Consider the following 57671-nt stretch of genomic DNA (forward strand, 5'->3'; position numbering starts at 1 on the left):
CAACTTTTTAAAGAGCGTTTGAGCTGCTGCTCAATCAAGGCCGCGAATTATACATCGTCTCGCCACCTTGTCAACCGTTAATTTTAACCGCTGTTTTCGTCTTCGAAAACGGCCGAAAAACTCACCGGCGTTACTGCTAAATCGTGGGGCGCATTCTACACTGAACCGCCACCCTGTCAACTGCTTTTTGAAGAATCTTTAAAACGTTTTCTTCAGAACTTTCAAGCAGTTACCGCTTCGGTACTGGCCGTGTTTAGTGGCTAGCCCCTCAAGCGAGATGCGCATTCTACAGACATCCCTGAGGGTGTCAACGGGCGATCTGAAATTTTCTCAAACTTTTCCAAATCGCCCACTTTCGGCCCTCAATAACGTGCTCTAGAGCTCCACCTTAACTTTACTCACGATGGCGACTGCACGCGCCCTGGCATCTTCAATTGTGGAGCCATGCGCAAGAGCCACCCCCATACGCCTTCTTCCTTTAAGCTCTGGCTTACCAAACAGCCGAATCTGGGTATCCGGCTCAGAAAGCGCCTCAGCCAACCCACTATAAGAGACGGACGTTGAATCACCTTCCGGAAGGATCACAGCGGATGCAGTCGCCCCTTTTTGTCGGATCGCCGGAACAGGCATACCCAATATTGCCCTAGCATGCAGGGCAAACTCTGACAGGTCCTGCGACATCAGCGTGACCAAACCGGTGTCGTGGGGGCGTGGCGATACTTCCGAAAACCAAACATCATCGCCTTTTACAAAGAGCTCAACACCATAGATGCCGTACCCACCGAGATCATTCACAACCGATCGTGCAATTTCGGTGGCACGTTCGAACGCTTTAACGGACATCGGATGGGGCTGCCAGGACTCCCGGTAGTCACCATCTTCCTGCAAATGACCTATAGGATCGCAGAACGAAATTCCATCGCGGTGCTTCACGGTCAACAGGGTAATTTCGTAATCGAAATCAACAAAACCCTCTACAATCACCCGACCACGGCCTGCCCTGCCGCCGCTTTGAGCGTATTCCCACGCGGACTCGATATCACTTTCGGTTTTTACGGTACTTTGCCCTTTGCCGGACGAGCTCATTACGGGCTTAACCACCAAGGGCATGCCAACTTCTTTTACCGCTGCCAAATATTCCTCGCGAGTACCTGCAAAGCGGTATGGCGATGTCGGCACTTTTAACTCTTCAGCGGCCAAACGGCGAATACCTTCCCTATTCATCGTTAGGTGCACAGCTCGAGCCGTGGGCACCACTCGATAGCCCTCTTCCTCCAGCTTCACCAACTCTGCGGTAGCAATCGCTTCAATTTCGGGCACGATCAGGTCAGGCTTCTCCAGCTCAACAATTTGCCTTAGCGCTGCGCCATCCAACATATCCACAACATGGCTGCGGTGCGCAACCTGCATGGCCGGCGCGTTCGCATACCGATCGATGGCAATTACTTCCACGCCAAACCGCTGGAGCTCAATAACAACCTCTTTACCCAACTCTCCTGAGCCACAAAACAAAACGCGCGTAGCGTTTGGAGTTAATGGGGTGCCGATACGCACGACATCGCCGGTTTCAGTCATTCCCGTTTACTTCCCGTTATTTAGATTTGAAATTTCTCTTCACGCTCGGCAACGCTTTTAAGCACTTCCCGCCGTTCGTCATCGGTCATGGAACTCCAGCGCAGGATCTCGTCGCCGGTTCGCTGACAGCCAATACAGATGTCATCGTCATTCAGTGCGCACACAGACACGCAGGGTGACCGCACTTTATCGCCAACTTTCATCGCTGTAGATCAACCTCTTTCAGCTTCGCTTGATAGCGCTGTGCGTTGTGCACGTAATGAAGCGCACCGATCTCCAACATCTTTTTCTGGTTGTCGGTCAGCTCCCGGCGAATCTTACCGGGCGAGCCTACCACCATCGAACCATCAGGAATCTCCATCCCTTCCGGTATCAGGGTGTTCGCGCCGATCAGGCAATGCTTGCCAATTTTGGCCCCATTCAAAACGACGGCATTAATGCCGATAAGCGAGTAATCCCCTACTTCGCAACCGTGCAGCATTGCCTTATGACCCACCGTCACCCCACGGCCAAGCGTGAGAGGAATACCCGGATCAGTATGCAGAACGGATCCATCTTGTACATTGGTCTCGGGGCCAATGGTGATCAATTCATTGTCACCCCGTATCACCACATTGAACCAAACACTGGACTTTTCCATCAGTTTAACGCTGCCGATAACGGTCGCGTTGTCGGCGACAAACTGTTCGCCCCCGCAGTACTCTGGCGTACGCTCATCAAGACTGTAAAACATCTCTCACTCCATTTGATTCAACGTGGTGGCTCAAGAATATCGATTTCAGCATCGTAAACCGTATTCAAAAAATCGACTAACACAATTGCGGACAGCCCCCAAATCTGGAAACGGTCCCACTTATAACAGGGCACATACAACGTGCTGTTCTGAAAACCGAGCGCATCAGTACGCTCCCGCTTGTCTTCCAGAAAAAAATCAATGGGTACCCGAAAGACACTCTCAATTTCATCGGGGTTGGGCTCGTAAGCGTGCTTTTCCGGGACGACACCCACATAGGGCGTGACAAGAATCCGATGAAGGGAAACCACCTGGCTCAACGGTGCAATCACGTTTACCTGATCCGGTGGCAGACCAATTTCCTCGTGAGTTTCCCGCAAGGCGGTCGCAGCGAGTGACGAATCTTCCGGATCACGCTTGCCGCCCGGATAGGCCACTTGGCCTCGATGAGTTTTCAGGTTTGCAGAACGCAGGGTAAAAATCATTTCGGGATTGCGAGCATTGTCAGTAATCGGCACCAGTATTCCCGCCTCGGGATAATCCAGAGCCAATTGCCTAGGCGCATAATTTAACAGCTTTTCCTGCAACAGATCCTGCACTCTGCTCTCCAATCAGATAGCAACATTGAATGAGACACAAGCAGCCGCGATCGTTAAACTGGCTACTATTGAACTCTCAGTATACGGGGAAAACGATGAAGTATTGCAGCACATGCGGCCAACAGGTTGAACAAAAGATTCCAGCGGGCGACAACCGATACCGCTATGTGTGCGTTAGCTGCGAAACCATTCATTACCAGAACCCCAGAATTATCGCGGGTACCGTTCCTGTATGGGATGGGAAGATTTTACTGTGTCGGCGAGCGATCGAACCCCGCTACGGTTACTGGACGCTACCTGCCGGGTTTATGGAAAATGCAGAAACAACCATCGAAGCGGCAGCAAGGGAAACGTTGGAAGAGGCTCTGGCCGAAGTAACCATCGACGGCTTGTACTCCATTATAGATGTCCCCCACATCAACCAGGTGCACATGTTTTACCGCGCAACACTGGTCAATGGAAGTTTTGGTGCTGGCGAAGAATCCCTGGAGTCGCGACTCTTCGCTGCAGACGAAATCCCGTGGGACGAAATTTCGTTCCCGACCGTTAAACGGACACTGGAATTTTTCCTGTCAGAGATGCCTTCAGGCAACTACGACCTGCACGTTACCGACATCCGCCCACCCAGCACCAAGCGAATCGATCAAAACACTTCCAGCCGAAACACTTCATAAGCCGGCTCTTCATACGGGTGGGCCTGCTTCAATGCTGCGATGGCCCCCTGTATCCGGTCTTCAACACAAACCAGCTCTACCTTAAACTCCGTAACCACTTCCAACTCCCCCTGCTCCCCCAAAAAAGGATCACTTCCTGCCAAGGGCCGAAACTGTCCCTTCCCCTGACACTGCCACGCACAACTATCGTAATCACCGATTTTCCCCGCACCGGCTTCAAAGAGCGCCCGCTTGGTAATCTCCAAATGACTCTCGGGAACAAAGTAACAAACCTTAAACATTGGCCACCTCAAATCGTACAAGTTTTGCTCAAATCGAGACTTTTCGAACTTACCCACAATTTCTGTGGATAACTCTGTGCAAAGTATTAGGGAATCTACTCTAAACCCTTATGAATACTGGCCTCACCTCAAATTGACGAGAAATTCGCCCATCAAATAAACTCCTTTATATTCAATAGGTTAAATGAAAAGCTCAAAAAGTGAACGCATATCCCTTTGTTTGTTCATAGTTCCACCAATTGAACCCTGCAAATGTGCATAAAAAACTTGAGTCAAGCCCTTGACCACCAGTTTTAGCACAAATCCTTCCGACAAATCGTACATTTATTGAGCGGACAAATACTTACACCACAAAAAAAGCCGACCGGGCGTTACCTCCCAAAAGGGAAGGCAAAGCCCGGTCGGCTTTTGCGCGAACCGGAGCGGCTTACATCAACCCAGCCAGCGCCTCGCATTACGGAACATGCGAATCCACGGACCATCTTCCTGCCAGCCATCCGGCCGCCAAGAATGCTGCACCGCACGGAACACACGCTCAGGGTGAGGCATCATAATGGTGACGCGGCCATCACGATTTGTAACGCCGGTAATGCCACCTTCAGAGCCATTCGGGTTGTATGGATAACGGCTAGTTACTTCACCACGGTTGTCCACATAACGCAGTGCTGCCAGCTTATTCTCAACCAGAGAATCCGCCGTATTACCCGCGGCAAACTCAATACGGCCTTCACCATGAGCAACAGCAATCGGCATACGCGACCCCGCCATGCCGTCCAGGAAGGCTGATGGAGACTGCGCCACTTCTACCATCACCAGGCGCGCTTCAAACTGCTCCGACTGGTTTCGTACGAAACGAGGCCAGCCTTCGCTACCGGGAATAAGTTCGTGCAGGTTGGACAGCATCTGACAACCATTACATACACCCAGCGCCAGAGTATCCTCACGGGTGAAGAAGCTGGCAAACTGGTCACGAACACGGTCGTTAAACAGAATGGACTTAGCCCAACCTTCACCCGCACCCAATACGTCGCCGTAGGAGAACCCACCACACGCTACCAAACTCTGGAAGCTCTCTAGTGAGATTCGGCCAGACAACAGGTCACTCATGTGGACATCAACCGCTTCAAAGCCAGCACGATCAAAGGCCGCTGCCATCTCAATCTGGCCATTAACGCCCTGCTCGCGCAGAACGGCCACTTTCGGGCGAGCGCCCGAATTGATAAATGGCGCTGCAACGTCCTCGTTAATATCAAACGTCAGATCAACGCTCAGACCGGGATCTTCAGCGTCGAGCAGGTTATCAAATTCTTCTTTGGCGCAATCCGCGTTGTCACGCAACGATTGAATCTGGAAACTGGTTTCCGCCCACAAACGCTGAAGATCAGCACGCGCCTCGTCAACAACGCTCTCACCGGCGAAGGTCAGCTCAATTCGATCAGACTCGTTCAACGTACCGATAACACCGGTATGATCACCAAGGCCGGCAGCGGAGAACTGCTGAAGTACGAATTCTGTATCTTCTCGGCGAACCTGCACCACAGCACCCAGCTCTTCGTTAAACAGCTCGCGAGCGAATTGAGAGCTGTCTTCTGCCAAACCGTCCAGTTTAACGCTGACACCGGTGCGGCCCGCAAAGCTCATCTCTGCCAACGTCACGAACAAACCACCGTCAGAGCGGTCGTGGTAAGCCAACAGCTTGCCGTCAGAATTCAGCCCCTGAATCACCGCGAAGAAAGCTTTAACGTCTTCCGGATCATCCAAATCCGGTGCTACTGCACCGACCTGACTGTACACCTGAGCTAGCGCCGAGCCGCCCAAACGATTCTGGCCGGCGGCCAAATCAATCAGGATCAGATCTGTTTCACCTGCATCGGTGCGCAACTGCGGCGTCAGCGTGCGAGCCACGTCAGTTACCGGCGCAAAACCACTCACAATGAGTGACAGCGGCGACGTAACACTCTTCTGTTCGCCGTTTTCTTCTTCCCAAGTGGTCTTCATAGACATGGAGTCTTTGCCCACCGGGATAGTAATCCCCAGTGCGGGACACAACTCCATACCGACCGCTTTAACGGTTTCATAGAGATTTTCATCTTCACCGGGATGCCCGGCAGCAGCCATCCAGTTGGCGGAAAGCCGGATATTGGAAAGTTTTTCAATCGGCGCAGCAGCCAAATTCGTAATGGCTTCACCCACCGCCATACGGCCAGATGCGGGTGCATCGATTACCGCCAGCGGTGTGCGCTCGCCCATGGCCATGGCTTCACCGGCACGGACGTCGAAAGACGCGGCAGTTACGGCCACGTCAGCCACTGGCACCTGCCAAGGACCGACCATTTGATCGCGAGCGACCAAACCCGTGATCGTGCGGTCACCAATGGTAATCAGAAAGCTCTTGGAACCGACTGACGGCAACCGTAGTACACGGCGAATGGCGTCTTGCAGGTCGATTTTCGAAGAATCGAAGATCGGCTTGGTGAAAGACGCACGCGTGACACTCCGATGCATTCTCGGCGGCTTGCCGAACAACACATCCATCGGCAGATCAACCGGCTTGTCGTTGAAGTACGAATCCGCCAGTTCAAGATGGTGCTCTTCGGTCGCTTCGCCAATGACCGCGTACGGGCAACGCTCACGGCGACACAGAGCGTCAAAACGCTCAAGATCTTCCGGCGCTACGGCAAGAACGTAACGCTCCTGGGATTCGTTACTCCAGATTTCCAGAGGCGACATGCCCGGCTCGTCGCTGGGAATGTCCCGCAACTCGAACTTACCGCCACGGCCACCATCTTTGACCAGTTCCGGCATGGCGTTCGACAAACCGCCAGCACCCACGTCGTGGATAAAGCAGATAGGGTTCTGCTCACCCAACTGCCAGCAACGGTCAATCACTTCCTGACAACGGCGCTCCATTTCAGGGTTATCACGCTGAACAGAGGCGAAATCAAGGTTTTCGTTACTGGAACCAGAATCCATAGAAGAAGCTGCGCCGCCACCCAGACCGATCAGCATGGACGGGCCACCCAGAACAATCAGCTTAGCGCCAACAGGGATATTGCCCTTCTCCACATCCTCTTCACGGATGTTACCCATACCACCGGCGATCATGATCGGCTTGTGGTAGCCGCGCACCTCTTCGCCGGCTGCGCCCGCGACTTTTTCCTCAAAGGTACGGAAATACCCGGTCAGGTTCGGACGGCCGAATTCGTTGTTGAATGCCGCGCCACCAATTGGACCTTCAATCATGATGTCCAATGGCGAAGCAATACGGCTGGGCTTCCCATAACCAAGCTCCCACGGCTGCTCGTCGCCCGGGATGTTCAGGTTGGATACGGTAAAGCCAGAGAGACCTGCTTTTGGCTTAGAGCCTCGGCCTGTAGCGCCTTCGTCACGGATCTCACCACCGGAACCGGTCGCAGCACCGGCAAACGGAGCAATCGCCGTCGGGTGGTTATGCGTTTCAACCTTCATCAGGATGTGCACAGGCTCACGGTTATAACTGTACACACCGGTACCCGGAGCCGGGTAAAAACGACCTGCTTCGCTACCTACAATCACAGACGCGTTGTCTTTATAAGCAGACAAAACGCCTTCACTGTTCATCTCGTAGGTATTCTTAATCATCGCGAACAGGGATTTGTCCTGGGCTTCACCATCGATATCCCAAGAAGCATTAAAAATCTTGTGGCGGCAATGTTCGGAGTTCGCCTGAGCGAACATCATCAATTCAACGTCGGTCGGATCACGCTCGAGTCTGATGAAGGACTCGACCAGGTAATCGATTTCATCATCAGCCAGAGCCAGCCCCAAACGTGCATTGGCCTCAACCAACGCCGCGCGACCACCGGACACAATCGGAACACGGCCCAAGCGGCGTGGCTCTTCATTGCTGAACAGAAGCTCTGCCCCACCCATTTCGTGGAAGACCTTCTGCGTCATACGGTCGTGCAGAAGTGCCGCGATTTTCTCGCGCTGTTCCAACCCCAGTTTTTTACTGGAGCGAATATAGTAAGCAATACCACGTTCAATTCTACGGATCTGTCGCAGACCACAGTTACGGGCAATATCGGTCGCTTTACTGGACCAAGGAGACAGAGTGCCGGGGCGTGGAACCACGAGGAATAAAACTCCATCCTGCGCTTCTACTTCAACACTGGGCCCATAAGTAAGCAGCCGGTCCAGAATCGCCTGTTCGGTATCGGACAGGTCGTCATCTAGATCCACAAAGTGCATAAACTCAGCATAAACATGCTCTACATCCGGAACCATGTCCTGGATGCGGGAATGCAATTTGCGGGAACGAAAGGGCGAGAGCGCTGGCGCGCCGCGAAGTTCAAGCATGATATCAACCTGTATCGCGCGAAGAATCGGGGGACGTCTTTCTGAAAGGCGGCAATGATACTTGAAACTGGCGCAAGGATACAGGGTAAGCTGACGCCTTTCTCAGGTGTATAATGGAACCGGTTCTGGTGATTACGTATCCACGATAATTGACCACGGAGGCACAAGAAGAGATCATCACATGTATGCAAGGATTGCATGAGGCATCAAACAACAGGCAAGTGGCTTAAGTCACGCAGTTTCCTGAACATTGGGCTTTGCGGAGCGCATGGATTTGTCACAGATCATCAAAAAGTTCCAAGGTAATCGAGCTGTATTCACGTTGATTCTGGCCACTCTGGTAGCCACCGGCGGATGCACTCAACCCAGCACCTTGCAAGAAGTAAAGAACGAAGGGGTGTTGCACGTAATTACCCGTACTGCACCGTCTGTCTATTACGAAGACGAGGGTGGCGCTACCGGTTACGACTACGAACTTGCACACCGATTCGCCGATGAGCTGGGCGTTGAGCTGCGGGTTCGGGTAGCGAAAGACAACTCCGAAATTCTCTCCGTGCTGAAGCGCAACTACGCCCATATCGGTTTGGCTGGGTTGGTGAATCGCCCCGATTTCGCTGCCGAATTCCATCCGGTTCCAACGGGCATCAATGCACAGTCCATTGTGATCTATCACCGCGACCACCCGGCACCTGATTCAATGGCAGAGTTATCTGGCCAGACCTTACATTTGCTAGCCGACAGTAATCATGAGCATGTTATCGATGTCGCCGCCGGCGACCTGAAGCCGGAAATTCGCATACACCCCGGCCTGGATGCAGAAGGATTGCTGGAAAAGGTCAACGCTGGCGAGTTGCCATACGCCGTCATCGCCTCGAACGAGCTCGACCTGAATCACGTCTTTTTCCCGATGGTCAAGGAAGCGTTTGCACTGAACGAGCCACAAGAACTCGTTTGGCTTTTCCCGCCGCAACAGGATGAAACCCTAGCCAATGCCGCCCGGCTGTTTATGGAGCGGGCCAACGAGGACGGCTCGAAGGCTCAGCTGGCCGAACGGTTCTACGGGCACCTGGATCGGCTGAATTACGTGGGCGCTCGCACCTTCATGCATCACCTTGAAAATCGGCTGCCGCGGTATCAAGCCTTGTTTGAACGGCACGCCCGAAAAATTGGTATGGATTGGCGGCTTCTGGCTGCCATTGGCTACCAGGAATCCCACTGGCGCCCGAATGCGGTGTCTCCCACAGGGGTTCGCGGGCTGATGATGCTCACCAGAACGACAGCCAAATACATTGGCATCAACAACCGCCTTGATGCCGAAGAAAGCATCAAAGGGGGTGCCCGCTATTTCAGCATGGTGCATGAGCGAATTCCGGACCGAATTCCCGAACCTGATCGAACCTGGTTCGCCTTGGCCTCTTACAACGTAGGCTATGGTCACCTGGAGGATGCTCGCAGGCTAACCGAGTCAGCCGGGCGGAACCCGGACCGCTGGATGGACGTAAAAGAATTCCTGCCATTGCTGGCGAAGAAAGAATGGTATTCGAAGACCCGTTTTGGCTATGCCCGAGGGCACGAGCCCGTCACTTACGTTCAGAATATTCGACGCTACTACGACGTGCTGGCGAGAATACCGGCAATGGAGCCAAAGAAGCCGTCTCCGCCCGAACAGCCGCCAGCGCTGGACACTCCCAACAACCTCGCGGGCGCAGACGATTCTGAGCCAGCCTCCCCCAACGACCGGGCAGATCTGAGGGCCGCCCTGCCCCCTGAACTCAGCGTAATACCGCCCACGCTTTAAACTTCATCGCCACCCCAAAGCTGCTCGGCGTTATCAATTTTTAAGGCTCGTTCTACCTGAGCGGAGGAAAAACCGCGTCGAGCCAGAAATCTCGCCTGCCGGAGCTTCTCAGACAAGTCATCACTCAAGCGATTCAGCCCGAAACGTTTTTCGCGCAATTCGGCTGCCGCCCGAGCCCACTCGGCGTCGGTCTTTTCCGCCACGCAGTCCGGAAGAAAGTGCACACCCCGTTGTTGTAGCTCTGACATAATCCGTATCGGGCCATAGCCTGCATCTATCCGTTGGCGACTGTAGACCTCTGCGAACCGATGGTCGTCCAGCCAGCCCTCCTGTTCGTATTCATCAAGCACCAATTCAATGACAGGCTGTTCGAGCTTCCTTTGGCGTAATTTCAACGAAAGCTCCTGACGACTGTGCTCCCGGCGCGCTAACAAGCGTAACGCTACCGAGCGGGCGTTATACTCCGGATCATCGTGTTTTGAATCTTTTCCCATGTAGCCCCTTCCCGCATGCGCCAGCTAAACGCTAGACTAGCGCCCGATGTTACAACTATCCGGCATGCAACACATGCCGATGGCCGGTGCCGTGCTATCCGCCGCCACCGCTGACTGGTTTCAATCCCGAAGGATACCTTTTATGGCTGCATTTATTCAGAAACTGTTCAAGTCCCGCAAAACAAAAGCGACCTCCAGTTCCAACTCCCAGGCTAAGCCTGAAGCAAAACAGCCTGCCGAGGTAGATCAACGCAATGAACTTCGGGAAACTCAGCAACAACAGCTGACGAACACTCCAGAGCAGTCAGTTTTGGCAACGCTTGCAGTAGACGGTGTTACCGCTGCTATCAGGCTCGAAGCGGCAAAAGGACTGCACGACGAAGCGTTGCTTCAACACGTTCAAAAAAACTCGAAAGGTCGGGACAAAAGCGTTTACCAGACTGTCCGGCAATCACTTCAGCGCTTGCGTGAGCAGCAGGCCCGTGAAGCCGCAACCCGCCAGCGAGTCAGTGATCTGGTCGCACAAGCCAAAGACCAGGCCAGCAGCGAAAACACCAAACTGTTCAAAGCCCGTCTTGAGGCATTACAAGAGCAATGGCAAGCGGTAAAAGACGACGCCAGCTCAGAGCAATCGCAACACTTTCTGGAAGCGGTACATGCTTGCCAAAAGCGTTTGCAGCAGATTGAACATGCTCAACAGGAAGAAGCGCGCGAGCAAGAACAGGCACGCCAGCGTACCGAAACACTCGAACTGCTCAAAAACACGCTGACCGACCTCAAACAGCAAGACGCCAACGACCTGCCTTCTCCCTCGGCTCTCGACGCCCTCCAGAAAACACAAGAGAACCGCTGGCTGGAAGCGACCAGAGACACCCACGTTGAGAAAAGTGAACAAAAAACCTACGAACAGCAGATGCAGACACTCCGCAGCTGTTTGAACGCTGTTCGCTGGCTGGCGCAGGAAAAAGACACTTTGACCGCGCTGGCACAAGCGGCTGAATCAGGCGAAGCCACGGACGAGCACCGAACCAAAGCGACCGAACTGCTCCAGCAACTGGAATGGCCTGCCGAGCTATCTCAGCCCGCTGCCTTGGTTCAGGTTCGCAGGCTCACCGGCAAACGACAAGCACCGAAACAGAACGAAGGCCAGCGAGAAAAGCAGCAAGAGATTGCGAGCAAATTGAAAAGCGCTTTACCAGAATTGGAAGCCGCTCTCGAGGCTCGCCAATTCAAAGAGTCCAAGCAGCTGTTCAAAACCGCGCAGAACCTCTATCAGCAATTGGACCACGGTCACCGGAAAAACCTGCAAGCACGCATGCAGTTGCTTACAGGCCAGTTTCGCGAACTGAGCGATTGGCAAGGTTTTGCAACCGAGCCCAAACAAATCGCCCTGTGCGAGCAGATGGAATATCTGGCCGAGCAACCCATGGACCCGGAAGCCAAAGCGGAACGGATCAAAGAACTGCAAGGCGAATGGCGCAACTTGGGTGGATCGTCAGACCGAACCCTTTGGACCCGGTTCAAAGCCGCCTCAGATCTGGCTTACGAGCCCTGCAAAGCCTATTTTGAAGCCAAATCCGACCTGAAGCAGGCAAATCTGGATAAACGAAAAGCGATCTGCGATGAACTGTCCAATTTCCTCGACAACGCCGACTGGGCATCCATTGACTGGAAGGCCATTGAACGTATCTACCAGACCGCAAGGCAGGAATGGAAAGAAGCCTGGCCGGTTGATTTCCGAAACAACCGGTCGGTACAGAAACAGTTTGATGAACTGCTGAAACGATTGGAACAACCACTGGATGAAGAGCGCAAAAAGAACGAAGCCTTGAAGCAATCCATTGTGGAGAGAGCTCAGGGGCTGATTGATCATGAGCCGCTGCAGGAAGCCATGGATCAAGCCAAATCCTTGCAAGCTGAATGGACCAGCATTGGCATTACACGGCACCGCGAGGACCGCAAGATGTGGCAGGCATTCCGCAAAGCCTGCGATCAGATTTTTGCCCGTCGCGAGGCCCAGCGCACCGAGCAGCAACATGCCAGCCAATTGGCCGACCAGGCCGCTCAAGAAGTCTTGAGCCAATATCAGAGCATTGATGCCGATGCAGACGAGACGATTCTGAGCGAAGCCCGGCAAGCCATTCAACCGCTGTCCAACCAACCTTTATCGCCGGCGATCAAAGAACAGGTGCAGCAGCTTAAGCAGAAGCTCAACCGGGCCGCGGAGCTGAAAAAGTTTCAGCAAACGGTGTCCGACTGGCAAGCGTTCGTCAGCGACAAAGTTGAGCAAAAACTAGCAAGCGAAACTGCGCCCAAACACTGGTTTAATCTGGTCAACGCCGCTGGCCCGATCAACGGGCGAGATCTGGCCATCCGGGCAGAGATACTGACAGGAACACCCACACCGGAACAAGATCAGCCCCGCCGCATGGAGATTCAGGTGCAGCGGCTCAGCGATGGCATGGGAAGCACCGACAATGCCTCTCCCACCCAGGAACTCGAGAAGCTGGTTGCACTTTGGTGTTTGCATCCGGACGTTGAAGATACCTCAGCAGAAAATGCAGAACGGTTGAAGCAGGCATTAACCAGCCTGACCCAAACCAGCTGATCACAACGTATTGATCACAAGCCTCCCAATCCCTGACCGGCCCAGCCGCTCAGGGATTTTTTTATCACCGGCATACTCCTGAGCAAATAGGCCAATGGGATTGGCAGGCACTGTCATTACTCCGCCCGCACCATAACGGCTATGGTTAGATAACTGACGTATTCCACAAAACAACGAACAGAGGAACGAGCATGTCCACCGAGGCGTATATCTTTGATGCAGTCCGCACCCCACGCGGGCGTGGCAAGAAAGACGGTTCACTGCACAGCGTCAAACCCATTACATTGCTGAGCGCGGTGCTTGACGCTCTGCAAGAACGCAACCAGCTGGATACTGCGCAGGTAGATGACATCGTCATGGGCTGTGTGACCGCTGTTGGCGATCAGGGTGCCGATATCGCCAAAACGGCGGCTCTGGCATCAGGTTGGGACGAGAAAGTAGCCGGCGTAACACTCAACCGCTTCTGTGCTTCAGGCCTTGAAGCTGTCAATCTGGCAGCCATGAAAGTTCGTTCCGGCTGGGAAGACTTGGTGGTTGCCGGTGGTGTTGAATCCATGTCTCGCGTTCCGATGGGATCTGATGGCGGCGCTTGGGCGACGGATCCCGAAACCAACCTGGAAACCGGCTTCATGCCGCAGGGTATTGGTGCGGACCTTATCGCAACCCTTGAAGGTTTCACACGAACAGATGTTGACAACTTTGCTGTTCGTTCCCAGCAAAAGGCCGCCAACGCTTGGGAACAAGGTTACTTCGCCAAATCCATCGTTCCAGTGACCGACAATACCGGCGTCACGATTTTGGATCACGACGAATTCATTCGCAGCAACACCACTGTGGACTCACTGGCTGGTCTCAAGCCCTCATTCCAGATGATGGGCGAGATGGGTTTCAACAGCGTGGCACGTGAGAAGTACCATTACGTCGAGAAAATCAACCACGTTCACCACGCCGGCAACTCCTCGGGCATCGTGGATGGCGCAACTGCGCTGCTGATCGGCAGTGAAGCCAAAGGCAAAGAGCTGGGCTTGAAGCCCCGCGCCCGTATTGTCGCAACGGCAGTCACCAGTACCGACCCCACTATCATGCTCACCGGCCCGGCGCCGGCTGCTCGAAAAGCGTTGGAAAAAGCCGGACTGACGATAGACCAGATCGACCTGTTTGAAGTGAACGAAGCCTTCGCCTCCGTCGTGATGCGTTTCCAGAAAGAACTGTCTGTTCCGGACGAGAAAGTGAACGTCAACGGCGGTGCTATCGCCATGGGCCACCCTCTGGGCGCGACCGGTGCCATGATACTCGGCACCCTGCTCGATGAACTTGAGCGCCGCGAACTCCGCTACGGCCTGGCCACTCTTTGTGTCGGCGGCGGCATGGGTATTGCCACCATCATTGAACGCGTTTGAACCCACTTTCAAAATAAGGAACAGACCATGACTGCAATTAAGTACGACCTGGGTTCAGACCAAATCCTGACTCTCACCATCGACATGCCCGGCCAGTCCGCGAACACCATGAATGGAGAGTTTCGGACCGCTCTCAGCGAAGTCGTTGCCAAGGTTAAGCAAGACCTGGATAACATCAAAGGCATCATTGTCGCATCCGCGAAGAAAACATTCTTTGCCGGTGGCGATTTGAACGAATTACACAAGGTGACACGCGACCAGGCAAAAGCCTTTGAAGACATGGTAGACGGCATGAAAGCCGACATGCGCTTCCTTGAAACCTGTGGCAAGCCCGTTGTTGCTGCGATTAACGGCACTGCGCTCGGCGGCGGTCTGGAAATCGCCCTCGCCTGTCACCATCGTGTTGCACTCGATAAAGACAGCACCCAGCTCGGCTTGCCTGAAGTCACTTTGGGCCTGCTTCCCGGCGGTGGTGGTACCCAGCGTCTACCGCGAATGATCGGGCTTGAAGCCGCCTTCCCGCTATTGATGGAAGGCAAGAAGCTAGCGCCTAAAGCAGCTTTGAAAGCCGGAGTAATCGACGCTCTGGCAAGCTCACCTGAAGAAATGATGAGCAAGGCTCGCGAGTTCATTGTAGCCAACCCGAAATCCCAGCAGCCCTGGGACAAGAAAGGTTTCAAAATGCCGGGCGGCGCACCACACCATCCGGCCATGGCGCAAAAGCTCGCAATTGCGCCAGCTATGCTTCGCCAGAAAACCAAAGGCTGCTACCCGGCACCGGAGCGGATCCTCGCGGCTGCCGTTGAAGGCGCACAGGTTGATTTCGACAGCGGTAGCTTGGTCGAAACCCGCTACTTCGCAGAGCTGGCCACCGGTAACGTTGCGAAAAACATGACCAGCACCTTCTGGTTCCAGCTAAACGCCATCAAAGCCGGCGGTAGCCGACCTGACGGTGTCGAGAAGGAAACCTTCAAGAAAGTGGGGGTTCTGGGTGCCGGTATGATGGGCGCAGGCATTGCATACTCCACCGCTACTCGCGGCGTCGAAGTCGTACTGAAGGACGTATCGGTCGAGAATGCCGAAAAAGGCAAAAGCTATTCCGAGAAGCTGCTAGCCAAGAAAGTTAGCCGCGGCCGCATGACCGAAGCCGAAAAAGATGCGGTTCTGAGCCGCATTACTGCAACCGACTCAGCGGACGACCTGGAAAACTGTGATCTCATCATTGAGGCCGTTTTCGAAGACAGCGGATTGAAAGCGAAAGTAACCCGGGAAGCCGAGCCGAAAATGGCAGCCAACGGCATCTTTGCGTCCAACACGTCCACCATCCCCATCAGTCAGCTGGCCGACGCCTCCGCGAAGCCGGAAAACTTCATCGGTCTGCATTTCTTCTCGCCCGTCGATAAGATGCAGCTGGTCGAAATCATTGTTGGTGAAACCACCTCCGATGAAACCCTGGCGCGCGCCTTCGATTACGTTCAGCAGATTGGCAAGATTCCGATTGTTGTAAACGACAGCCGCGGCTTCTTTACCTCCCGGGTATTCGGCACCTTCGTCAACGAAGGCATCAGCATGCTCGCCGAAGGCATTCACCCGGCCAGCATCGATAATGCCGGGGTTTTGGCAGGTATGCCGGTAGGTCCTCTGACCATTTCGGACGAAGTCACCCTGACACTGATGCAGCACATCCGCGCTGAAAGCAAGCGGGATGCAGAAGCAGCGGGCCGCACCTGGACACCGCACCCTGCGGAAGGTGTTATCGATACCATGGTGAACACCCATAACCGGAAAGGTAAAGCGTCCGGAGCAGGCTTCTATGAGTACCCGGAGAAGGGCAAGAAATACCTCTGGCCCGAACTTGAGAACCTGTTTGTCGATCAAGAGAAAGCCCGCAGCGTTAAACTGCAGGATCTTAAAGATCGCATCCTGTTCATTCAGGCCATCGAAACCATTCGCTGTCTGGAGGAAGGTGTCTTGCGCACCGTAGAGGACGCCAACATTGGCAGCATCTTCGGTATTGGATACGCGCCCTGGACCGGCGGCGCTATTCAGTTCGTGAACCAGTATGGTGTGCGCAACTTCGCAGAACGCGCTCAGGAACTGGCCACTCAATACGGTGAGCGGTTCACGCCGCCCACCCTGTTACTGGAAAAAGCCGAGAAGAACGAAACCTTCGCATAAGGCCTTTCGACCGGAGGTTTTCCCTCCGGTCATTTCCCTACCGTTCAATCGCCAAGCTTTTTTTCGGCCCGCGCTTTTTTTACCGCACTGCAACCTATATGGACATATTGTCACTAAGCTAAACCGCTAGGCTATGGCAACGAATGTAGCAGTTGCCTACAATAAATTGACTAATCACGGGTAATAACACTGCCAATTTACTCGGCAGGCATAAAACAACCCAGTATCGCCAGGTATGTTTATATGACCATTGCGGAAAAAGCCGTTACGCGTAACCACCGGTCCTCCCTTCTGAAAGTTGCCGGACTGAGTGCCGCGTTAGGCCTTGCTTTGCTTGTTCCCGGCTTGTCCGGACTACACGCAAAGATTGAAGAACCAGCAAGCTATCAACCGGTTTCCCCCACCATTGATCAGGCCCGGGCCAATATTCTTATTGCCCGCCAGTTGCAGTTCACGCATTTCCGCGACCTCGGCATCAGCGATGAACTCTCCGGCGATGTCTTTGATGCCTACCTGAACTACCTCGACAGCCAGCGCGTTTACCTTACACAACAAGATATTGACGCGTTAAGCAGAGTAAAAGGCCGATTGGGTTCCGCGCTAAAAACCGGGCAGCTACAACCCGGTTTCGACATCTACAATCTGGTTCAACAGCGCATTATCGAGCGCCTGAAATTTGCCAAAGAGATCATCAGCGCCGGCGTATCCGAACTCGATTTCAGCACCGACGAAAAGATTCGTGTTGACCGATCAGAAGCTCCATGGGAGGCCGACAAAGCAGCCTTGGACAAGCTCTGGATCAAACGCATCAAAAACGCCGTATTGGCACAGCGCCTTAATGGCGCCGACGACGAGGCTATTGAAGAAACCTTGTTGCGCCGCTACGAAGGTCAGCTCAAGCGGGCCTATCAAGCTCGCAGCGAAGACGCCTTCCAGGCCTACATGAACGCCTTTACCGGCATGTGGGACCCGCACACCTCGTACTTTTCTCCGCGCACCTCGGAAAACTTCAACATCAACATGAGCCTGTCGCTGGAAGGGATCGGCGCGGTTCTGCAATCCGATAACGAATACACCAAAGTGGTTCGGCTGGTTCCGGGTGGCCCGGCCTCCAAACAAGGCCAGCTTCAGCCTGCAGACCGCATCGTTTCCGTTACTCAGGAAGATGAGAAGCCGGTGAACGTGATTGGCTGGCGTCTTGATGAAGTGGTTGACCTTATCCGCGGCCCGCGCAATTCCATCGTGACGTTGGAAGTTATTCCGGCGAACGCCTCGGATGAAACCATCACCCGCAGCATCGCCATCAGTCGTGATGAGGTCAAGCTGGAAGAACAAAGTGCCAGTAAAGACATCATTCAATTGGACCGTAGTGGTGCCACCTACAACATTGGCGTGATCACCATTCCGACCTTTTACGCCGACTTCCAGGCCATGCAAGCAGGCGACCCGAACTACAAGAGCACCACCCGAGACGTTCGCAAACTGATTGATGAACTGAAACAGGACGGTGTTGATGGCATTGTGATGGACTTGCGCAACAACGGCGGAGGCGCACTGCACGAAGCCAACGACCTCGTGGGCTTGTTCATTGATAAAGGGCCAACGGTGCAAATTCGCAACGCCAACAACGACGTTCAGGTATTGGACGACAGAGATCCGACCGTTTCCTATGATGGCCCGCTGGTGGTTCTGGTAAACCGCATGAGCGCCTCAGCATCTGAAATTTTTGCCGGTGCCATTCAGGACTACGGTCGCGGCCTGGTGGTTGGCTCGCAAACCTTCGGCAAAGGCACCGTTCAGGCTGTTCGGCCACTTAATCACGGCCAGCTTAAAATCACCCAGTCCAAGTTCTACCGGGTGTCCGGTGGATCCACCCAGCACAAGGGCGTGATTCCTGATATCGAGATCCCTTCCCGCATCGACAAATCGAGAATCGGTGAAGATGCCCTCGACCACGCCCTGCCCTGGGACCAGATCGAGGCCGTGCCTCATACCCGTTACTTCGATTTCAGCGGCATTATCGATGAGCTTCGGACGCGGCACGACGACCGGTTCAATGCCAGCCCCGAGTTCAGCTTGCTGCAAAAGGAAATCGACTTCCTGACCCAGCAGCGCCAGATTGATTACGTCAGTCTCAATCTGGACGAGCGGACAGCACACCACAATCAGATCGAAAGCACACGTTTGACCATCGCCAACGCGCGTCGTGAGCTTCGCGGAGAAGCCCCGTTCGAAACGCTGGAAGAACTCGAAGACTGGCAGGACGCGCAAGTGGCAGATCCCGACAATACCGACGACGAGCTGGATTTTGTCATTCGCGAGGGCGGCCACATCATGGCGGATTTGCTGGAATTAGATCAGCGCATGGCCTCCATCCTCGCGCCCACCCAGTTTGCAGCCAAAACAGAGGTACCCTGAAGTCATGCCCGACAAGGCTCCTTCCGGAGGTCAGCGAGACAGCTATAAAAAGGCTCAGGTGTTCCAGAGCATGCTGCTGGATGCCCTGCACGCCATGCGCTCCATGGAAGAAGCCGAGAGCCTGGCGCCAACCCCGGACGGGCGAGGCAAATCGTCCGACCGGATTCTGGACCGCATCGTCGGCTTTACAGGCTCGGCACTCAAACTCGGTGCCCGTGCCACCGATACGTCGCTTAAAGTAGGCCGGGTACTGGTCAATTCGCAGGATCAACTTAGGGCGATGCTGGCCACAGGCCAATCCCTGAAAGACATTCGGGAAGTGGCCGGTCTGACACTTTCCGAAATGAGCGAGGCGCTAAACCTTAAAGACAAGTCTCTGCTGGAAGCCATCGAAAACGGCACCGCCACCCTGTCCTTCGAGCTGATCTTGCGGTTTGCGGCACTGGTTGCCCGCAACGACCCCATCCCTTTCATCATGCGCACTACCCGGAACTACAACCCCGAAGTCTGGCAAATATTGAACGATTGGGGCATTGGCCGTATTCCGCTGCAGTTCGAACGAGAACGGGAGTTCATCAACATCTTCCGCCGTCATGACAACGCCCGAAGCCTATCGGATGAAGGCTTCAAGAAGGTACTGGAATTCACTCGAAACAGCTTTGAAATGTCGATGCACTTTATCGAACAGCAAGAAATGGAAGTGGCGGAACTGAAAGCTGGCCTTCAGCCCCGTGATTCCGACGGTTCGGAACCGTCATCAGGCAAATAACGCTTTCATACCGGCAACATCCGGTTTCAGAACCGCTCCTTTTTCCGTCACGATTGCGTCAATCAGATTGGCCGGTGTCACATCGAATACCGGATTGAACACGTCCACACCAGCTGGTGCCAACGGAATCCCGCGAATTTCTCGCACCTCGGTTCCTTCACGCTCTTCAATGGGGATCTGCGCGCCTTCCCGTAACGTCATATCCACCGTGCTGGACGGCGCAACCACCATAAAACCGACACCGTGGTAGCGGGCCAGGACAGCGAGGCTATAGGTGCCAATCTTGTTGGCCACATCTCCGTTGGCGGTAATCCGATCTGCCCCAACCACCACCCAGCGGACCTTACCACTGGCAAGAATGGCTGCGGCTGCACCGTCGGCGTTCAGGGTCACCGGGATCTCGTCGCGGCTAAGTTCCCAAGCGGTCAGACGGCTACCCTGAAGCCAGGGTCGGGTTTCATCCGCATACACCTGCCCCAGCAGGTTGCGCTCGTGCAGGCGGCGAATAACGCCAAGCGCCGTGCCGTAGCCTCCGGTTGCCAAGGCCCCGGTGTTGCAGTGGGTTAACACCCCTATTGCCTGCTCGGGATTCATGACTTCGAGCGCATGATCCGCCATGGCCAAATTCGCGGCAATGTCTTCTCGATGAATCAGAACCGCCTCCGCGGCCAACCGCTCGACCGCCTCGTCCAATGCCGAACACTCCAGAAAGACCGTTTCCATACGCTTCAGCGCCCAAAACAAATTCACCGCTGTCGGCCGGGATTGCGCTAACTGGTCAATCGCCTGGCCTACTTCAGCCTGCCAATTCGCGCTGCCGCCGGCATGACGAGCAGCCAGAGCCACACCGTATGCAGCACTGATCCCGATAGCCGGTGCGCCCCGGACCACCATATCGGTGATGCATTGAGCAACCGCCGACGCGCCTTCCGCCGTAATCCAATGCTCCTCGGTCGGCAATAACCGTTGATCCAAAAGCTCTAGACTATCGCCGTGCCAGCGAACCGGCTGTGTACCTATAGATCGTTGGTGTGTGGAATGTGCCATCATTGACTCCGGTTGCGCGCCTGAAAAGCGCAGTATAGCGCGTTGAGTGTATGTTTATACCGTCATTGGCACCACAAGCGGGGTAGTTCTGCCGGTAGCGGCTCGCTATACTTCCCAGTTGAATTTCCCGGCATACAGACTCTGTGCCCCCGACCCTCCAAGGCAGGTTAATGACGGCAAATACCATCATCGCAGCCGATACCCGGATCAACGCCCGCTGGCTGATTCCGATTGAACCTTTTGGCGTTGTACTGGAACATCAGGCCGTCATACTGCAAGGGAGCCGGATTGCGGCCGTGCTGCCCCAAGCGGATGCAGACCAAAAATTTCGCACACGGGAGACTATTGATCTTCCGAATCACGTTGTCCTTCCCGGCTTGATCAACCTGCATGGCCACACCGCCATGTCACTGTTCCGCGGCATGGCCGACGACCTGCCTCTGATGACGTGGCTGAACGAACACATCTGGCCCGCCGAAGGACAGTTTGTCTGCGAGCAGTTTGTTCTGGATGGCAGCCGACTGGCGATGGCTGAAATGCTACGCACCGGCACCACCACCTTTTCCGACATGTACTTTTTCCCGGAAGCCACCGCCCAGGCTGCTCATGACACTGGCATGCGCGCGCAGGTGTGTTTCCCGTTGATGGACATGCCCACCATGTGGGGTTCCGGTCCGGACGAGTATCTGGCAAAAGGTGCCGACCTGATTGCTCAGTGGCAAGACGATGAATTTGTCATGCCCGCCATTGGGCCCCATGCACCGTACACCGTTTCCGATCAGCCTTTAACGACCGCCGTCGAGCTGTCTCGACAAACCGGCGCTGCCATTCAGATGCACCTGCACGAAACCGCGTTTGAAGTAGATGAAGCCCTAAAATTAACGGGGAAACGGCCGGTTGCTCGCATGGCGGAACTCGGCGTGCTGAGTAAGAACAGCCAATACGTGCACATGACTCAGCTCAATGAAGCCGATCTGGAACTGCTGGCGAACACCGGTGGCCACATCGTTCACTGCCCCGAGTCTAATTTAAAGCTCGCCAGTGGCATGTGCCCGGTTCAAACCTTGATCAACCAAGGCGTGAACGTCACCATCGGAACCGATGGCGCAGCCAGCAACAACGATCTGGACCTGTTTGGCGAGCTGAAAACCGCAGCGATGTTGGCCAAAGTCGTTGCCGACGACGCCACTGCCCTGTCGGCTCACAAGGCTCTGGAAATGGCCACTCTGAATGGTGCTCGGGCCCTCGGCCGTGAAGAAGAGCTCGGATCTCTTGTGGCGGGCAAGCTGGCTGATCTGATCGCCGTTGACCTCAGTGATCCGTTCATCCAGCCCGTTTACGACCCGGCTTCGCATCTCGTTTACAGCAACCATGGACGTGCCGTTAGCCACAGCTGGATTCACGGCGTGCCTCAATTGCAGGATGGCCGTTTAACCCGAATTGATGTCCCGGACCTGATGCTGCGGGTTCGCGATTGGCAAAAACATATTCTCAGTTAAATTTTCTCAGGGGCAAGCATGAGCAACCAGAATGTAGATCAAAACGAGATCGCCAAGTTTGAGGCCCTCGCCAGTCGCTGGTGGGACCCCACCAGCGAATTCAAACCACTGCATGACATCAACCCATTGCGCCTGAACTTCATTGACGAGCGGGTGTCGCTTGCCGGAAAACGCGTTCTGGACGTGGGCTGCGGCGGCGGTTTGTTATCCGAAGGCATGGCACTCCGTGGCGCTCACGTAACCGGCGTCGATATGGGCGAGGCGCCTCTGCAGGTCGCCAAATTGCACGGTTTGGAATCCGGCGTGAAAGTGGACTACCGCCAGACCACCATCGAAGATCTGGCCAGGGATCCAGAGCACGCCGGCCAGTACGACGCTGTCACCTGTCTCGAAATGCTCGAACACGTCCCGAACCCCGCTTCGGTGATTCAATCCTGCGCCGCTATGCTGCGCCCGGGTGGTCATTTGTTTGTATCCACCATCAACCGGAATCCCAAATCGTTCCTGTTCGCGATTGTCGGCGCCGAATACATCATGAAAATGCTGCCTCGGGGCACCCACGAATGGAACAAATTTATCCGTCCTTCAGAGATGTCCGATTATCTGCGCCAAGCCGGCCTGGACATCCGGGAGCTCACCGGCATGACCTACAACCCCATCACCAAGAGCTACAAACTCGGCCGTGATGTGGACGTCAATTACCTGATGCACGCCAAGGATATCCGTGAAGACTGAACACAAACCGTCCGCGGTACTTTTTGATCTGGACGGCACGCTGATTGATACCGCACCGGACTTCATTCGCTGCCTGAACCAGTTGCGCCTGCAACACGATCTGGAGCCGTTGCCGGCAGAGTATATTCGCCGATCCGTCTCTAATGGCGCCCGCGCTATGGTTCGCCTTGGTTTTAATCTTGAGCCCGAGCATGACGGCTATCTGGATAAACACACAGCGTTCCTGGATCTCTACGAAGCGGGCGTAGCGGTAGAAACCACGTTATTTGACGGTATGAACGAACTGCTGCTCGAACTCGAAGCCAAAGGTATCCCCTGGGGCATCGTTACCAATAAGCCTGTGCGCTTTGCTGCCCCTCTGATCGAGGCGCTGGGCTTACAGGAACGTTGCGCGACACTGATCTGCCCCGATCACGTGAGCGAGCGCAAACCTCACCCGGAACCCATGTTTCTGGCCTGCAAAGAAATTAACGCTGCCCCGGAACAGGCTATCTACGTTGGCGATCACGTACGTGACATCGAGGCCGGTCGCAACGCAGGCATGTACACCATTGCCGTAAGATACGGCTACATTGAAGAACCGGAAACGGTTGATCTGTGGCAAGCCGATGCCATCGCCGACACCGTCAGCGACTTGGCAAAGCTGTTACAATAGCCCTCAAATTATTTTATTGCCCGACCAGAGCGTGGTCGGATTTGGCCAGATATCGGAGACAGCTTATGCATGATTACCAGGCACCCGCCGATCTTCTAAAAGACCGCATTGTCATGGTTACCGGAGCTGGCAGTGGCATAGGCCGCGCGGCGGCAAAAGCTTACGCGGCTCACGGTGCCACCGTCATTCTGGTAGGTCGTACCCTGTCCCGACTGGAAGAAGTGTACGACGAGATCGAAGCCGCCGGTCACCCGCAGCCCGCGTTGGTGCCGATGAACTTCGAAGGCGCCGCCATGAAAGACTACGAAGAGCTGGCTATGACCATCGAAGAAAACTTCGGGCGGCTTGACGGATTGCTCCATAATGCCGGCATTCTCGGTGCACGCAGTCCGGTAGAACTGTACGATCCGGAAACCTGGAACAAGGTCATGCAGGTTAACGCCACGGCACCGTTCATGCTTAGCCGGGCCATGATCCCTTTGCTCCGGCAATCCGATGCTGCGTCCATGATCTTCACCTCATCCGGTGTCGGCCGCCAAGCGCGCGCTTACTGGGGAGCCTATGCGGTTTCCAAGTTCGCCATTGAAGGGCTTTCGCAATTGCTGGCCGATGAGCTGGACGATGAACGCAACAACATTCGCGTGAACAGCCTGAATCCGGGAGCGACCCGCACAGGAATGCGAGTGCTTGCCTACCCGGCGGAAGACCCAAAGAAAAACCCGGAACCCGAGCAGCTTATGCCTATTTACCTCTACCTGATGGGTAAAGACAGCGAAGGTGTGACTGGCCAGCAAATTGACGCACAACCGAAAAACTGATGGAACTGATCTTCTACACCACGTCCAACTGTCACCTGTGCGAACTGGCCGAAGCACTCCTGGTTAATACCCCTATGCCGGAGCCGATACCCGTGGATGTGGTGGACATCGCCCAATCCGAAGCACTGGTTGAGCGTTACGGCACGCGCATTCCGGTTCTGCGCCGACAAGACACGGGCACGGAACTTGGCTGGCCCTTTACTCAAGACCAGCTACTCACGTTTTTGCAATAAAGGATCCGCTACTATGTTGATGGTCATCTCCCCCGCCAAAACTCTGGACTATGAAAGCCCTCTGGCTACGGAAACCTATTCCCAACCGGACTACCTGGACGATGCGTGCGAGCTGATTGATCAACTGAAGGAACTGGAACCGCATCAGGTCAGCAACCTGATGAGCATCAGTGACAAGCTGGGCCAGCTCAACGCTGACAGATTCCGCAACTGGCACACCCCCTTTACGCCGGAGAACGCACGCCAAGCCATTCTGGCGTTTAAAGGTGATGTTTACACTGGTCTGGATGCGGAAAGCTTCAGCCAAGACGACTTCATCTTTGCGCAAAAGCACCTGCGTATGCTTTCTGGCCTCTACGGCTTGCTCAAACCGTTGGACCTGATGCAGCCGTACCGGCTTGAAATGGGCACCAAGTTCGAGAATCAACGCGGCAAAGATCTTTATGCGTTCTGGGGCGACAAGTTAACATCGGCCGTGAACATACTGCTGGAGAAAGACGATCAGGTTCTCGTAAATCTCGCATCCAATGAGTATTTTAAGAGTATCCAGAAGAAGAATCTGAAGGGCCAGTTGATCACGCCTCAGTTTAAAGACTTCAAGAACGGCAAATACAAGATCATCAGTTTTTACGCCAAAAAAGCGCGCGGCCTGATGTGCCGCTACGCCATTCAAAACCGCATCACGCAAGCCGAAGATCTCAAAGGCTTTGACCTCGATGGCTATTACTTCAGTGAAGAACAATCCGATAAAAACAACTGGGTTTTCCTGCGTGACGAACAAGGTTAAACCAAGATTTTCACTCGTACATTTCTGTTGATATCGGAGCAAACATGAACGAAGCTGTTTTTTCCCAGATCGCCATGGCGGTGCTTCTGACGGGTCTTATTGGCTGGATGGGTTTTATTGTCTGGGATCTTGCCAAAAAATCCCAGGCTGGCAAATTCGGTACCATTGCACTATTCACCGTGTTGGGTGCGGGTGTTGTTGGCTTTATCGTTAAAACCGTACTGGTTGAAATCCTGCAAATCTAAACATGCGCTGCCGGTAACTTTACGGCTGCCCGCCGGTAGCCGTATCATCCCTTCCCTTTTCAGAAATGCCCCAATCAAACAGCAAGGACATAAACCCCATGTGGTTTCGTAACGCCCGAGTTTTCCGTTTTACCAAACCCTTCGACATTACGGCCGAAGCCTTGGAAGAAAAGCTGCAGGCCGATGCGTTCAAGCCCTGCGGCCCACAAGAAACCATGCGTCAGGGGTGGGTTCCTCCACTGGGCAAGCACGGCGAGTTGCTGGTACACAGCGCCAATGGCTATCACCTGATTGCCCTGCGTAAAGAAGAAAAGATCTTACCCGGCCCGGTGGTCAAAGAAGCCGTAGAAGAGCGTGCTGAGGCCATTGAAGTGGAACAGAGCCGGAAGGTTCGCCGTAAAGAAAAAGACGAAATCAAAGAACAAGTGATGCTGGAAATGCTGCCACAGGCGTTTTCCCGCAATCGCCGCTGCTACGCCTATCTGGCGCCGAAAGACGGCGTATTGGTGGTCGATGCCGGTTCCGCCAAGCAAGCCGAAGACCTGGCTTCCACGCTCAGGAAGACCCTGGGGTCATTGCCCGTGCGGCCACCGGTGGTTGAGCAGGCACCCGCGTTTACCTTTACCGGCTGGCTGACCGAAACCGTCGACCTTCCCGCCACGATTGAATTAGGCAATGAATGCGAATTGAAAGACCCGTCCGAAGACGGCGGTGTTGTTCGTTGTAAAGGTCTGGATCTGAAGGCCGACGAGATCCGTAATCACCTGGAAACAGGCATGCAAGTCACCAAACTGGCTGTCACCTGGGACAACAACGTACATCTGGTGCTTGATGAGGAGCTAAGCATTCGCCGTTTGAAGTTCGGGGAGACACTGCAGGAACAACTGGACGACGTCGACGTAGACGATGCCGTGGCCAAGTTCGATGCAGCCTTTACCATCATGACGCTGGAACTGTCACGCATGATTCCCGGTCTGCTGGAAGCCCTTGGCGGTGAAGACCGCTCCGCCATTGTCGAAGACTAATCGACAAACACCTGAAACCGGCGGGGGGTTAGCCCCCCCGCTTATTCAGCCTTTCTTTTTGCCAGTCCTTTTCGGGCTCATTCAGCACCAACCTCAAGTCCATCACCTCTTCCACAGGGTTAAACTTGATATCAAACCCAAGATGTTCAGCCAGCTGGAGCATCGGCCGGTTTTCGGGCAACACATCCCCGACCATCTCCATCGTGCCCCGGCTTCGGCAGTATTCAATCATTTTCTGCATCAACGCTACGCCCAATCCCTCGCCTTTCATTCGGTCATCAACCATGACCGCGAACTCGCTGCGAAGGTTATCGGCATCGGTCCATACGCGCACCGTGCCGAGCGTTTCCTCACCCTCGCCGTTCTCTTTTTTTGTATTGGCAATGAACACCATCTCCCGGTCATAATCGATCTGCACCATCTGAGCAACGTCTTCGCGGGAGAAATGCTTGCGATACTGGAAGAAACGGTAGCGGATCGATTCTGGCGACTGGTATTCGTGGAAAGCCCGGTGCGACGGCTCATCCTGAGCCAGAACGGGGCGAATGATTACTCGTCGGCCAGACTTGGGCAACACAATCCATTCTTCGAGCTCCCGCGGGTAAGCCTGAATAATCGGCCGACTTGGCTTGTCATCCAGATCAACCGCGATACTGACGGCAACAGCCCCCTGCTCGTTAAACAACAGAGGTGAAATTTCCAACCCTCGAATTTCCGGAATATCGATGACGATCTGTGATAGCTTCACCAGCGTTTCGGACACCGCCCGTATGTCTTCCTGGGGCCGCAAGCTGTGCTCTTTCAACAACTTGTACATATAAGTCCGGCGTAGAAGCTCTCTAGCCAGCACCATGTTCAAGGGCGGCAATGCGATCTGGCGATCGGTGGTAATGTTGATCTGAGCGCCCGCGGCGCCGCACACCACCAATGGACCAAACACTTCGTCCCGAGTGATCCCCACACTAAACTCTATGCCGCCCACGTGTTGATAGGAATGCTGCATCGCAAATCCCAAGAATCCACTATTGGGAAAGTGCTCCTCATACTCATCAATCAGAAACCGGCTGCCATCGATGATGGCCTGCTCGCTGTTCAGGTTTTTGATGGTACCTTTGTAGCGACGCTGCGTCGGCGTCAGATCGAGAAACGGGTAACAGACCTGCTCATGTACGATGGTCAGATCAATCGGACGCCGCTCCACCGCGAAAATTTCCAGCACTTCTTCAACATCATCGCAGTACACGGTTTCTATCGCGTTGATGCCATAGTCCCGAATCACCTGACGCGCTTCGCGACTGGAAAGATGCTTTCGGCCATCACGGAGCGCCTTGGCCACCAGCGAACGCGTGTTCGCCCTGTCCGCAAAGTGGTCAGTGAACGATTCCGGTGTCTCACTCAATAGCCGCTGCACTCGCTGATGCTTTACATGCTGCATGAATGCATTGACGGCTTTTTCCGGATTGAAGAACGAGGGTAAGCCGGCACGGTAAAACTCATCACGGGCGTCCATCACCGTACTTTGACCTAACCAACAGGTGAAAATATTGAGCCGCGTACCTTTCGATGCCTGTACCACAGCATCTGCAATTTGAAGGCTGTCCTGAACCAGAGTGGGTGCGTACATCACCAGCACGTTTGCAATGTTCGGGTCTTTCGCGAGGATTTTGACCGCTTTGGCGTACAGTTCCGGCGAGGCATCGTAGTTCAAATCGATGGGGTTTTTCCGAGTCCAATAGGGGGGTAACAACTTACCCAACTCTTCAATGGTTGCATCCGACAGTTCAGCCAGCTCCCCGCCCAGGTGAGACAGCCGGTCAACCGCCAGTACTCCGGGGCCCACACCATTCGCGATAATCGCCAGGGATTCGCGCCTTAAAGGCCGCATACGGGTGAGGGTTTCCAACGCATCAAACATCTGCCCTAGCCCATCAACCCGAAGCACACCGCCACGCTGCAGCATCGCATCGTAAATAGGATCGCTGTGAGACACGCCGGCCGGAAGGTCATGAGGAATCCACTCCGATTCCGGTACCCGACCGGATTTAACCGCAATCACCGGTTTGGTCCGCGACGCCACCCGAACGGCCGACATGAACCGGCGAGGATTAGGAATGCTTTCGATGTGCAACAGAATGGCGCGGGTTTGGCTGTCCTGTGCGAGGTAATCGATCAGGTCGTCGTGGTCGATGTCCATGCCATCGCCCAGTGTCAGGAAGTAAGAGAACCCCACACCGCGGGCAAACGCCCAATCGAGAACGGAACTGGCGATCGTGCCTGACTGGCCGATAAAAGCCACCCGGCCGGGGATGGCCCCCATGTGAGCGTACGTGGCGTTCAAGTGCCTAGCCGGCACCATCAGGCCGATGGTGTTTGGCCCCAATACCCGTATCCCGGTTTCTCTTGCCGCATCACGGACCGAATACATCAATGGCTGACCGGTTTTACTGTGGGTACGAGACATACCACCGGTCATCACGATGGCTGTGCGCACCCCGCTTTCGCCAAGCTTACGAATCATTTTGGGGACGGTATGAGGCGGCGTACACACAATGGCCAGATCAGGGGTGAAATCCAGCTGCGACACTTTGGCAACACATGGCACACCATGAACGTTGTCATAATCGTTCTGGTTGACCACCACCATACGACCCGGGAAGCCGCCACCTAACATGTTCCGCAGCACCATACCGCCCAGGTTGTCCGCCCGCTCGGAGGCACCGATCACAGCGATCGATTCAGGGTTGAACAGACTTTCCAGATAACGGGTACTCAAGAGGACTCTCCCTGAACCAGATGATGGCGACGTAGATAAGAATCTCAATAAAACAGGTTACTTATCAATGTATACCTTATCTTAGATCGGTATTTCCTGATGTAAATCGGGTATACCCATCGATAAGCCACGACCTATTAGACGAAAGTAGCCCACATCCACTCCACATCCTTGTTAACATGACACAAATAGTAACCAGACTCAGGCTCGGACCCTCAGTATGACCACCGCCTTTTTTTCCCACGAAGATTGCCTGAAACACAACATGGGCTCCGAACATCCGGAGAGCCCCGAACGTATTCAGAGCATTCTGGCACACATTGCCGAGACCGAACTCCAGCAAAAGCTCGATTGGGTGCGACCGGAAGAAATCACCCGTGATCAGCTGCTGATGGTCCATCCCGAGTCCTACTTGCAGCAGCTCGACCTGATGGCGCCCACTCGGGGCCGGGTGTTTACCGACCCAGACACCTCGCTGATGCCAGACACCTTGAGAGCCGCCAGATTGGCCGCCGGTGGAAACGTGCAAGCCGTTGATATGGTCATGAGCAGTCAGGTGACCAACGCGTTTATTTGTGCAAGGCCCCCCGGACATCATGCTGAACGCACGAAATCCATGGGTTTTTGCTTCTATAACAACATTGCTTTGGCGGCGTTAAGGGCACTGAATTTCCATCAGCTAGAACGGGTTGCCATCATCGATTTTGATGTTCACCAAGGCAATGGAACCGCCGACATCGTGGGTGGCGACGAGCGTATTATGATGTGCTCTAGCTTCCAGCACCCGCTGTATCCTCACAGTCATGTACACCGCCAACCCGACAACATCATCAATGCGCCGATCGAAGCGAATTGCTCGTCCGCAGAATACCGCAAACGGGTAGAAGCAACCTGGTTGAAAAAGCTTCAGGATTTTCGGCCGCAATTGGTGCTGGTATCCGCAGGCTTTGATGGCCACAGGCTAGACCCTATGGCAGAAATGAATCTGGAAACCGAAGATTACCGCTGGCTGACGGAAATGATCGTGAGTGTCGCCAGTGATCACGCCAACGACCGGGTGATCTCAACGCTGGAAGGCGGCTATCATCTAAGGGCACTCGGTGAAAGCGTGACTGCCCACCTCGAGGTATTGGACGCGGTCTACTAAGGGGATCAGAGTTTAGCCGGAAAAACTGGCGCCGCTTCCGCTTGCCTGCTGAAGTTCAGGACGCTCGCCCTGGCGCTGCAAGCGAATCGTAACCCTGCGATTGTCTCGGTGGCGACGCGACACGGGAAACTGATCGCCGTGACTGCGAACAACCAGCAATTCTTCGTCAAGCCCCTGGGCTTTCAAATACTCTGCAACCACGTTCGCCCGCTCTTCAGACAGAGCGCGGTTGTCAATTCGGCTGCCTATACTGTCCGAGTGGCCATCCACTAAAACACGCTCGATCGTGGAGTCCGCCCTTACGTAGGTCACGATGTTGTCCAGCAGCGTTCGATCTGCCTCAGACAACTCGGCCCCACCGCTGGCAAAGGGCACGCGGGAGCGGCGAATCTGGTCATAATTGACCGGCAACAGCCCCGAAACACACTGCAAATAACCCGAAAAGGGCGCGGAAAAATTCACATTCGACAGCGAAACTCTCACGGGCTCCTGAGCGTAACGGGATACCCGGGTAAGCGTTGGCTGCATACCCTGAAGCAAACCTTGAGCCATGATGTTCGCTTCTCTGGCACCAATACTGACCGAGCGTTGCCCGTCCGATACGCTCACCGGGCCAACCGATCTCGGCGCCACACCCGGGCGCCAAACAGGAGCCTCCACCACAAGCTGGCCTCTGCCCGGTTTCATCAGTGCGACCGTGGATTCAAGGTGGAACGCGAGATCTTCTCCGGCTCGATGGCTGAAAACGGCTCGCCCGAACCCCGGCACTTCCTGCACCAACGAGCACTCAAACACCGATTCCGACAGATACCACTGGCTGTTCTCGATACCGGCACCATAACTGGCTGCCAGAGCCGGAGACGCGCATGTCCACAACAGGAGCGCGCCCGCAATCGCAGTGCCCCCCTCGTTTCCAGACCTGCGTTTTAACTTCCTCATAGAAACGCCCCGACTCACGTAAACTCATTGACTTATTGAGTATCGGCCGGCGTAGCCAATACTTGAGCCCCAGAAACACATTCAGATCGAAAACATTCGTGCCGGCCTTCTGATATAATTTGCGAAATTTTCAGAGCTGCCTGGCGAATACTCATGACCAAACAACTGACCATCACCCGCCCGGACGACTGGCATTTGCACGTCCGGGATGGTGACGTATTAAACAGTGTTGTACCGGCGACAGCCGCGTGTTTCGGCCGCGCCATCATCATGCCAAACCTGGTACCACCGGTCACCGATGCGGCAGCCGCAACCGGCTATAGGGAAAGGATTCTGTCCGCAGCAAAGGGCACGAATTTTGAACCTTTAATGGTGCTCTATCTAACCGAGAGCACCACACCGGAAACCATCCGCGAAGCCAAAGCCGCGGGTGTTGTAGCCGCAAAACTCTATCCGGCCGGCGCCACCACCAACTCCGCTTCAGGTGTTACTGACATTCGTAATATCTACCCGGTACTGGAAGCCATAGCGGAATGCGGCATGTTGTTGCTGGTTCACGGCGAAGTCACCGATGCTGACATCGACATTTTCGATCGGGAAAAAGTGTTTCTGGAACGGGTACTGGCACCTACACTGGATGCCTTCCCGACCCTGAAAGTGGTACTGGAGCACATCACCACAGCGGATTCGGCCGAGTTTGTGCGTGGTCATACCGGTGACAACCTCGCCGCTACACTGACCCCCCAACACCTGATGTATAACCGCAACCACATGCTGGTTGGCGGCATTCGTCCGCACTTGTACTGCTTGCCCATCCTCAAGCGCAACAAGCACCAGGAAGCCCTGCGTGAAGCCGTGGCCAGCGGCGACTCCCGTTTCTTCCTTGGTACCGATTCGGCGCCTCACGCCCGAGACAAGAAGGAAGCTGCGTGCGGCTGTGCCGGCTGCTATTCCGCTTACGGCGCCATCGGCTTGTACGCCGACATCTTTGAAGAGCTCGGCATTCTGGACAAGCTGGAAGCTTTCGCCAGCTTCAACGGTGCGGACTTCTACGGCTTACCCAGGAATACCGACACCATTACTCTGGTGCGCGATCCCTGGACCATGCCAGAGCAATTGCCACTGGCAGACGGTACCATCGTGCCGCTCAAAGCTGGTGAGACCGTTCACTGGCGCATGGCTTAATCATCTTTTAATTTACAACACGAACATTGGAGTTCGCGTGTCTGACGAAAACAAACCGCTTCACCCTATGTCCCAGCGTTTTCGAGGCTTTCTGCCCGTCGTGGTGGATGTCGAAACTGCCGGCTTTAACCCGGAAAGAGACGCCCTGCTGGAAATCGCAGCCGTCATGCTGACCATGGATGAAGACGGCAAGCTACACCGTGGCGAGACCCATCTTCAGCAAATCGATCCGTTCGAGGGCGCCAATCTGGAGCAGTCGGCTTTGGACTTCACCGGCATCGACCCGTGGGACCCCGAGCGTGAAGCGGTTCCGGAGCGCGAAGGCATGAGCGAGATTTTCTCCCCGATCCGCAAAGCGGTCAAAGCTTTCGACTGCAAACGCGCCGTGCTGGTTGGCCATAACGCCACCTTCGACCACAACTTTGTGTTTGCTGCCGCCATGCGCGCCGACATCAAGCGCAACCCTTTCCATCCGTTTTCAACGTTTGATACCGCCACCCTAGCGGGGCTGGCCTATGGCCATACCGTGCTGGCTCAAGCGTGCAAACTGGCCGGAATTCCGTTTGATAATAAAGAAGCCCACTCCGCTGCTTACGACGCAGAGAAAACCGCGGATCTGTTCTGCGGCATTGTGAACCGCTGGCAAGAGCTGGGAGGCTTTCCGCCACCCCCGGTACCGAGTAACGACGAATAATCTTGAATGACGCTTTTTAAAGCCAACAAAAAACCCGCACAAGGCGGGTTTTTTGTAGCACTGCAATTCAGCTTACCAGTGAATGCCGCGCATGATGGCCGCAAACGCAACCTGCTCGGTAGACACTTTAGGCTTTTCGGTTGTCTTGGTGCCCGCAGCCGAGGCTGAGTCCGGGAACATCCGATAACCTGTGTTCATAACGATTTCACCCACTTTCGGTGCCAGCGAGTGCAGTACCGAGGCGAACACACCCAAACGCGTCGCAATTCGCTTCGGACGATGCACGATGGCGTCGGCCACCATGTCTGCCGCTTCTTCGGGTGTCAGGGTTGGCACCGAATCGTAAATCTTGGTCGGTGCAATCATCGGCGTTTTCACCAACGGCATGTTGATGGTGGTAAAGGTCACGTTACGATCCGACCACTCTGCAGCCGCACAACGACTGAACGCATCCAGCGCCGACTTAGAGGCGACGTACGCCGAGAAGCGAGGCGCGTTAGTCAGCACACCGATGGATGAAATGTTCACCACGTGGCCACGACGACGCTCCAACATAGCGGGCGCAAAGCCCATGATCAGCCGCACAGAACCGAAGTAGTTCAGCTGCATGGTGCGCTCGAAGTCGTGGAAGCGGTCGAACGCCAGCGACAGAGATCGACGAATCGAACGGCCGGCGTTGTTGACCAGCACGTCCACATGCCCGTGGTTGTCCAGAACCGTTTTGACGAAACGATCGCAATCTTCCATATCGGAGAAGTCGCACTGGTAAGCGTGTACATTGCCGCCACTAGCTTCAAGCTGTGCCGCAACTTCGTCCAATGTTTCTTTGGTTCGGGCACCGATAACCAGAATAGCGCCAGCTTCTGCCAGCTTCTCGGCGGTCGCCAGACCGATACCCGAGGTTGCCCCAGTAACCACACAAACCTTACCTTCTACCGTGCCCTTCAGGGTGCGATCCTTGAACAGGTCGGGGTCAAGATTACGCTCCCAGAAATCCCAGATCACGGCCGCGTAGCTTGGCAGACGCGGTACTTCGATGTCGGTGCCCTTCAGCACACGCTCCAGCTCACGGGTATCGAACCGGGTCGGATAATTAACAAAGGACATCACAGAAGCCGGAATGCCCAGATCATCCAGAAGCGCCCCGGTAATGCGTTTAACCGGCGGCAGATTTTTCACACTCTGCCGGATGAACGGAGGAATGAATCCAAACATCCGGGAGTCGATGCGCATACCCATACGCGGCGCATGGCCCGCTTCGGAGAAGATGTTAAGAATCTCACCCACTTTGTACGGATCCGAATCCACCAGGTGGAAACAGTTTCCGTCTTCGCCATCCAGATGCGCAATGTGATCCATGGCATCAACCACGAAATCTACCGGCACAATGTTAAGCCGGCCACCTTCCAAACCAATAGTCGGCACCCACTGAGGCAAGGCATGACGGATCTTCTGGATCATCTTGAAGAAGTAGTAGGGCCCGTCAATCTTATCCATTTCACCGGTTTTGGAATGGCCGATCACCATACCCGGACGGTAAATTCGGAACGGTACCTTGCACTCTTCGCGCACCACCTTCTCGGATTCGTGCTTGGTGCGCAGGTAGGGATGGTCGAGCTTTTCTGCTTCCTCGAACATATCCTCACGGAAGATGCCTTTGAACAATCCAGCGGCTGCAATAGACGAAACGTGATGGAAACGCTTGGCACCCATCGCTTCAGCGGCCTGCACTGCGGCACGGGTACCTTCAATATTGGTGGCAGCCTGAGCTTCTTCATCTGCACCCATGTCGTACACAGCGGCAAGGTGGAAGAAGTGGTCAACGTTTCCTTCCAGTGCTTCCATGGCAGCGCTATCGATACCTAAACTGTTACTGGTCAGATCGCCAACAACCGCCTTGATCCGGCTATCGTCGACACCCAGTCGCTCGCGGAGTTCTTCCAGCTTGCCCTGGGACTGCTCCCTCACCAGAACATGCACCGTACCACCACGGGCCAACAGCTTTTCTACCAAAAAACGACCGATGAAACCGGTGCCACCTGTAAGGAAATAATTCATAGAAGATCCGTCCTACGTGTTACTTATTTGTTGTCATATCGCCCAACCTATCACTACGACCAAAGTCGTAGTCCGGTTATGGAACGCACGCATTCTACTCAACTGCAGCTTACATGTATCGAACTTTATTAGAGCTTTTGCTCTTTAACCCCTTGTTTTTATTAGAGCCTTTACTCTAGTTCCGGCAAAAACCCGAATGAAATCATGCCCGACTATCCGACACACTTCCCTTGAGACTAGCACAGGAATTCGACGCTGACGGGCCGAAATTCGTAATTTACCGCGGAGCAATGCAACCAACCGCTGGCAATGCGATAATCGGGAACTTCCGACGCCTTTGCGCGTCTCTTACAGTCATCCACTCACACCAAGGCTTACCAAACCAACCATGCCGAAAGACAATCCGAACACCGAACGTTACATCGCCATTGCCCGGGCCTGCTTGAAGGCAATCAACGATACCGCCGCCGACAAAGGCTCAAGAGAAGAAAAGATCGAAGCCGTTTATAAGGCCATCGACAAAGCATTCCAAAAAGAATTTGCTGACTACCGCCAGTCCGTTGCGATTATGGCTACGGTGCTCGAGCGCATTGCGTCCGGCGAGCTGGATGCAGACCAAGCTGCAGATCTTGCCAAAAAGACACTGTCACAAAAGCCCGACAACACCAATACCGGCCAAGTGCACTAAACCCCAGCAAACGAACTCCGATTAGATGAGGCCCCATGACCGTTAAACGCCCCCTGTTCCGACGTTTGTATCGATTGCCACCGTTGTTGCTTTTACTGGCCAGTCTGTTCCCTGGCTCATACACCCTTGCAGACACCGAGCCCCGTAAAAGCCCTAACGATCCCAATAGCTATCGATATCTGGAGTTGGACAACGGGTTGCGCGTTATCCTGGTGTCAGACGCAGAGGCGGATAAAGCCGCTGCGTCACTGAACGTGGCGGTAGGAAGTGGTAACGATCCGAGTGACCGCGAAGGCATGGCCCATTTCCTCGAGCATATGCTGTTTCTGGGCACCGAAAAGTACCCCGAAGCGGGCGAGTATCAGCAATTTATTCGTAGTCATGGCGGCAGCCACAATGCTTTCACGGCATTTGAAAACACCAACTATTTCTTCGATGTTGAAAGCCAGTTCCTGGAAGACGCTCTCGACCGCTTTGCTCAGCAGTTCTCCCACCCGCTCTTCACACCCGAACTGGTGGATCGTGAACGTAACGCCGTGCATTCGGAATTCAGCGCCAAGCTGAAAGAGGACGGACGGCGCTTGCTGTCCGTCAGGAAGGCCGCCGGCAACCCGGATCACGCGTTCAGTAAATTCTCTGTTGGTAACCTGACCACGCTGGAGAATACCGAAGAAAACCCCTTACGCCCGGATCTCATCCGGTTCTGGGAAGAAAATTATTCGGCGAACGTTATGTCTCTGGCGGTATACGGACCACAGTCTTTGGACGAACTTGAACGCATGGTGACCCAGCGCTTCAACGCCATAGCGAACCGCAAGCTGGCAGTGATCAAACACCCTGAACCTCTTCACAGCCCCGAACAGTTGCCGAAACGCATTCTTGCTGAAACACTCAAAGACAGCAGGAGCTTGTCACTTTCGTTTCCGATCCCTTCGCAACGGGCCAACTACGCCACAAAACCGGCCTCGTACGTGGCCAATCTGTTGGGCCACGAAGGCCCAGGCAGTCTATTCGACGTTCTCAAACGCGCCGGCCTGGTAGAAACCCTGTCAGCAGGGCTAGGCATGGACACCGGCAGCCACGCCACGTTTAACATCAGCATGTCACTTACCCGTGATGGGCTTAAACATCAAGATTACATTCTGGCTCTGGTGTTCCGCTACATCGACTTGATCAAAGCAAATGGCATCAGCCAAGAGCGTTTTGACGAGATGAAGCAACTGGCGCTTATCGACTTCCGCTTTCATGAACGCGGCGAACCCGTTCGCGAAGCCATGCGTTTATCCAGCCTGCTGCGGGACTATCCGGCACAAGACATCCTGAGCGCACCCTATTTAATGGAGCGCTACGCACCTGAGCAGTATCAATCGATTCTGGAACGCCTGACACCCGACAACCTGGCCGTCATGGTGTCTGCGCCTGATCAAAACCTGGAAGACCCTAAGCTGACCCAGTGGTATGACACGCCCTGGAAACAAGAACCCTTGCAGGCTCCAACTGCCATCAATCAAACGCTGGCCGATCAGCTGGCTTTGCCGCCCGCCAACCCGCTTGTCCCCGAGAACCTGGATATGGTTACCGGGGATAGCATGCCTCATCCCGTCCTGCTCAGCGGCTCTAGCGACATGCGTGTATGGTATGCCCGTGACACCCGGTTCAACACCCCTAAAGCCAATGTATTCATCAGCCTGCGCAGCCCCATTGCCCGCGCCTCCGCCCGCAACACGGTGCTGACCCAACTGCTGGTCGATGCCATTAAAACCAACCTCAATGCCTGGGCTTACTCCGCGCAACTCGCAGGCCTTAATTACAGCGTGTACCCTCACCTGCGCGGTGTCACCATCCGGGTGGGCGGATACAACGATAAACTGCACGAGTTGCTGAATCGCATTCTGCTGGAATTCGCGGACCCGATGATCACCGAACAACGTTTCCGCATTGCCCGCCAACGGTTGATCGATGGCCTTGAGAACAAATCGAAAAACCGTCCGGTTCAGCAGACCTCCGAGTTTATTCAAACCGCCTTGTTGAACGGTACGTTCCCTGTCAGCGAAAAACTCGCGGCCGCTAAAGCCGTCACTCTCGATGAACTAATACAGTTTGGATCAGATTTCACCAAAGCAATGGATCCTGTGATGCTGGCTCACGGCAACCTGACCGAAGCGACGGCCCTGAATCTGGCGAAACAGGTGCATGCGGTTGTACTTCACAGCAGTGACCATGTTCAAGTTCCACGTTCCCGAGTCCGGCAATTGCCTGCAGGCGAAACCGAAGCGGTGCTCAGCGTAGAGCACCCAGACACGGGCTATACCTTGTACCTCCAAGGCAAGAATAGATCCTACGAAGAACGCGCCCGCTACCGGCTATTGGCCCAGATCGTCAGCAGCCCGTTCTATGAAGACATAAGAACCACCAAACAACTCGGCTACATTGTGTACGCCACCGCCTTCGAGATTCTGGAAACCCCGGCTCTGGGACTGGTTGTCCAATCCCCGGAAGCCAGTGGCGCAGAGATAGACGGTGCGGTGAACGGGTTTGCTGAACGCTTTAAACTCAGACTCGCCGAGCTGTCGCCCGAGCAACTGAACCGTGAAAAACAGGCTGTTATCAGCAAAATGATGGCTCGGGACCGGCAGCTAGGCGATGTATCTGGCCGCTATTGGCGGGAGATTGACCGGGAAAACGACCAATTCGATAGCCGCGAAAAACTGGCGGCCGCAATTCGTGATGTTTCACTCGACGAGCTGATCAGCACCTTTGAAGAAGCGGTGATTGAACGGCAGCGAGCATTTAAGGTGCTGACGGCAAAAGGAGAATCCAATCAGCAATCTATTCTGAATCAGCTGCGCGAGCGTCAGCCAGTGGCCCCTTGAGCCACGGGCTGATGCCCGTTATTATACCGCCTCTTCTGAAATGCCTCCGTAGCTCATCTGGATAGAGCGTCCCCCTCCTAAGGGGAAGGTAGCAGGTTCGAGTCCTGCCGGGGGTACCATCCTACTTATCATCACCATCATCTGATTGCTTTGCCTTGGCACCTGCTGACACAGCAATTAAAAATTAGGATGCAGCATGAAAAATACCGTCGTACTCATATCTCTGGGTGGCACTATTGCCAGTCTTCCTGACAGTTCCGGGCGTGCCATTGCTGGTGCTCTTTCGGGTAAAGAGCTAATGGACACCTTGAAGATCGAGAGCGATGGCCCGGTTGAAGTCATCACGCTCTTCCAGAAACCCAGCAATGCCATTACCACCGCCGATCTGTTGCAGCTAAGAACTCTGTGTTTGGAGTTGTCAGAGCGTCCGGAGGTTGCCGGATTAGTTGTGTCACAAGGGACTGACACTCTGGAAGATACGGCTTATTTTTTGGATACCACTCTGGATCTGAACGACACCGCATTGGTGGTTACCGGTGCCCAACGGGTGCCTTATGCGCCCGGTTCCGATGCGGGCCCCAACCTTCGCGATGCTATAAAGGTGGCGAACGCCCCTGAAGCCCGAGGTGCGGGTACGGTCGTAGTGTTCAATGAAGAAATACATGCGGCCGCTTCTGTGCGCAAAGTCAGCAGCTATCAGCTCAATGGCTTCGGCTCGCCAGGAGTTGGCCCTTTAGGTTTCGTCGACGGCGATGAGGTTCGCCTGAACCATCGGCTGCAGCGCCCTTCCACCATCACACCTGGCCAGCAGCTGCCGCGAGTAGACATTCTGCCGGTCGCGATCGACGCGTCGCCGGCACTGCTAGAAGCCTCGGTAGCCAGTGGCACCCAAGGTCTGGTCATTGACGCTATTGGCCGTGGTCATATCCCGCCAAATTGGGTTGAACCGCTGCAAGCTGCGATCAACGCCGGAGTACCGGTTGTGGTTACATCCTCAACCCATTGGGGCCGCGTGGCAGAGGTTTATGAATATCGAGGTTCGCTGGCGGAGCAAGTCTCTATGGGCGCACTCAAGGCGCCTCACCTGAATGCCCGTAAAGCCCGACTGCGGCTAATGTGTGCTCTGTCCGGCAAGACTCCTATCGAGCAATCTCTTTTTGCTTGATCAGGCCATAATGTCACACCGGCCCGCGATCAATCTTTGTGAGCGCTTCATTGACCTGAAATACTTTGGCATTCACGACAGGAACACCGAAACTCTTGAGCCTAGCAGTGTGCATTTCCAGGTATTTATGGGCGCTGTCTGAATCTTCAAACAGATAAATACCCCCGGCTTCCTTCGTGGCCGGGTTTTCTGTCCAAACTTTCCAAATGAGCCCAGGCTCTTTAGCAATGGATTCGGCTAGATCCTTCATCGCATCTGTCATTTCCTGCCCGAAAGGTCCGTCGAAGGGGAAATCAACCTGCAACAATGTTTTCATGAAGACCACTCCTCTTAATCAAACGAATTCGCCTGCATTGCATTCATTCTATCAATAACGAGACAGCGCCATTTATCTAGGATCGTCGAACCGGAACAATCCTATGCACCGCTCTGGCCAGCCAACTTAACCCGACGAGTAAGGGAAGAAGAACGAGAAACCAGCCCGGTAGCTGCACCATCCAAGCGGGCACACCTATAACCGATGCCACGCCGGCGAACAGATCATTGAGAATGGCGGGGTGTTTTACCGTCACATACGCGAGTGCGATCAACGCAGGCCATTTGGCGTTGCTCACTACTGCAGAGGCCATTTGGCCGGCACGCGCCAGTCGGGCGGAATAGCTGGCCGTTCGTGTGGTTACAGAAGCGGATCGAGCTGTATTCGTTGCCACCCTGCCCGCTTTGAGAAACTTCACTGCGCTGCCAATAATGACGGCGTCTACCGCGGCCCAGCCGAAATCACTCGCGCGCAGTTCTTGATCGGTTCGATATCGGGTTTCCAGCGTGCGAATGCCACTGGTGAAGAACTGCGCAATTCCTTCGGTGATTCGCTCCGTCCAGATCCATTCAATAGCGCCGTCCGGTGCCACTCGAAATTGACCGGTGAAATCATCACCCTCTTGATTTGCGAAATTCACTGCGTGCCAAGCGCGCTGCTCGGGACTTAATGCTGCATCGCCACCGGAAATGCGGTTCAAGACTTCAATGCTGGTTACGGGATTTCGATAGAAGTGAATAACCGGCGGAATAAGACTCTCGCCCTGTGCCCTCAATGCCCGCTTGAATTCAGGCTCTTCACCAAAAAGCTCAAGCAACAAGGTCGTGTGTTCGGGGTACAGATGCAAGGCGGAGAGTGTCTTTAGCCACAGCAGGGAATCGGCCTGGTAATCCAGCAGCAGTGCCTGTGTGGCCAACGGCTGCTCGAGTAATTCGGGATGCTGCCTGAACTGATCGTGAGCAGATATAGAAATTAACCGCTCCTCCACCATCATGGGTTTGGCTAAGGCGGCAATCAAGCCTGCTACCAGCAAAGCCAGTGCTGCAGGCCAAACAAGCCTATGCTTGCTCATATTCCCTGACCAGCTCTTCGAGAAAATGCATTCCGGCTGAACTTAAAAAATACCGGTTCGCACCACTGCTAAACATCAGGTTACGTTTCACCAAGTAGTCCAGTGCTTCCGACAGTCCTTTTTCAAAGCGGGCCGCGCGCAGGATTTCCAGGTATTCATCATCGGCACCCATCGCCACCAAATCCTGCTCCCCTAGCCCCGCATCAGGGCGTGCCAGATACTCGAGATCACGGCCACTGCGGGCGAAGTAACGACCGATTAGCAAAAGAACCACTTGCACCCGGAAGGCATTTTCATCGTGCTCTTCGGCTTCATCATCACTGCTTTCTTTCAGGAAGAAAAAGGAGCCTTCATCGTTAAACACCAGCAAGCATCCAAGGTGTTCGTAGAAAGTTCTGAAATGGGACAGGTGGTTGTAAAGCAGGTTATACAAAGGGTTCGCCACCAGTTCGGAGCGGTTGTTGTCCCACAGTTCCCGAACAATGACACGGCCGGCCTGAAATTCCCGGTATAAAGCGGCACTGTGGGCCGGCAGCACTTCATCAAAGCTGCTGGTGGGTTGATCCGTTTGCGGACTCTTCAGATCAGTCATGGTGTTTCTCTGCTTGTAATTCCAATCGACGCTTACGGTACACAAATTGTTCAGAGGCAGGCTCTGAAACATCCGTTGCTTCTTGCGATGTTTCCAGCGCCCGGAACCGGTTGGTGGTGACCACCTGAAAACCGTCCGGCGGGGTATTCACCATTCGATTCAGCGCGGCCAATAAATCCGGGAACCGGTACCCCGGGATAAACCCTTCCAACCGGCCATGTAGCTCTCGCACCAAATCGTTGGTTGGCCGAAGCTCCAGCGTTTCCAGCCATTGATAGAGCTGATTGATGCGCTGCACATCCACTCGCGCCGCACGGCCACTGCCCTCCACGTGCTGTAACTCCGGTACTTCTGCCTTGCGGCGTAAATCCGCTATGCGTAAATCCAGCTCACTGAACAGCAACTGGTAATAACTGGGCGAATTGCCAAAGGCATAATGTTTCGGGCGCTGCTGCGCTCTTAACCCCACCAGAAAGCCAGTGCTTCGGGCGAACTCGCCGCCTTCAAGCCATTTCCGGCGCAGGCTCAAGGTTTCAGTTTCGCCTTTGAGCTCTCTAAGCTTGCCATAGAAATGCTCCATGGCATTGTATTGCACCATGCCCCGGCGGGTTTTGCGCAGGAAGTGCTCCACTTCGTGGGCCACCGCTTGAATCGGCTTGTAGAGTGCATTCAGACTGAGGGATGATCGAAACAGCTGATCGGCCAGATTGTGGTCGCCGTGGGTTTCCAGCAAGCGAACCATGGCGTCCAGAGTTTCAAACAAGTTGCTGCCGTCGGGCAGTCGTGTATCAGGATTCAGAAACACCAACGTGGGCTTAATGTGGCGTTCATACAGGGTAACGATCTGCTCCAGCAGGTTCTGCCGGAACTCCAGAAACTTCTCCGGTGCCCGGCTGGCATCACCGGACAACTCCGCAAATTGAGCGCTGATGGTTTGCATGCGCAGAACATTCTGGCGTAACAGGCCGATCAGCTGACTGACTCGCTCGTTCAGGTCATCCCGCAGTTCGGTAAAATCCGGGTCGGCTTCACTAAAGCTGCTGGTTTCCAGCCGATTTCGAACGTCCCGCAAGGTCACCAAATGGCCTCGCAGGCGTGTGTCGGTCAACTCCTGATACAGAGAGGCGTTGCAGGCGCGCATCAGGTTAATTAGCGCATCCTGAAACACCAACCGACGTTCGCCTTCGGCTTTGATGATGTCGATCACCAAGCCCGAGCGAAACAGGTTTTCTGTGTTTATGGCCAGCCTTACACGATCGCGGTCGGCGCCTGACAAACTGCTTGAATAGGCCAAGACTTCAGCCACCAAGTCACTTTCCCGAACGTAACGGGTTTCGTGTCGGTCCATTCGTTCAATCAACCGAAACAGAATTTTCGGATGATCAAACAACAGCCGGGTGGTATCCAGCGTGCTGAAACGCTTACTCATCCGCCAGCTCCAACAGGCTGTTCTGGGTATGATCCGCCCAATGGCTGACTGGCTCACCGCTGGTAAAGCCTTCAGCTCCGCCCCAGAACACCAACGTGCGTTGTGGACTATAGGGGCGCGACGTTCGCATCTGCCCCACTTCCAAATGGCGGCCAATCAGATAAATCACTTCGGCACTGGCGCTGTGGGTGGCGGCAGAGAACAGGTTAAAGCCCTGCTGACTGAGCCGATCAAGCAGTCCCGGCATCTGACTGACATCCACACTGGCCAGCTCATCCAGCACCATCGGGAACGACAGATTCACGCCCGGGTACAACACGCGCTTGAGCAACCGGTACACCAACTCCAGGTTGATGAGTGCAGTCGTGGACGTTGACTGACCTTTCTTATCCAGGCTGACGGCGCTCTCTTTGCGAGTTCGGTATGAGATACCAGTGATCACCTTATCCATGGTCAGGCGCTTGCTGCCCTGTTCACCGAAGAAATCCGCCACAAACACCCGCAACCGATCATAAAAAGCTTCGGACTGAAGCTGGTTGCCGTACGGGTCGATGTTGTTGGCTTCTTCCACCAGATTGCGGAACTTCGGGTCGGTGTGAATGTCCACCCGAATTTCCACCAGATCGTTAATCTGCACTCCTTCCAGTTCCCGGTTGAGCTGGGCTTCAAACCGGCTGATGAATTCGTGGTTGGAGGTGAGCGCCTGCACATAGCTAGCCACCGTTTCGTTATGAACCGAGATCTGCTCGTTCAGTACTCGCCAACGCTCAGTCAGCGCAGCAAACAGGTCAGATAAACCTTTAAAGGTGTCGCGGATAACCGCCGAGGATGGGCTGTCTTTTTGCAGTTCTCCGGCGGTATCTTCATACACGCCCAAATACACGAATTGGCGCAAGTGATCGAGAATGTTCCGGCGCAAAGCCTCCAGCTCATCCAGCTGGTTTTGCAGGTCATCAAAAGCCGCCACGGAAACTTTTTCCACGGCTAATGGCTGCTCCGCCTGTACCGCTTTCAGATGTTGGAAACGGTGTTCTGCTGTGCCCACACTTCGGCTCAGTTGCGCCAGCTCGCGCTCACGTTCCTCAATGCGTTCTTTCTCAGCACGGGCCTTGGCGACTTTTTGCTGCACCGCCTCCATCTTCTCCTGCTCTAAGCGGGCTTGCTCGTCCAGCTTGGCCAGCGTTTCCTCCGCGGCTGCACGCTCTTCGGTCGCATCCCGCAGGGTGGTTTCTGCAGCGGGGAAACGAGCCAACGTTTCCAGGTCTTTGTCGATGGCCCGAAGTTCTTTTTCCGTGCGCTCAATCAGCCGGGGTCGGTCCTGCTCGTTGTCGGCGGTGTCGGCCAACTCCGAACGCTCTTTCTCTAGGCCGTTCAGCTCCCCTTCCAGGCGACGGCGCTGTTCCGCATAATCTTCCTGTCGCACCGGTTGCCCCGGGTACTCGATATCGAACCAGTCGTACCCGCTGTTGTTGGGCGCGAACAAGTGGGCAAACGCTTCGATGGTGGCCTTACTTTCCGCATCCAGTGTTTGCCCGGGGCTGGCCATCATCAGTCTCGGGTCCACGGCACGCAAGGGGGCTGCGACAGACTCATCCAATTGGTTCTGCAATTGCCACTGCTGTTTGCTTTCCCGTTCAGTCAACGCTGTCAACTTGCTGTCCAGATTACGCTTCTGGGCGTCGATCTTCGCAAGACGAATTTCTGCCTGGGCAGCACTCTTCAGCGCGTTTAAATGGCTCTGTTTGTTTTCCCGGTCTTCTTTCAGGACCTCATCGATTTCTTGCAGAGTCATGCTGCCGTACTGGGCTACCAGCAACTCGCCATTTTGTTTGTCCTGCTCAGCGCGGCTCAGGTTTCGCTCGGCCGCACGGACTTCCCCTTTGAGGCTACTGGCTTCCTGATCCAGTTTTTTCAGAGTTTGCACAACATGCTTCAGGGTTTCATTTTGCTCGTTATAAGCTTCCACGGCGGTACGTCGCTGCGCGCCTACTTGCTCCAAAGCCGCAGTGAGGCCATCACGGAAAGCTGCAAAGTCATGCTGACTTCGCAACAGCGCCTGATACTTCTGATAATCAGCGTTCAGTTTTTCAAAGCGGGGGCGTTCTTTTTCAATCCGATTGAGCTGGGTTTGCTGCTGCTTCAGGTGGTCGTGATGATTCAGGAATTCATCGATATTGAAATCAAAGGCGTCGTCCGAAAACTTCTTGTCAGCCTCAACAATACTGGCCACGGCGTTGGCCATGGCACGATCATCCGCCTTCATCTCAAAAAGTAGCAGAATCAGTGTGCGAAGCGATTGCACCTTGCGTTCATCGGATTCGCCCAGCGGCAAAACGGAATAGCGCACCGCGTCTGCGTTCATCAGCTCGCTGCTATACAGCATCGACTTCAGACGCGCCGGGTCGTTCACAAAGCGGGTGTCTTTCGACAGTTTTTTCAGTGATTCAGAGAGGCGGCTAAAAGACAGCTCCGGCACAGCTTGACCGATACCGTCAGGATCATCACCGTTCCAGAAAAGCGGCCGCAGCTGCTCATAGGGCACCGGCACAAAGGCCCGGCCATAACTCAGCTGGCTGCTGTTATCCCGGTACAAAATCTGACAATGGGTACCTGCGGGGTTTTCCGCTTCCATAATCAGGAAACTGAATTTACCGGGGAAATAATGCTGATAGCTTTCTTCGTTGCTGTAGAAACTACCGGCGCTGGCATTGCGAAACGCAAACTTCTTACGGCTGTTCTTGAAGTTGTTTTCAGGCAACAGGAACAAACGCAGAGAATTCAATAAACTGGACTTACCTAGGTTTCCCGGCCCCAAAATCAGGCCGTGATGGGTCACGGGAATCTCCACGTAGCAGAAGCCGGCCGAATCCACCAACACCAAGCGGCGAACGCCAAAGTTGAACGCGCTGGGGCTCGCCTGTGAATCAGTCATCCAGAATCATCTCCTGTTCCATAAATTTACCCGTGCTTCGAAACGCCCGAGCCAAACCAACAAACCCCAGATCTTCCCCAGCGAGATGGCTTTTGTAAACCACCCAACCAACTTGAAAACTCGAGCCTGCGGCCAAATACCATTACCATAACGCCAAAAATACAAGTTGAGGCTGATTATGTCCCTTAAGTACCGCATTGTGCCGGTCACGCCGTTCGAACAAAACTGTACGCTGATCTGGTGCGAAGACACTCTGAAAGCTGCCGTGGTTGATCCCGGTGGGGATCTTGACCGCATTCAGGCAGCGATTGAAGACGAAGGCGTGACCGTTGAAAAAATTCTACTGACCCACGCCCACATTGATCATGCCGGCGGCACAGCCGAGTTGGCCCGGAGCGCCGGCATTCCCATTGTTGGGCCACATAAAGAAGACAACTTCTGGATTCAAGGGCTGCCCATGCAAGCCCAGATGTTCGGCTTTGCAACGCCGGAGGTGTTCACACCCGACCGTTGGCTGGAAGATGGCGACACGGCCACCGTGGGCAACCAAACGTTAGAAGTACTGCACTGCCCCGGCCATACCCCGGGTCATGTCGTATTCTATCACCGGAATTCTGGCCTGGCGCTGGTAGGCGATGTGTTGTTTAACGGCTCCATCGGTCGCACCGACTTCCCCAAAGGTGACCACGGCACCCTGATCCGCTCTATTCGCGAAAAACTGTTCCCGCTGGGCGACGATGTCACGTTCATCTCAGGCCATGGTCCGATATCTACGTTCGGTCATGAGAAGGCCACCAACCCGTTTGTATCTGATCACCGGGGGTAATCATCCCGGCATCTTCCTCCTGCGGCAACCTGGATTGGCACGATAACTGCTCAATTCTCTAACAGGACTGCTTAGCAACAAAATTCCGGCAGATGATTGCCGCTCAGGAGGAAATTCACCATGTCTTTGCTGACATCATTAATTCAAGCCAGCACCCGCTTTCAGCAAGCCATGGACACCCGTCAGGCTCCCTCGGGCAAACCCGACGATGGCGTGACCAATAAATCTCCAAAGCTTGAAGCAACCGGCAGCCCGGGCGGGGATCGCTTCACGCCATCCGAACAAGCCGCACAAGACCCCGCAGATGTGAAAGTTCAAAAAATTCCGCTCGACCAATACAAACAAACGGTGGCGCAGGATCTTTCCTACATCCGAGACACATTGCGGCACAAACTTGCCGAGTACAACGTGCACCCTGCTACCGCCCTGAACGTCAGCAAGGGCGAAGACGGGAAAATGATTGTCGAAGGTAAGGTGCCCGACGAGGTTCGGGGGAAAATAGAACAAGACTTGAACAATAATCGCGACTTCGCAGATGCATTCAGCCGCCTAAGTGTCAGCGAGCCGACGCTGCACTTTATGGATAACGCTCTGAAACTGAATCAAGCTTATGGCGTTCGCAATTCCTTGTTAAGCGCACTGGTGAGTGAAAACCAACAATTCAACGGCCTGCAAGACGTGCTTCACCGCTACGACAGCCTTCGCCGAAACACCAGCGCCAATCAAGCCCTGACCGCGGGCGACTCTCAGCGCTACGCCTTCAACCTGAACGCCCGGGCCTGATCCCGGGCCGGGCGCTCAAATACCCAGCTGAGGGTTACCCCTCGAACGGTGCCGGGTCGCCTTTCCCTACCCGCGTCACCTCCGGCACGTCTCCGGTAAAGTTAACCACCGTTGTGGCTTCCATACCGCAGAACCCGCCATCGATGATCAGATCCAGTTCTTTCTCCAAAGCGTCGCGGATATCCTCCGGATCTGTCATGGGCTCGGTTTCATCTGGCAACATCAGCGTGCTGCTCATGATCGGCTCACCCAGTTCACCCAGCAGTTCCCGCACAATGGCGTTGTCGGGCACACGAACACCGATGGTACGACGCTTGGGATGTAATAAACGACGAGGCACTTCACTGGTGGCGTCCAAAATGAAGGTATAAGCCCCGGGCGTAAAGGTCTTCAGCAATCGATATTGGGTGTTATCAACCTTGGCGTACACGCCGATATCAGAGAGGTCACGGCACACCAGGGTGAAGTTGTGCTTGTCGTCCAATTTACGAATGCGCTTGATTCGGTCCGCGGCTTGCTTGTCGCCAAGGTGGCACCCTAGCGCATAGCCAGAGTCGGTTGGGTACGCAATCACGCCACCGTTACGGATGATATCCACTGCCTGCTTGATCAAACGCTTTTGTGGGTTCTCGGGATGAATTTGAAAAAACTGGCTCATGAATTAACTCCCTGTTTCAACTTGGCGGCCATTGCGGCATCGCCCTTGGAACCGCCCATACAATTTGGCGAATCGGGTGTTGCCTGCCCGGTCTTCGCCCACTCCTCTGGCGTATACAAATGCAACGCCAAAGCATGTACCGGCCCGGCAAGCTCTTCGGCCAGCACTTTATAAATCAACTGGTGGCGTTTCACTTTCATAACTCCGTTAAACGCGTCGGAAACCAGGGATACCTTAAAATGCGTTTCGGAATTCGGCGGCACCGAATGCATATGGCTCTCATTTTCCACCGCAAAGTGCTGTACTTCAAATGCATTGGCAAGCTTGGTCTCAATGGCATTCTGAACTTGCATAATCACTTACCCTCCAATCTATATAGCCCCAGTCTACTACACAAAGCGCAGTAGCCCAGAGCCTTGACACCAAGGAACGAAAGGGCCACATTCCGGTGCCATTTATAGAAGCCGAATGCCATGCACCTGTATATAGCTGAAAAACCCAGTTTGGCACGCGCCATTGCCGCCGCGCTCCCCGGCCCCTACCAGAAAGGTCAGGGCTGGATTCGCTGTGGCGAAGGGCACAATTCGGTTACCGTCAGTTGGTGCATTGGCCATTTGCTGGAACCCGCAGAACCGGCCAGCTACAACCCGGCCTGGAAACGCTGGCGCCTGGAAGATCTGCCACTGTTTCCGGATCAATGGCGGCTGATCCCCAAGGACAGCGTCAAACAGCAGTTCAAGGTTCTCGAATCACTCATTCGGCAGGCAAATCTGATTACCCACGCCGGCGACCCTGACCGTGAGGGCCAGTTACTGGTGGATGAAGTCATCCGCTTTGTCGGCTCAAAAGCACCGGTCAAACGGGTGTTGATTAACGACCTCACCCCGAATGCGGTTGCCCGCGCTATTGCCAGCCCAAAGGAAAACAGTGCATTCCGGAGCCTGTCCCACTCTGCCCTCGCCCGCCAAAGAGCGGATTGGCTTTACGGCATCAACCTTACACGGTTTTATACGCTGACCTATCAGCAACAAGGTGAGCAAGGCGTCTATTCGGTTGGCCGTGTGCAAACTCCGGTATTGGGTTTGGTGGTCGAGCGAGACAACACCATCGAACACTTCGAACCCAAGCCCTGGTTTCGCATTGAGGGCGTGTTTCAAGCGTCGGAGGAAGAGTCAGACTCACGCCCGTTTACTGCTCGCTGGCTACCCGATGAGCAGTTCCAGGAGCACCTGGATGAAGAAGGCCGCCTGCTCAACCGTGACATCGCGAACGAAATCGCAAACACTGTTCATGGCCGGCCCGGGCGTATTATCGAATCCCGCTTCCGGGATCGACCCGAACCGCCACCTCTGCCGCTGTCACTCTCGGCGCTGCAAATTGAAGCCGGTAGGCTATTCCGCATGGGCGCCAAAGAAGTGCTGGACACCGCCCAGAATCTCTATGAACGCCACCAGCTCATTACTTACCCGCGGTCAGACTCCCGTTACCTGCCGGAAGAGCATTTCCAACAACGTGAGCAAGTGATCCGGGCCATCGGAAGAGCCGCGCCAGATTTAGCCCCGCAAGCCGAGCAGCTCGACAGCAGCCGCCGTTCCGCCGCTTGGAACGATAAAAAAGTCGACGCCCATCACGCGATCATTCCCACCGTCCGGCCTTCAGCTAACGGCAAGCTCTCTGCGGCAGAACAGAAAATCTACGGTCTGGTAAGCCGTTACTACCTGATGCAGTTCTGTGAAGATGCTGTGCACCGGGAAGGCAGGCTTACCGTGCAGGTTCAGCAGCACAAATTCCGAGCCACAGAAACCGCGCTACTCAGCCCCGGCTGGAAAGCGCTGGAACTGAAACTCAAAGATAAGAACACTGAACCCCAGAAACCTCCACTACCCCGACTCGAGCGTGATGAACCGGCCCTCTGCAATCAGGCCGAGGTGAAGGAAAGAAAAACTCAGCCACCTCAGCATTTCACAGATGCCACGCTGCTCTCCGCAATGACCAATATTGCGCGGTTTGTCGCGGATGCCGAACTCCGCAAAACCTTGAGAGAAACCGACGGCCTCGGCACCGAAGCAACCCGGGCAGCCATCCTCGATACACTGTTCCGGCGCGATTACCTGTTACGGGAAAAACGCTTCATACGGGCTACCGACAAAGGCAAAGCGCTTATCGCCGCCTTACCCGATTCGGCACGTACGCCCGACCGCACCGCAGTATGGGAGGCCACTCTGGAAGGTATACGCCGGGGCGAAAACGACCCCAGAGCCTTCCTTGATACCCTGAAAAACGAGATACGGGGCTTCATCGAGCAGCCAGAAGCCGCCAAAAATGCACCACCGTCCGAAACCAGCATCCACTGCCCTAAATGCCGGACCCCCATGGTGCAAAGAGAGGGCAAATTCGGACCATTCTATGCCTGCACCCGTTACCCCAAGTGCACCGGCACACGCCCCTTGGAAGACACTCAACCCCAGGATGGCACCAGCCAGAAACCCGTACCTTGCCCGCACTGTTTTTCACCGCTGGTTCGCCGTCAAAGTAAAAAAGGCTGGTTCTGGGGCTGCAGTAATTTCCCTACCTGCCGACAAACAGTTAATGACGACAACGGGAAACCCGCTTTAGTGTTACGGAATAGTACATATCGAAACTGAAACACCGCACGTTTTCTGGGATAATTGTTGCAGCTGCAGAGTGCGTCATTCTGCACAAGCGACCCGCACCAAGTATCACCTTAGAGGCCAGGCTCAATGCGCATTGCTCTGCTTGAAGATGAAATTGAACAAGCGCAAAACATTCAAGCGATACTGTCCGACAAAGGGCATGAATGCGACAGCTTTGCCACCGGCCAATCCTTTCTCAGCGCGGTACTTCATCGCAGTTACGACCTGATCATTCTGGATTGGCAAATACCGGACATGACGGGCATCGACGTTTTAAAAAGTGTTCGCACCCACCTCGACTGGGCCATACCCGCGATTTTCCTGACCCAGCACGACAGCGAGAATGATATTGTCTGCGCGCTGGATGCCGGTGCAGATGATTTTCTAGCCAAGCCTGCACGTGCCGCAGAACTGATCGCCCGCCTGAATGCTCTGGCACGCCGCAGCAACCCCGAAAGCGACAAAGAGCTGCTGGTATATGGACCCTTCGAAGTCAACATGAATCAGCGCAGCATTCGCCTGCACGGAGAACTGCTGACCCTGACCGACAAGGATTTCGACCTCACACTGTTCTTGTTTCAGAATCAGGGCCGCCTGCTTACCCGGGACGTGCTGCTTGAACGAGTTTGGGGCGTCGCGCGAGACATCAACACGCGCACGGTGGATACCCATATAAGCCGGCTACGCCGCCGGTTGGGGCTCAATCCGGATAACGGATTCCGGATAAAAACAATCTATCAACGAGGGTACCGTCTGGAAGCCGTTCAACCAACGGTCACAACCCCACCCGTGAGTAATCAGGCATCCCATGCTTGAGCCGATTCGCGCCACTTCGCCTAAAATCCCGGCCTACGTATTGGCGCTGGTCATGACGCTCATGCCCGGCCTCGCCGTGGCGGAATGGTCTGTTACTCAAGGCTCTGCGCCAGCGTCTTCCTATTCGGCTGAAACAATGCCGGAATGGATCTACACACTTCAAACGACGGATTCGCTGGCCAGCATTGCCGACTCGTTACTGCAAAACGCCGGCGACGGCCACCGATTGCTAGCTCACAACGGACTACCGGGCAACACCAACCTCAAAGCAGGCCAATCACTCCGTATCCCGATTGCCTGGCTGAAACGCCAACCCGAACCTGCCAAGGTTTCCTCGGTGAGCGGCAACGTTCAGCACATCTCGGGCGCGGATGGGCGTAAAACAACTCTGACCGAACGTTCTTTGATCCGAGTTGGTGACGAACTTTTGCTCGGTGCCGGTTCCGCCACTCTAACGTTGGCCGATGGCTCCGAAATACGGGTGTCGCCTAACTCCCGCCTGATGTTCAACCGTCTCACTCAGTACGGCAAAACCGGCATGGTCGACACTCGGCTTCGGCTGCACAGAGGTGAAGTGCATTCCCGTGTCAAAACTCTTCAGGACAGCGGATCCCGGTTCGAGATCACAACGCCGTCAGCGGTCGTAGCCGTGCGTGGCACCGCGTTCACGTTGCAGGCCAGCAGCAACGGCAGCAGCATCCAGGTACAGCAGGGAACTGTCGATTTTGGTCGTCCCGGTAAATCACAACGCATTCCGGCGGGGTATGGCGCGAGCGTCTCTACGACAGGCCCTGAACAACTCCGCATCCGGCAATTGCCACCTGCGCCTGAGATTCATCCAGTGGAATCGGTGGTCAGCAAGCTACCAACGGAACTGTCCTGGCATCCTTCTGCTGCGTCCGCGCACAGAATTGACATCTTTGAAACGTCGTCGGGGGGCTGGGTACAAAGCCGAAGTGTTACCAGCAATCAGTTCCCCTTAGATCAACTCGACAACGGAGAGTATGAAGTGCATGTTGCCGCTTTGGATAGCCGCGGCATTGCCGGATTGCCCTCAGTTGTTCCTATCGAGGTGGAGTTGCAAGCCAAAACGCCCAAGCTTATCAGCCCAGTGAACGACGCCAGTGTTGACGATGACATGCCGGAGTTTCGTTGGCAGCTGAATGGGGCAAACGAAGTAGCGCGCATTGAAATTTCACAAGACAACAGTTTCGAGAATCTGGTCACTACCAGTGAATGGGCACCGGAAAATCGGGCACTGCCCTCCCGAGCCTTAAGCCCGGGCACCTATTTCTGGCGGGTAACCACCGAAGCGGGCGGAACGTCATTCGCCGCCTCAGAACCTCGAAAACTGACCATCAATGGCACACTGCCACCGGTTCGAATCATCAACATCAATTATCTGGGCAGTCAGGTTCGGGTGTTTTGGGAGCAAGCAGATGCAGCCAAAAAGTATCGGTTGCAGCTCTCTGAGGAGCCGGGGTTCCAGAACATCATCAAAGAAGCCGACGTGCCGGATACCGCCGCTTCGTTGCGGCTGATTCCCGGAAGACGCTATTTTGTACGCGTGAAAGCGGTCGCGGACGGCCCGATAGCCAGCCGCTGGGGGCCGGGGCGCGAGCTTTATCTCGACTAATAACCTACTGAACCACCAATAGCATAAGGCCCATGACCAAGGACTGGCTTACCATCAAAAACGCGCCGTTGGCTTTGGGCCTTCTGCTTTTACTGAGTCTGTTTCTTTTCCAGAGCGAAGAGCTACCCGACCGCCTAGAGCACTGGCTTTACGATCAGGCAATCGCGTCGTGGCCCGCAGCCGTAAGCGACCAAGTTGCAACGATTGCCCCTGACCATTGGGCTGCTTTCATCCCTAGCGTTGCGGTATTGGTGGTGCTGGCCTCGCTGCTGCCACGCCTAACCCCGACTTATATTCTGATTGCGTGTCTGACCACGATTGGCCTGAGCATTTCCGGCTACCTGCTTGTGCTGATTTACCTGCAGATACAATTGCCCGTCATAAACGCTTTACTGCTAACCGTCATTGCAATACCCATAGCTATCGGATTTCGGCTGGCTATGACAAACCGCTTTCTGAATGCACATCTCGACGATATGGCCAGCGCACCCAGCTTGTCTCTGCCACAACCGGCCAAACGGCAACCGGCTCAGCTTCTGGAGCATTTTCAAGCACTTCTGGAACCGGAAGGATGGCTGCTCTCGGAAAACGGGGAACTGCTGCAAATTCATGGCATGACCATGGCGCAATCCCCCCATTTACCCGAAACTGGCCAGTGGGTTCATCAACTGAACCAAAGCTGGGTGAAACTCGAACGGGGTAGTTCAACCTATGTACTAGGGCTGACTCTGAGAAATGACCTGAGCCGGGAGGTGACCCAACAATATCTACGCCGTCTCGAACTAGAGGCCGATACAATCACCGGTTCCAACCAATATTCCGCTCAGGCGTTCTCACCTCGCTTAGAAAAAATTCAGCCGGCAAACAAACGGCTTAGTCAGATGCAGTCGTTCATTGAGCACAGCTTCGAACACATGCCAGACGGCATTATTGTGACCGATGAGCTGGCAGTGGTCCGGTTTGCCAACCGCCACATTGAAGACTGGTTCCGTGAACCGATGCCCAGCCTCAGCGGCATGCCGTTGATCAAACTACTGCAAGGCCATGACCCGAAAGAGAACCCACCCTGGCACGAAGTCGTCTCGGAAACCCTGACCCTGAACGAAAGCCGGAAGGTAAATTTAAAAGTACACGGCAGAGACTTTATCCTTCATTTGGCCCCGGTCACCCTGCCCGGAGACAGCCAGTCGGGCATTATTGCCAATCTCGCTGACATCTCGGAACTCCGGGAACAACAACGCCAGCACCGCCAGGTGATCGATTTTATATCCCATGACGTGCGTTCACCGCTGGTGTCTCAACTGGCGCTGATTGAGCAACTGAAACGGGACCCCTCGAACATCAACGAGCACCAGATCGAACAACTGGGCAAACTGGCACGACGCAGCTATTCGCTGGCGGAGGAGTTCGTCAACCTGGCCCGCGCCGAACAGCTGTCAGAAACCCGGTTTTACGATTGCGACCTGCTGGCCATTGTCGAAAACGCACGAGACAGCGTGATTGAACAGGCTCATGAGAAGCATATTCGACTGGAATTGAATGACACCGATGACCTGTGGTTACAAGGAAATGCGGAGCTGCTGGAGCGGGCTGTCATTAACCTGCTAACCAACGCTATTCAGTACAGCCCGCCGAACACCACGATCACCATCCAGGTATACCAGGCTGGCCACATTGCCGGGCTTGCGATTGCCGATGAAGGCTCAGGGATTGATGAAAGCGAACTACCCTATCTGTTCGACCGTTACCATCGTCAGCGCCATAACGAAATTGCCGGCAACCACGGGACAGGGCTAGGCTTGGCTTTTGTAAAAACCGTCGTGGAAAAACACAAAGGAAAGATTTACGTCGATTCGCTGCCGGGTGAAGGTACCACCTTCACCCTAAAGCTACCGATTGCTGACCCGATGGGGTAACGGATCAAGCGGGGTATCAAGACTGGATGGTTTTACTCACCGGCTCTGAAGGCTCGCTGATCAGCCCTTGCTTATCCTGCACCTGAATCGTGAAATACCAAGTACCGGTATCGAGATTCTCTACGGTGTGGGACATCTCCGGATAGGACTCCGCCTCCTCCAGCACAATTTCCTCGTCAAGATTATCGAGGTCCTGACCGTAGCGGATCACGTACTTATCCAGCTCGCCCATGGCAATTCCATCGCCGTTGACGCGGGTAGACGGAGCAGCCCAGCTCAACACCGCCGAACGTGGCTCTTCGGACGATTCGGTTTCGGCTGTCTCGCCTGTATCTGCTGACGAGCCCTTCCCGGGATCTGCAGACACAGAACCGTTTGTTGACGTTGAATTGGAAGCGGCAGCGTCCGAATCGCCTGAACCGCCGCCACACCCTGCCAGCAACAATCCCAGCGTAAACGCGGCAATCCATGCCTTTGACATTCTAATGACGCGCTTATTAAACATTCTGCACCAGTTTTTCGTCGAATTTGTGAAATTCTATAAAATCGACGGAGTAACGAGTACAGAGAAACGTCGGTCTTTTTGTTGCTAATTCGTCAAGTTTTGGTCAGTTTGGTTACATTCCAATCGCATAACGTTCAGCTGAGCTTTATACCAGGCGCCAGTGTGTCCGGCATCAACAGGCTTGCCGACTCCATACCGGCGACAGGGTAAGAACAATAATCGGCCGCATACCACGCACTTGCCCGATGATTGCCACTAGCCCCCACGCCACCAAATGGCGCCGAACTTGACGCACCCGTGAGCTGCTTGTTCCAGTTCACTATGCCGGCACGGATTCGCTGATAGAAATACTCGAAACGTTCTTCACTATCGCTGAACAGCCCAGCCGACAAGCCGAACCGGGTGTCATTTGCCCGCTCGATGGCCTCATCAAAATCAGCGTATCGGATGACCTGCAGCAATGGTCCGAAGACTTCTTCATCTTCGATGTCGGCTACCGGAGTCACATCAATCAGGGCTGGCGACAACAAGCCGGTGCCCGGCTGGAGCAGCTTGCCTGAAACCAGGGCGACCGCCCCCCGGTCCACCAGCTGCGACTGAGCCGCCAAAACACCTTCGGCAGCCGCCTCGGATATCACACTCCCCATAAACGGCGCGGGATCATCAAAAGCACCGCCCACTTTGATCGCTTCCACCGCTTTTGTGAGCGCGGCCATAAAACCGTCTCCCCACGACCCTTTCGGCACCAGTAAACGCCGCGCACAGGTGCAACGCTGCCCCGAGGTAATATAAGCGGACTGGATGGTTTCATAGACGGCCGCGTGAACGTCGGCCGGTTCGTCAACAATCAGCGGGTTGTTGCCGCCCATTTCCAGCGCAAGAATCTTCCCGGGATTGCCCGCAAACTGCTTGTGCAGAATTTGTCCGGTGGCGGAGCTGCCGGTGAAAAACAAACCATCAATATCCCGATGGTTGGCCAGCGCTATACCTGTTTCTTTGGCGCCTTGCACAAGGTTTAACACGCCTTCTGGCAAGCCGGCTTCCAGCCACAACTCCACCATTTTCCCGGCTACGGCAGGGGTTAATTCGCTGGGCTTGAACACCA

General features: G+C 54.7%; 47 protein-coding genes and 1 tRNA gene (1 of these 48 running past the window's edge). 28 read left to right on the forward strand and 20 right to left on the reverse strand.

The genetic code is table 11. The annotated features are described in order from the left end of the window. Positions 1-375: 375 nt before the first annotated feature. The 4 genes from purT to Q9245_RS15460 are packed head-to-tail and all read right to left on the reverse strand — an operon-like array spanning position 376 to position 2907. A complete protein-coding gene (gene purT / locus Q9245_RS15445; RefSeq protein WP_305897992.1) occupies positions 376-1575 on the reverse strand; it encodes a formate-dependent phosphoribosylglycinamide formyltransferase in 1200 nt (399 codons plus the stop codon). Between the two features lie 20 nt (positions 1576-1595). Next, positions 1596-1778: a DUF1289 domain-containing protein gene (locus tag Q9245_RS15450; protein ID WP_305897993.1), complete on the reverse strand. Its 183-nt coding sequence runs from the start codon at positions 1776-1778 to the stop codon at positions 1596-1598. Continuing rightward, complete coding sequence (locus Q9245_RS15455; RefSeq protein ID WP_305897994.1) at positions 1775-2308, reverse strand: gamma carbonic anhydrase family protein; 534 nt, start codon at positions 2306-2308, stop codon at positions 1775-1777. Before Q9245_RS15455 ends, Q9245_RS15450 begins: the two co-directional genes overlap by 4 nt. Positions 2309-2325: 17 nt before the next feature. Next, on the reverse strand, positions 2326-2907 hold the full coding sequence (locus Q9245_RS15460; protein WP_305897995.1) for a CoA pyrophosphatase: 582 nt from the start codon (positions 2905-2907) through the stop codon (positions 2326-2328). 95 nt (positions 2908-3002) lie between these two features. Here Q9245_RS15460 and Q9245_RS15465 point away from each other — a divergent pair, with 95 nt between their 5' ends. Beyond that, positions 3003-3581, forward strand: a complete 579-nt coding sequence (locus tag Q9245_RS15465; protein WP_305897996.1) for an NUDIX hydrolase — start codon at positions 3003-3005, stop codon at positions 3579-3581. Here the strand turns inward: Q9245_RS15465 and Q9245_RS15470 are convergent. Continuing rightward, entirely contained in the window at positions 3551-3862 is a 312-nt protein-coding gene (locus tag Q9245_RS15470; protein WP_305897997.1) for an NGG1p interacting factor NIF3, read from the reverse strand. The two genes, Q9245_RS15465 and Q9245_RS15470, sit on opposite strands and share 31 nt — an antisense overlap. A gap of 432 nt (positions 3863-4294) precedes the next feature. Beyond that, positions 4295-8200: a phosphoribosylformylglycinamidine synthase gene (gene purL, locus Q9245_RS15475; protein WP_305897998.1), complete on the reverse strand. Its 3906-nt coding sequence runs from the start codon at positions 8198-8200 to the stop codon at positions 4295-4297. 268 nt (positions 8201-8468) lie between these two features. On the opposite strand from purL, the gene mltF reads away from it, so the two are divergent. Then, positions 8469-9998: a membrane-bound lytic murein transglycosylase MltF gene (gene mltF, locus Q9245_RS15480; RefSeq protein ID WP_305897999.1), complete on the forward strand. Its 1530-nt coding sequence runs from the start codon at positions 8469-8471 to the stop codon at positions 9996-9998. Here mltF and Q9245_RS15485 read toward each other — a convergent pair. Further along, positions 9995-10492, reverse strand: a complete 498-nt coding sequence (locus Q9245_RS15485) for a regulatory protein RecX (RefSeq protein ID WP_305898000.1) — start codon at positions 10490-10492, stop codon at positions 9995-9997. The genes mltF and Q9245_RS15485 overlap by 4 nt on opposite strands. A 142-nt stretch (positions 10493-10634) precedes the next feature. Between Q9245_RS15485 and Q9245_RS15490 the strand changes: the two genes are divergently transcribed. The 5 genes from Q9245_RS15490 to Q9245_RS15510 all read left to right on the forward strand — a co-directional run bounded on the left by Q9245_RS15490 (position 10635) and on the right by Q9245_RS15510 (position 19865). Continuing rightward, complete coding sequence (locus Q9245_RS15490; protein WP_305898001.1) at positions 10635-13100, forward strand: DUF349 domain-containing protein; 2466 nt, start codon at positions 10635-10637, stop codon at positions 13098-13100. A gap of 191 nt (positions 13101-13291) precedes the next feature. Next, on the forward strand, positions 13292-14500 hold the full coding sequence (locus Q9245_RS15495) for an acetyl-CoA C-acetyltransferase (RefSeq protein ID WP_305898002.1): 1209 nt from the start codon (positions 13292-13294) through the stop codon (positions 14498-14500). A gap of 27 nt (positions 14501-14527) precedes the next feature. Next, the gene (locus Q9245_RS15500) at positions 14528-16678 is read left to right on the forward strand and encodes a 3-hydroxyacyl-CoA dehydrogenase NAD-binding domain-containing protein (RefSeq protein WP_305898003.1); all 2151 of its coding nucleotides are present in this window, start codon (positions 14528-14530) and stop codon (positions 16676-16678) included. A gap of 243 nt (positions 16679-16921) precedes the next feature. Further along, the gene (locus Q9245_RS15505; protein WP_305898004.1) at positions 16922-19096 is read left to right on the forward strand and encodes a carboxy terminal-processing peptidase; all 2175 of its coding nucleotides are present in this window, start codon (positions 16922-16924) and stop codon (positions 19094-19096) included. Positions 19097-19100: 4 nt separating this feature from the next. Continuing rightward, positions 19101-19865, forward strand: coding sequence for a helix-turn-helix transcriptional regulator (locus tag Q9245_RS15510; RefSeq protein WP_305898005.1), 765 nt, complete (start codon positions 19101-19103; stop codon positions 19863-19865). Here Q9245_RS15510 and mtnA read toward each other — a convergent pair. Continuing rightward, positions 19854-20912 (reverse strand): S-methyl-5-thioribose-1-phosphate isomerase, encoded by a 1059-nt coding sequence (gene mtnA / locus Q9245_RS15515; protein ID WP_305898006.1) that lies wholly within the window; start codon positions 20910-20912, stop codon positions 19854-19856. The two genes, Q9245_RS15510 and mtnA, sit on opposite strands and share 12 nt — an antisense overlap. A gap of 170 nt (positions 20913-21082) precedes the next feature. Between mtnA and Q9245_RS15520 the strand changes: the two genes are divergently transcribed. From Q9245_RS15520 to rdgC, 8 genes are all read left to right on the forward strand, one after another. Continuing rightward, a complete protein-coding gene (locus Q9245_RS15520; RefSeq protein WP_305898007.1) occupies positions 21083-22411 on the forward strand; it encodes a TRZ/ATZ family hydrolase in 1329 nt (442 codons plus the stop codon). Positions 22412-22429: 18 nt separating this feature from the next. After that, positions 22430-23146: a bifunctional 2-polyprenyl-6-hydroxyphenol methylase/3-demethylubiquinol 3-O-methyltransferase UbiG gene (gene ubiG, locus Q9245_RS15525; protein ID WP_305898008.1), complete on the forward strand. Its 717-nt coding sequence runs from the start codon at positions 22430-22432 to the stop codon at positions 23144-23146. Continuing rightward, positions 23136-23801, forward strand: a complete 666-nt coding sequence (locus tag Q9245_RS15530) for an HAD family hydrolase (RefSeq protein ID WP_305898009.1) — start codon at positions 23136-23138, stop codon at positions 23799-23801. Before ubiG ends, Q9245_RS15530 begins: the two co-directional genes overlap by 11 nt. 65 nt (positions 23802-23866) lie before the next feature. Continuing rightward, positions 23867-24619, forward strand: coding sequence for a YciK family oxidoreductase (locus tag Q9245_RS15535; protein WP_305898010.1), 753 nt, complete (start codon positions 23867-23869; stop codon positions 24617-24619). After that, positions 24619-24852, forward strand: coding sequence for a glutaredoxin family protein (locus Q9245_RS15540; protein WP_305898011.1), 234 nt, complete (start codon positions 24619-24621; stop codon positions 24850-24852). Before Q9245_RS15535 ends, Q9245_RS15540 begins: the two co-directional genes overlap by 1 nt. A gap of 13 nt (positions 24853-24865) precedes the next feature. Next, positions 24866-25639 carry a peroxide stress protein YaaA gene (yaaA, locus tag Q9245_RS15545; RefSeq protein WP_305898012.1) on the forward strand — a complete coding sequence of 258 codons (774 nt, stop codon included), beginning with the start codon at positions 24866-24868 and terminating at the stop codon, positions 25637-25639. Positions 25640-25683: 44 nt separating this feature from the next. Next, a complete protein-coding gene (locus Q9245_RS15550) occupies positions 25684-25884 on the forward strand; it encodes a DUF2788 domain-containing protein (RefSeq protein ID WP_199008091.1) in 201 nt (66 codons plus the stop codon). A 98-nt stretch (positions 25885-25982) separates the two neighbouring features. Next, the gene (rdgC, locus tag Q9245_RS15555) at positions 25983-26909 is read left to right on the forward strand and encodes a recombination-associated protein RdgC (protein ID WP_305898013.1); all 927 of its coding nucleotides are present in this window, start codon (positions 25983-25985) and stop codon (positions 26907-26909) included. A gap of 28 nt (positions 26910-26937) precedes the next feature. On the opposite strand, the gene Q9245_RS15560 is transcribed toward rdgC, so the two are convergent. Beyond that, positions 26938-29682 (reverse strand): GNAT family N-acetyltransferase, encoded by a 2745-nt coding sequence (locus Q9245_RS15560; protein ID WP_305898014.1) that lies wholly within the window; start codon positions 29680-29682, stop codon positions 26938-26940. Between the two features lie 220 nt (positions 29683-29902). Here Q9245_RS15560 and Q9245_RS15565 point away from each other — a divergent pair, with 220 nt between their 5' ends. After that, positions 29903-30829, forward strand: a complete 927-nt coding sequence (locus Q9245_RS15565; protein WP_305898015.1) for a histone deacetylase family protein — start codon at positions 29903-29905, stop codon at positions 30827-30829. Between the two features lie 12 nt (positions 30830-30841). Here Q9245_RS15565 and Q9245_RS15570 read toward each other — a convergent pair whose 3' ends face one another. Further along, complete coding sequence (locus Q9245_RS15570; RefSeq protein WP_305898016.1) at positions 30842-31768, reverse strand: OmpA family protein; 927 nt, start codon at positions 31766-31768, stop codon at positions 30842-30844. Positions 31769-31921: 153 nt separating this feature from the next. On the opposite strand from Q9245_RS15570, the gene pyrC reads away from it, so the two are divergent. Further along, positions 31922-32953: a dihydroorotase gene (gene pyrC / locus Q9245_RS15575; protein WP_305898017.1), complete on the forward strand. Its 1032-nt coding sequence runs from the start codon at positions 31922-31924 to the stop codon at positions 32951-32953. Between the two features lie 37 nt (positions 32954-32990). Continuing rightward, complete coding sequence (rnt, locus tag Q9245_RS15580) at positions 32991-33647, forward strand: ribonuclease T (protein WP_247065101.1); 657 nt, start codon at positions 32991-32993, stop codon at positions 33645-33647. A gap of 72 nt (positions 33648-33719) precedes the next feature. On the opposite strand, the gene Q9245_RS15585 is transcribed toward rnt, so the two are convergent. Further along, positions 33720-35705 carry an SDR family oxidoreductase gene (locus tag Q9245_RS15585; protein ID WP_305898018.1) on the reverse strand — a complete coding sequence of 662 codons (1986 nt, stop codon included), beginning with the start codon at positions 35703-35705 and terminating at the stop codon, positions 33720-33722. Positions 35706-36093: 388 nt separating this feature from the next. Between Q9245_RS15585 and Q9245_RS15590 the strand changes: the two genes are divergently transcribed. From Q9245_RS15590 to Q9245_RS15605, 4 genes are all read left to right on the forward strand, one after another. After that, the gene (locus Q9245_RS15590; RefSeq protein ID WP_305898019.1) at positions 36094-36393 is read left to right on the forward strand and encodes a hypothetical protein; all 300 of its coding nucleotides are present in this window, start codon (positions 36094-36096) and stop codon (positions 36391-36393) included. Between the two features lie 35 nt (positions 36394-36428). Further along, entirely contained in the window at positions 36429-39266 is a 2838-nt protein-coding gene (locus Q9245_RS15595; protein ID WP_305898020.1) for an insulinase family protein, read from the forward strand. A gap of 42 nt (positions 39267-39308) precedes the next feature. Beyond that, positions 39309-39385 (forward strand) — tRNA-Arg (locus tag Q9245_RS15600). 77 nt (positions 39386-39462) lie between these two features. Further along, entirely contained in the window at positions 39463-40431 is a 969-nt protein-coding gene (locus Q9245_RS15605) for an asparaginase (protein WP_305898021.1), read from the forward strand. A gap of 13 nt (positions 40432-40444) precedes the next feature. Here Q9245_RS15605 and Q9245_RS15610 read toward each other — a convergent pair whose 3' ends face one another. The 5 genes from Q9245_RS15610 to Q9245_RS15630 form a co-directional block, all read right to left on the reverse strand. Next, the gene (locus Q9245_RS15610; protein WP_305898022.1) at positions 40445-40747 is read right to left on the reverse strand and encodes a monooxygenase; all 303 of its coding nucleotides are present in this window, start codon (positions 40745-40747) and stop codon (positions 40445-40447) included. A 76-nt stretch (positions 40748-40823) separates the two neighbouring features. Then, positions 40824-41819, reverse strand: a complete 996-nt coding sequence (locus tag Q9245_RS15615) for a hypothetical protein (RefSeq protein WP_305898023.1) — start codon at positions 41817-41819, stop codon at positions 40824-40826. Beyond that, a complete protein-coding gene (locus Q9245_RS15620; RefSeq protein WP_305898024.1) occupies positions 41806-42411 on the reverse strand; it encodes a hypothetical protein in 606 nt (201 codons plus the stop codon). The genes Q9245_RS15615 and Q9245_RS15620 overlap by 14 nt, the downstream gene beginning before the upstream one ends. Then, a complete protein-coding gene (locus Q9245_RS15625) occupies positions 42404-43840 on the reverse strand; it encodes a hypothetical protein (protein WP_305898025.1) in 1437 nt (478 codons plus the stop codon). Before Q9245_RS15625 ends, Q9245_RS15620 begins: the two co-directional genes overlap by 8 nt. Beyond that, on the reverse strand, positions 43833-46772 hold the full coding sequence (locus tag Q9245_RS15630) for a hypothetical protein (RefSeq protein ID WP_305898026.1): 2940 nt from the start codon (positions 46770-46772) through the stop codon (positions 43833-43835). Before Q9245_RS15630 ends, Q9245_RS15625 begins: the two co-directional genes overlap by 8 nt. A 178-nt stretch (positions 46773-46950) precedes the next feature. Here Q9245_RS15630 and Q9245_RS15635 point away from each other — a divergent pair, with 178 nt between their 5' ends. Both Q9245_RS15635 and Q9245_RS15640 read left to right on the forward strand, forming a co-directional pair. Next, positions 46951-47598 (forward strand): MBL fold metallo-hydrolase, encoded by a 648-nt coding sequence (locus Q9245_RS15635; protein ID WP_305898027.1) that lies wholly within the window; start codon positions 46951-46953, stop codon positions 47596-47598. A 120-nt stretch (positions 47599-47718) separates the two neighbouring features. Then, positions 47719-48381, forward strand: coding sequence for a hypothetical protein (locus Q9245_RS15640; protein ID WP_305898028.1), 663 nt, complete (start codon positions 47719-47721; stop codon positions 48379-48381). Positions 48382-48415: 34 nt separating this feature from the next. Here Q9245_RS15640 and Q9245_RS15645 read toward each other — a convergent pair whose 3' ends face one another. Both Q9245_RS15645 and Q9245_RS15650 read right to left on the reverse strand, forming a co-directional pair. Continuing rightward, positions 48416-49039: an L-threonylcarbamoyladenylate synthase gene (locus Q9245_RS15645; RefSeq protein WP_305898029.1), complete on the reverse strand. Its 624-nt coding sequence runs from the start codon at positions 49037-49039 to the stop codon at positions 48416-48418. After that, entirely contained in the window at positions 49036-49392 is a 357-nt protein-coding gene (locus Q9245_RS15650) for a BolA family transcriptional regulator (protein ID WP_305898030.1), read from the reverse strand. Before Q9245_RS15650 ends, Q9245_RS15645 begins: the two co-directional genes overlap by 4 nt. Positions 49393-49512: 120 nt before the next feature. Between Q9245_RS15650 and Q9245_RS15655 the strand changes: the two genes are divergently transcribed. The 4 genes from Q9245_RS15655 to Q9245_RS15670 all read left to right on the forward strand — a co-directional run bounded on the left by Q9245_RS15655 (position 49513) and on the right by Q9245_RS15670 (position 56061). Then, the gene (locus tag Q9245_RS15655; protein ID WP_305898031.1) at positions 49513-51684 is read left to right on the forward strand and encodes a DNA topoisomerase III; all 2172 of its coding nucleotides are present in this window, start codon (positions 49513-49515) and stop codon (positions 51682-51684) included. A gap of 96 nt (positions 51685-51780) precedes the next feature. Continuing rightward, on the forward strand, positions 51781-52509 hold the full coding sequence (locus Q9245_RS15660) for a response regulator transcription factor (protein ID WP_305898032.1): 729 nt from the start codon (positions 51781-51783) through the stop codon (positions 52507-52509). Then, positions 52502-54145 (forward strand): FecR domain-containing protein, encoded by a 1644-nt coding sequence (locus tag Q9245_RS15665; RefSeq protein WP_305898033.1) that lies wholly within the window; start codon positions 52502-52504, stop codon positions 54143-54145. The genes Q9245_RS15660 and Q9245_RS15665 overlap by 8 nt, the downstream gene beginning before the upstream one ends. Before the next feature lie 32 nt (positions 54146-54177). After that, complete coding sequence (locus Q9245_RS15670; RefSeq protein ID WP_305898034.1) at positions 54178-56061, forward strand: PAS domain-containing sensor histidine kinase; 1884 nt, start codon at positions 54178-54180, stop codon at positions 56059-56061. A 16-nt stretch (positions 56062-56077) separates the two neighbouring features. Here the strand turns inward: Q9245_RS15670 and Q9245_RS15675 are convergent, their stop codons facing one another. Next, entirely contained in the window at positions 56078-56542 is a 465-nt protein-coding gene (locus Q9245_RS15675) for a fibronectin type III domain-containing protein (RefSeq protein ID WP_305898035.1), read from the reverse strand. Between the two features lie 158 nt (positions 56543-56700). Then, positions 56701-57671 carry the 3' portion of a succinylglutamate-semialdehyde dehydrogenase gene (gene astD, locus Q9245_RS15680; protein ID WP_305898036.1) on the reverse strand. It continues 499 nt past the right edge of the window, so only the last 971 of its 1470 coding nucleotides appear in the window; its start codon lies off the right edge, out of view; it ends in the stop codon at positions 56701-56703.

This window comes from Marinobacter sp. MDS2 (genome assembly GCF_030718085.1).
In the GTDB taxonomy this organism is placed as follows: Bacteria; Pseudomonadota; Gammaproteobacteria; order Pseudomonadales; family Oleiphilaceae; genus Marinobacter.

What these genes read in the sequence shown, in the direction of transcription:
- purT (WP_305897992.1), bottom strand. Translation starts at nt 1,575, where the DNA reads ATGACTGAAACCGGCGATGTCGTGCGTATCGGCACCCCATTAACTCCA.
- Q9245_RS15450 (WP_305897993.1), bottom strand. Translation starts at nt 1,778, where the DNA reads ATGAAAGTTGGCGATAAAGTGCGGTCACCCTGCGTGTCTGTGTGCGCA.
- Q9245_RS15455 (WP_305897994.1), bottom strand. Translation starts at nt 2,308, where the DNA reads ATGTTTTACAGTCTTGATGAGCGTACGCCAGAGTACTGCGGGGGCGAA.
- Q9245_RS15465 (WP_305897996.1), top strand. Translation starts at nt 3,003, where the DNA reads ATGAAGTATTGCAGCACATGCGGCCAACAGGTTGAACAAAAGATTCCA.
- Q9245_RS15470 (WP_305897997.1), bottom strand. Translation starts at nt 3,862, where the DNA reads ATGTTTAAGGTTTGTTACTTTGTTCCCGAGAGTCATTTGGAGATTACC.
- purL (WP_305897998.1), bottom strand. Translation starts at nt 8,200, where the DNA reads ATGCTTGAACTTCGCGGCGCGCCAGCGCTCTCGCCCTTTCGTTCCCGC.
- mltF (WP_305897999.1), top strand. Translation starts at nt 8,469, where the DNA reads ATGGATTTGTCACAGATCATCAAAAAGTTCCAAGGTAATCGAGCTGTA.
- Q9245_RS15485 (WP_305898000.1), bottom strand. Translation starts at nt 10,492, where the DNA reads ATGGGAAAAGATTCAAAACACGATGATCCGGAGTATAACGCCCGCTCG.
- Q9245_RS15490 (WP_305898001.1), top strand. Translation starts at nt 10,635, where the DNA reads ATGGCTGCATTTATTCAGAAACTGTTCAAGTCCCGCAAAACAAAAGCG.
- Q9245_RS15495 (WP_305898002.1), top strand. Translation starts at nt 13,292, where the DNA reads ATGTCCACCGAGGCGTATATCTTTGATGCAGTCCGCACCCCACGCGGG.
- Q9245_RS15500 (WP_305898003.1), top strand. Translation starts at nt 14,528, where the DNA reads ATGACTGCAATTAAGTACGACCTGGGTTCAGACCAAATCCTGACTCTC.
- Q9245_RS15505 (WP_305898004.1), top strand. Translation starts at nt 16,922, where the DNA reads ATGACCATTGCGGAAAAAGCCGTTACGCGTAACCACCGGTCCTCCCTT.
- Q9245_RS15510 (WP_305898005.1), top strand. Translation starts at nt 19,101, where the DNA reads ATGCCCGACAAGGCTCCTTCCGGAGGTCAGCGAGACAGCTATAAAAAG.
- mtnA (WP_305898006.1), bottom strand. Translation starts at nt 20,912, where the DNA reads ATGGCACATTCCACACACCAACGATCTATAGGTACACAGCCGGTTCGC.
- Q9245_RS15520 (WP_305898007.1), top strand. Translation starts at nt 21,083, where the DNA reads ATGACGGCAAATACCATCATCGCAGCCGATACCCGGATCAACGCCCGC.
- ubiG (WP_305898008.1), top strand. Translation starts at nt 22,430, where the DNA reads ATGAGCAACCAGAATGTAGATCAAAACGAGATCGCCAAGTTTGAGGCC.
- Q9245_RS15535 (WP_305898010.1), top strand. Translation starts at nt 23,867, where the DNA reads ATGCATGATTACCAGGCACCCGCCGATCTTCTAAAAGACCGCATTGTC.
- Q9245_RS15540 (WP_305898011.1), top strand. Translation starts at nt 24,619, where the DNA reads ATGGAACTGATCTTCTACACCACGTCCAACTGTCACCTGTGCGAACTG.
- yaaA (WP_305898012.1), top strand. Translation starts at nt 24,866, where the DNA reads ATGTTGATGGTCATCTCCCCCGCCAAAACTCTGGACTATGAAAGCCCT.
- Q9245_RS15550 (WP_199008091.1), top strand. Translation starts at nt 25,684, where the DNA reads ATGAACGAAGCTGTTTTTTCCCAGATCGCCATGGCGGTGCTTCTGACG.
- rdgC (WP_305898013.1), top strand. Translation starts at nt 25,983, where the DNA reads ATGTGGTTTCGTAACGCCCGAGTTTTCCGTTTTACCAAACCCTTCGAC.
- Q9245_RS15565 (WP_305898015.1), top strand. Translation starts at nt 29,903, where the DNA reads ATGACCACCGCCTTTTTTTCCCACGAAGATTGCCTGAAACACAACATG.
- Q9245_RS15570 (WP_305898016.1), bottom strand. Translation starts at nt 31,768, where the DNA reads ATGAGGAAGTTAAAACGCAGGTCTGGAAACGAGGGGGGCACTGCGATT.
- pyrC (WP_305898017.1), top strand. Translation starts at nt 31,922, where the DNA reads ATGACCAAACAACTGACCATCACCCGCCCGGACGACTGGCATTTGCAC.
- Q9245_RS15585 (WP_305898018.1), bottom strand. Translation starts at nt 35,705, where the DNA reads ATGAATTATTTCCTTACAGGTGGCACCGGTTTCATCGGTCGTTTTTTG.
- Q9245_RS15590 (WP_305898019.1), top strand. Translation starts at nt 36,094, where the DNA reads ATGCCGAAAGACAATCCGAACACCGAACGTTACATCGCCATTGCCCGG.
- Q9245_RS15595 (WP_305898020.1), top strand. Translation starts at nt 36,429, where the DNA reads ATGACCGTTAAACGCCCCCTGTTCCGACGTTTGTATCGATTGCCACCG.
- Q9245_RS15605 (WP_305898021.1), top strand. Translation starts at nt 39,463, where the DNA reads ATGAAAAATACCGTCGTACTCATATCTCTGGGTGGCACTATTGCCAGT.
- Q9245_RS15610 (WP_305898022.1), bottom strand. Translation starts at nt 40,747, where the DNA reads ATGAAAACATTGTTGCAGGTTGATTTCCCCTTCGACGGACCTTTCGGG.
- Q9245_RS15615 (WP_305898023.1), bottom strand. Translation starts at nt 41,819, where the DNA reads ATGAGCAAGCATAGGCTTGTTTGGCCTGCAGCACTGGCTTTGCTGGTA.
- Q9245_RS15620 (WP_305898024.1), bottom strand. Translation starts at nt 42,411, where the DNA reads ATGACTGATCTGAAGAGTCCGCAAACGGATCAACCCACCAGCAGCTTT.
- Q9245_RS15625 (WP_305898025.1), bottom strand. Translation starts at nt 43,840, where the DNA reads ATGAGTAAGCGTTTCAGCACGCTGGATACCACCCGGCTGTTGTTTGAT.
- Q9245_RS15630 (WP_305898026.1), bottom strand. Translation starts at nt 46,772, where the DNA reads ATGACTGATTCACAGGCGAGCCCCAGCGCGTTCAACTTTGGCGTTCGC.
- Q9245_RS15635 (WP_305898027.1), top strand. Translation starts at nt 46,951, where the DNA reads ATGTCCCTTAAGTACCGCATTGTGCCGGTCACGCCGTTCGAACAAAAC.
- Q9245_RS15640 (WP_305898028.1), top strand. Translation starts at nt 47,719, where the DNA reads ATGTCTTTGCTGACATCATTAATTCAAGCCAGCACCCGCTTTCAGCAA.
- Q9245_RS15645 (WP_305898029.1), bottom strand. Translation starts at nt 49,039, where the DNA reads ATGAGCCAGTTTTTTCAAATTCATCCCGAGAACCCACAAAAGCGTTTG.
- Q9245_RS15650 (WP_305898030.1), bottom strand. Translation starts at nt 49,392, where the DNA reads ATGCAAGTTCAGAATGCCATTGAGACCAAGCTTGCCAATGCATTTGAA.
- Q9245_RS15655 (WP_305898031.1), top strand. Translation starts at nt 49,513, where the DNA reads ATGCACCTGTATATAGCTGAAAAACCCAGTTTGGCACGCGCCATTGCC.
- Q9245_RS15660 (WP_305898032.1), top strand. Translation starts at nt 51,781, where the DNA reads ATGCGCATTGCTCTGCTTGAAGATGAAATTGAACAAGCGCAAAACATT.
- Q9245_RS15665 (WP_305898033.1), top strand. Translation starts at nt 52,502, where the DNA reads ATGCTTGAGCCGATTCGCGCCACTTCGCCTAAAATCCCGGCCTACGTA.
- Q9245_RS15670 (WP_305898034.1), top strand. Translation starts at nt 54,178, where the DNA reads ATGACCAAGGACTGGCTTACCATCAAAAACGCGCCGTTGGCTTTGGGC.
- Q9245_RS15675 (WP_305898035.1), bottom strand. Translation starts at nt 56,542, where the DNA reads ATGTCAAAGGCATGGATTGCCGCGTTTACGCTGGGATTGTTGCTGGCA.